This window comes from Massilia sp. WG5, assembly GCF_001412595.2.
Lineage (GTDB): Bacteria > Pseudomonadota > Gammaproteobacteria > Burkholderiales > Burkholderiaceae_D > Telluria.
On the sequence record NZ_CP012640.2, the window covers coordinates 5,811,882 to 5,868,457 of the forward strand.

The following is a 56,576-nucleotide window of genomic DNA, read 5'->3' on the forward strand; positions in this document are numbered from 1 at the left end:
GGCGCCTTCTGAGCGCACCCGACAAGAGCGGAGCTCTCCTCAGGTGCTTATTGGCAGGAAGATCTTCTGCAGCAGGCCCAGGAGCTGGGCGCGCTCCGCCTCGCTCAGCATCGCCGTCGCATCGTGTTCCAGTTCGCTCGCGGTCTTCTCGGCCCGGGCGCATAGCCGGGTCCCGGCCGTCGTGAGCGCCACGGCCTGCGAGCGCTTGTCCAGCGGATTGCGCTGGCGGACCACCAGTCCGCGCTCTTCCAGCCGGTCGAGCAGGGGCGCCAGGTTGGGCGGCGAGATGCCGAGCGCCTGCGCCAGGCGTTTCTGGGCGATGTTCGGATTGGCGTGCAGGAGGCTCAGCACGGAAAAGTCCACCGTGCGCAGCTCGTACTGCGCCATGCGCTGCGCGAACAGCGGCATGATGGCGAGATAGGCCCGCTTGCAGTTGTAGCCGATCAGCGACAGGAGCAGCTCCTGCTGCAGCGGCTGCTCGGCTGCTTCCTGTACGGCGGCGGCGAACGCGGCCTGTTTTCTTGTCGTGGTCATGGCCTTCCGATCGAATCGTGGTTGCAGGCAGCGCAGCGCTTGCCGAATCCGGCATATCGTTATAAATTATAACCATTATTCATAATATCGGCATCTCCGCGCAGGCCGTCCGCCGCGCGGGAGCAAGGAGACAGATCATGCAGCAACAGGCGCCCGCAACTGGCCGCGCCGTGGACGGCGCCAACGCCGTCGACGTCCAGGACTTCCTCAACCAGCACCGTTTGTCCCCCTTCCAGTGGGGCATCTTCGCGATCTGCTTCCTGATCGTGCTGCTGGACGGTTTCGATACCGCCGCGATCGGCTTCATCGCGCCTTCGCTGCTCAAGGAATGGGGGCTGAGCAAGGCGGCGCTGGCCCCGCTGCTCAGCGCGGCGCTGTTCGGGCTGGCCGCCGGCGGCCTGGTCGCCGGCCCCTGCGCCGACCGCTTCGGCCGCCGGAAAGTGCTGGTGACGGCGGTGGCGCTGTTCGGCGCGGCCTGCACCTGGTCGGCGTTCGCGGCCGACCTGACCCAGCTCACCATCCTGCGCTTCGTGACCGGCCTGGGCCTGGGCGCCGCGATGCCGAACGCCGTCACCCTGATGAGCGAATACTGCCCGGACCAGCGCCGCGCCACGCTCACCAACGCGATGTTCTGCGGCTTTCCGCTGGGCGCCGCCCTGGGCGGTTTCCTAGCCGCGTGGATGATCCCGCACTGGGGCTGGCGCAGCGTGCTGCTGCTGGGCGGCGCGACGCCCGTGCTGCTGGCGCTGCTGATGCTGGCCTGGCTGCCGGAGTCGGTGCGCTACATGGTCGCCAACAAGCTGCCGGCCGCGCGCATCCGCGCCGCGCTCGGGCGCATCTCGGCCACGGCCGCGCAGGCGCCGGCGTTCTGCATGCGCGAAAAAGCCGGCGCCGTCCCCGTGCAGAGCACCGGCCTGCGGGTGATCCTGTCGCGCCGCTTCGTGGTCGGCACCGTGATGATCTGGCTGGCCTACTTCATGGGCCTCGTGATCTTCTACTCGCTCATCAACTGGATGCCGATCCTGTTCAAGGAAGCCGGGCTCGATGCTCGCACCGCCACGCTGGCGGCCTCGCTGTTCCCGCTCGGCGGCGTCGGCGCGGTCTTCCTGGGCTGGCTGATGGACCGCTTCAGTCCGAACCGCGTGATCGCGCTGTGCTTCAGCCTGAGCGCGGTCAGCATCTATGCGATCGGCCTGTCGGCCGGCAGCGTGGGCCTGCTGATGTCGGTGGTGTTCCTCGCCGGCACCCTGATGAACACCGCGCAGTCCTCGCTGCCGGCGCTGGCGGCCTCGTTCTACCCGACCCAGGGCAGGGCGACCGGCGTCGCCTGGATGATGGGCGTGGGCCGCTTCGGCGGCGTGGCCGGTTCCTTCCTGGTGGCCGAACTGTCGCGCCGCCAGGTCGGCTTCGAGGGCATCTTCGCGACGATCGCGGTGGCGGGCGTCCTGGCCACGCTGGCGCTGCTGGTCAAGCACTGGGGCGAGCTGGATGCGCCGGAAGGCGGAGCCGCCGCGGACCGCGCCACGGCCGGCGCCGCGCATTGAGCGGCATGGGCCGGGGCCGGGCCGCGAGCATCTTCCTGGGCGCCAGCCTGGTGCTGATCGCCTTCAACCTGCGCCCGCTGTTTTCCAGCGCCTCGGTCCTGCTGCCGGAACTGAAAAGCGAATTCCAGCTCTCGTCCGTGGGCGCGGGCGTGCTGACCACGCTTCCGGTCGTGTGCCTCGGGCTGTTCTCGCCGCTGGCGCCGCGGCTGGCGCGGCGCTTCGGCGCCGAAAAGACCATGCTGGGCGTGCTCCTGCTGCTGGCCGCCGGCATCGCGCTGCGCGGACTGGCGCTGCTTCCCGCCCTGTTCCTGGGCACCGCTCTGGCCGGCGCCAGCATCGCCGTCGGCAACGTGCTGCTGCCTGGCCTCGTGAAGCGCGATTTTCCGCGCCGGAGCGCGCTGATGACGGGGCTGTACACCATGGCGCTGTGCGGCGGGGCCGCCGGCGCCGCCGGCCTGACGCTGCCCATCGAACGCCTGCTGGGCGGTTCGATCCACGGCGCGCTGGCCGCCTGGGCGCTGCCGGCGGCGGCCGTGGCCCTGGTCTGGCTGCCGCAACTCGGCCACGCGGCGCAGCGCCCGAGCGGCAGCGGCGCCCATGTCAAGGCATTGTGGCGCGACCGGCTCGCCTGGAACGTCACGCTGTTCATGGGCTTCCAGTCCGCGCTGGCCTACAGCGTCTTCGGCTGGCTGGTCCCGATCCTGCGCGAGCGCGGCCTCGACCCGGTCCTGGCCGGCAGCGTGGTCTCGATGTCGGTGATGGTCCAGGCCATGTCCTGCCTGGCGGTGCCGCACATCGCCGTGCGCGGCAGGGACCAGCGCCTCATCAACCTGGCCCTGTGCGTGATCGCGGTGGTCGCGCTGATCGGCCTGCTGTTCGCGCCGCTGTCCATGGTCTGGCTGTGGGCGGCGCTGCAGGGCGTCGGCCAGGGCGGGCTGATCGCGGCGGCCATGACCGTCATCGTGCTGCGCTCGGGCGACCCCCAGGTGGCCGCGCAGTTGTCCAGCATGGCGCAGTGCGTCGGCTATCTGCTGGCCGCAAGCGGGCCGCTGGTGGTGGGGCTGATCCGCGGGCAGACCGGCGGTTTCGGCTGGTGCGCCCTGCTGTTCGCCGTGCTCGGCGCGCTCGCCGGCTTCAACGGCTGGCGCGCCGGACGGGCGGTGCAGGTGGGCGCCGCCACGCAGCACTGAGCCGCGCCGTGCCTCGAGCGCTTAACAAAACCTTCAGGGCGAGGCGCTGCAACGCAGCCATGACGGTTTTGTTAGGGGCTCAAAGCGGCAGCGCGGTCTCGTACTTTACCTCCCGCAGCGCCACGCTGGTATTCACCTGCGAGACCCCGTTCAGCTTCACCAGCACGTTGTGCAGGAAGTCGTGATAGGCATCCATGTCCGCCACCACGACCTTGACGAGGTAGTCGGAGGTGCCGGTGGTCTCGTAGCATTCGACGACTTCCGGCCGGATCCGCATCGCCTGCTCGAACTGTTCGACCACCCCTTCGGCATGCCGCAGCAGCGACACGTGCAGCAGGCAGACCACGGACAAGCCCAGCTTGCGGCGGTCGAGCAGGGCGGTGTAGCGCAGGATGACGCCCTTGTCTTCCAGCTCCTTCTGGCGCCGCCAGCAGGGGCTGGCCGACATGCCGATCTTTTCGGCCAGCTCGTTCGACGAAATCCTGCCGTCCTTCTGCAGTTCGGCAAGGATTTTCATGGATGCGGCGTCAATCGAATGGTTTTTCATCTTTCAGGGGAAAAGTAGACAAGTTCTTTCGATTCTAGCGCGGGGAATTGCAAAGATAGAAAAAATCTTTCGCAGCGCGCGGCCTATCCTGTCTCATCATTTACACACGATAAAAAATGAACGACATGACGCTCCCCGCGCCGGTCGGGCTGGCAGACCCCGACTACGCACTCGACGACAACCTGACCCGTCCCCGGGGCCGGGTCTTCCTGACCGGCACCCAGGCGCTGGTCCGCCTGCTGTGCATGCAGAAGCAGCTCGACGAAGCGAACGGCCTGCAGACCGCCGGCTTCGTCAGCGGCTACCGCGGTTCGCCGCTCGGCGCGGTGGACCAGGAGCTGTGGCGCGCCAAGGCGCTGCTGCAGGAACGCCAGATCGAATTCCTCCCGGCGATCAACGAGGAGCTGGGCGCGACGGCCGTCATGGGCTCGCAGCAGGTCGAGGCCAATCCGACCCGCAAGGTGGCCGGCGTGTTCGCGATGTGGTACGGCAAAGGGCCGGGCGTCGACCGCGCCGGCGACGCCCTCAAGCACGGCCACGTGTACGGGTCCTCGCCGCACGGCGGCGTGCTGGCCATCCTCGGCGACGACCACGGCTGCGTGTCCTCGTCGATGCCGCACCAGAGCGAGCAGGCGCTGATCGCCTGGGGCATGCCGGTGCTGAACCCGTCGAACATCCAGGAATACCTCGAATTCGGCCTGTACGGCTGGGCCCTGTCGCGCTTCACGGGCGCCTGGTGCGGCTTCAAGGCGATCTCGGAAACGGTGGAAGGCGGGGCGGTGGTCGAGCTGCCGCCGATGCCGGCGTTCGTGGAGCCCACCGACTACACGCCGCCGCCGGATGGCCTGCACAACCGCTGGCCGGACCTGCCCGGCCTGGCGCTGGAGCAGCGCGTGGCCGCCAAGCTGGCCGCGGTGCAGGCCTTCGCGCGCGCGAACCCGATCGACCGCCTGGTCGTGCCGGCCCCCGGCGCCCGCATCGGCATCATCGGCGCCGGCAAGGCTTACCTCGACCTGGTCGAAGCGCTGGAGCGCATGGAGCTGCCGCTCGAGCGGCTGGCCGAACTCGGCGTGCGCCTGTACAAGCCGGGCCTGACCTATCCGCTGGAAGCGACCCGCCTGGCGAGCTTCGCCGAGGGCCTGGACGAGATCCTGGTGGTCGAAGAAAAAGGCCCGGTGATCGAGCAGCAGGTAAAGAACCTGTTCTATAACCTGGCGCCGGCGCAGCGGCCTGGCGTGATCGGCAAGACCGACCGCGAGGGGGCGCCGCTGCTGTCAAGCCTGGGCGAGCTGCGTCCTTCGCGCATCGCACCGGTCCTGGCTCGCTGGCTGACCGAGTGCCTGGGAAGCCGCTTCCCGGCGCTGGACCTGCACCGTTTCCTCCCCGCTTTCTGCGCCGCCGAACTGCCCCCGGACGGCGCGGACGGCGCCAGGCGCACGCCGTACTTCTGCTCCGGCTGCCCGCACAACACCTCGACCCGCGTTCCCGAGGGCAGCCGCGCGCTGGCCGGCATCGGCTGCCACTTCATGGCGACCTGGATGCAGCGCGACACCTATTACCTGTCGCAGATGGGCGGCGAGGGCGTGAGCTGGGCCGCCACCTCGCGCTTCGTCGGCGAGAAGCACATCTTCCAGAACCTCGGCGACGGCACCTTCTATCATTCGGGCTCGCTGGCGATCCGCCAGAGCGTCGCCGCCGGCGCCAACATCACCTACAAGATCCTGTACAACGACGCGGTGGCGATGACCGGCGGCCAGCCGGTGGACGGCACCCTGTCGGTGCCGCAGATCCTGCAGCAGGTGACCAGCGAAGGCGTGAAGAAGGCGGTCGTGGTCACCGACTACCCGGACAACTACGCGGGCGTGACGCTGCCGGAAGGCGTGACCGTGCATCACCGCAGCGAGCTCGATGTGATCCAGCGCCGGCTGCGCGAGATCCCGGGCGTGACGGTGCTGGTCTACGACCAGACCTGCGCCGCCGAAAAGCGCCGCCGCAGGAAGAAGAAGGCCTTTCCGGATCCGGCCCGGCGCATGGTGATCAACCCGGCCGTCTGCGAAGGCTGCGGCGATTGCAGCGTGCAGTCGAACTGCCTGTCGATCCTGCCGCTGGAGACCGAGCTGGGCCGCAAGCGCCAGATCGAGCAGTCGTCCTGCAACAAGGACTACTCCTGCGTCGAGGGCTTCTGCCCGAGCTTCGTGTCGGTCCTGGGCGGCACCCTGCGCAAGCCGGCCGGCCAGAAGCTGTCGCTGGCCGACCTCGAACGCGCGCTCGAAGCCTTTCCGCTGCCGACCGCGCCGGCGCTGGCGACACCGTTCGAGATCCTGGTGGCCGGCGTCGGCGGCACCGGCGTGGTCACGGTGGGCGCCCTGATCACGATGGCGGCGCACCTGGAAGGCAAGGGCGCGTCGACGCTCGACTTCATGGGCTTCGCGCAGAAGGGCGGGGCGGTGCTGTCGCACGTGCGGGTGGCGTCCTCGCCCGCACGCCTGCACCAGGTCCGCATCGACCTGCGCCAGGCCGACGCGGTGTTCGCCTGCGACCTGGTGGTGGCGGCCATGCCGGACGGCCTGGCCGTCATCGAGCACGGGCATACCAGGATCGTCGCCAACGAACACGAGATCCCGACCGCCGACTTCACCCGCGACCGCGACGCCCGGGTCGACCGCGAAGGCCTGCTCGCCAGGCTGGGCGCCGCCGCGGGAAGCGAGAACCTGCTGCGCCTGAATGCCCAGGACACCGCCTCGCGCGTGCTCGGCGACCCGGTTGGCAGCAATGTCCTGCTGATGGGCTATGCCTGGCAACAGGGACTGGTGCCGGTCGGCCTGGCGGCCTTGATGCGGGCGATCGAACTGAATGGCGTGGCGGTCGACATGAACAAGCGTGCCTTCACGCTGGGCCGCCTGCTGGCCGCGGACCCTACTGCGCTCGAACGCATGGCGCAGCCGGCGCAGGTGATCCAGTTCGCCACGCCGAAGTCGCTGGAAGAGCTGGTCGCCTTCCGCGTCGACTGGCTGACCCGCTACCAGGATGCCGCCTATGCGCAGCGGTACGCGCAAGCGGTGGCCGCGGTCGAACGGCGCGAACGCGAACTCGAAGGCGAGGGCTCGCGCCGCCAGGTGAGCAAGGCGGTGGCCCGCAACCTGTTCAAGGTGATGGCCTACAAGGATGAATACGAAGTGGCGCGCCTGCATGCCGACCCGGCCTTCCGCGCCCGGATCGCGTCCCAGTTCGACGGCGACTACAAGCTGGGCTTCCACCTGGCGCCGCCGCTGCTGGCCCGCAAGAAGCCGGGTTCCGAGGTGCCGGCCAAGCTGGCGCTGGGCGGCTGGATGATGCCGGTGTTCGGCGTCCTGGCCCGCTTCAAGGGCCTGCGCGGCACGCCCCTGGATCCCTTCGGGCACACGCGCGAACGCAAGGGCGAGCGCGCGCTGCGCGACCGCTACCTGGCCTTCGTCCATGAGCTCGCCGCCGGCCTGCGCGCCGACAACAAGGACGCGGCGCTCAGGCTGGCGGCCCTGCCGGACCAGGTGCGCGGCTATGGCCACATCAAGCAGGCGGCCATGGACAGGCTGGAGGCGCAGTGGCCGGCGCTGCTCGCGCAATACCGCGGCGAGCAGGTGCTGGAGCTGAAACGCCGGGCCTGAGATCAGAACACGTGCATCATGCCCGCCGCCATGCCGTTCTGGCGGGTCTGGTTCAGCTTGCTGGTACCGCCGCTCGCATAGCCGCCGTCCAGGTGTGCGCGGTCGAGCTCCGCGTACAGCGTGGTGCGCTTCGACAGCAGGTAGGTCACGCCCGCCATGTAGAGCGTCTTGCGGGCGTCGCCGACCGCCGCGGCCGCACTGGCCTTGAAGTTGTAGGCGGTGTTGCGGTACACGGCCGCGGTCAGGTCGAAGCGCTCGGTGATCTGGTGGCTGGCGCCGATCCAGTCCCAGGCCGAGGTGGCGGGGCGCGCCGTGCTTTCCTGCTCCTGCCTGACGTGGCCGGCCGACACCGTGGTCGCGCCGAAGTCGTAGGCCGCGCCGAAGGCGTAGTGCTTGTAGTCGCGGTAGTTCGGCGCGGCGGTGGTGCCGACGTTCTGCTTGGCGATCGAGTAGCTGGCGCCGAGCTTCAGGCCGTGCGCCGCGTAGTTCATGCCGACTGCCTTGGTGGTGCCGAAGTCGCTGTCGCCGGCCACTTCGCCCAGCGCGTACTCGGCGCGCGCTGTCCAGTCGCCGAACTTGCCGGTGTACTGGACGTCGTTGTCCTTGCGGGTGCCGTTGGTCGAGGACAGCGCGTAGGTGATGCTCGGATAACGGTACTTGAACGGGTCGAAGGCCAGGATGGTGCGGTAGGCCAGCGTATAGTTGCGGCCGACGTCGAGCGCGCCCCAGTCGCCGGACATGCCGACGTGGGCCTCGCGCTGGAAGATCACGTTGTTCGTGTTGTTCAGGGCGCCGGTGCCGGAATTGAATCCCAGCTCCAGCACGAAGTTGACCTTGTTGTGGCCGCCGATGTTTTCGCTGCCGCGGAAGCCCAGGCGGTTCGAGCGGAAGGTGCCGTTCGAGCTCATGGTCGTGTCGCTGTTGCCTTCCGGGTCGACGTTGGTTTCGTGGCGCAGGCCGCCGTCGATCGAGCCGTAGATGGTAACCGCCGAGGACTGGGCATGGGCGTGCAGGGACAGGGCGGCCAGGGCGGCCGCCATCAGGGTGGTCTTCATTGATGTCTCCGGGTTGTCGTTATGTTTTAGGTGCGTTTACTTTGCCGGTGCGGCGTCGGGCGCGCGCGGCGCGACGCGCGTGAACAGCGGCTTGGGCTGGAAGGACGCGTCGTAATGGCAGCCGCCGCCGAAGCGTGCTTCTTCCGTCGCGCAGGCCTTGGCGACGTCGCTGACCGCAGGCTTGCTGCCGGTGTCGATCCAGGCCATCAGGCTGTCGAACAGGGCGGCGTACTCGGCGTCGGCCAGCTTGCTGTGCTCATGCTCGGTGGTGAAGGTCTGCTGCAGCTTGTCCTGGCGGCCGGCGGCGGCGACCTTGCCGCGGTATTCGGCCTCGTACTCGATCAGCGCGGTCGGGTCGTCGATCGCGTGCATGGTCAGCACCGGGATCTCGATCTTGCCGCTCAGGTTCGAATCCTCCGCCAGGCGCGCGACCGCGGCCGGGTCGGCGTCGAAGCGCTGCACGCCGCGGTTCAGGGCCGCGTCGTCGCTCGAGCCGCGGTAGACCACGTGGCGGTTGTCGAAGGGATTGCCGCCGACGCGCTGGACCAGGTCGCGGAAGGTGAAGGTGGCCCAGTTCATGTGCGATTGCAGGGTGCGTTCGGGCACCGGGATCACGCCCAGGATGTTGGCCAGGCGCTGCTGCTGTTCGGGGCTGCGCTGCGCTGCCGGATGCTTCAGGCCCGTGCATTCGTCGACGCGCGCCGCCAGGTCCTTGGTGCTCATGGTGGAGTCGGCCGGCAGTCCCATCCACAGCGGATACTGCGGCTCGTCCGGGCGCGGGTGGTTCTTGCAGTAGTACTGGTAGACGGCGCGCAGGTCGGCGCGGTGCAGGTAGTTCAGGGTGCCGCCGGCCAGCATGCCATTGGTGAGCACGGCGCCATCGTAGTTGCGCTTGCCGTCCGGCGCGCGCTGGTACAGCTCGATGGCCTTGGCGGCGACGTTGCCGCCCCAGGACTGGCCGTGCATGATCGTGCGCGCCGGCTGGCCGAAGCGCTGGATGAACAGCTTGCGCAGATTCTCGGTGTCCTCGGCCGCCATCAGCACGCCGTAGCCGGGGCGGCGGTAGCTCGATCCGGCCCAGGCGAAGCCCTGTTTCACCGTGACGGCGAAGCGCTCCAGGTCTTCGACATTGTTGTCGTTGGTCGCATGCGACATGCGCGGGCCGCCGTGGGCGTGCACGACCAGGGTCTTGTTCCAGTGGTTCGGGATCGCGATCCAGTAGTTGGCGCCGTTGGCGTCGGCGCCCCGGTAGCAGCGCGCCACCTCGTCGAGGCCGGCGGGGCAGGCAGCCAGGGTTTGCGCGCCGGCGGGCAGCGTCGCGGAAAAACCGGCAAGGGCGAGCGCCATGGCGGTGGCGCGGTAGGGAAGGGACATGCTCGTCTCCGATCTTGTTGTAGGTAATCTGCGACAGATGCTACCCCCGGCTTTCTTCAATGTAAAATATCTCGAAAAGCAATATTCAAGACTTAAAACATATCGAGACCGCATGGAGCTGAGACACCTGCGTTATTTCGTGGTGGTGGCCGAGGAAGGCCATTTCACCCGCGCCGCCGAACGCCTGGGCATGCAGCAGCCGCCCCTGAGCCAGCAGATCCGCGCCCTGGAGCAGGAGCTCGGCTTCGAACTGTTCCGCCGCCATCCGAAGGGCGCCGCGCTCACCGCCGGCGGCGAAACCTTCCTGCAGGAGGCGCGCGCCATCCTCGAGAACGTGGACGCCGCCGTGGCGCGCGCCGCGCGCGCCAGCAGCGGCACGGTCGGCCGGCTGTCGGTCGGCTTCACCAGTTCGGCCGCCGCCCATCCCTTCATCCCGCAGGTCATGCGCGCCTATCGCGACGCCTGGCCCGAGGTCGTGCTCGAATTCCGCGAAGGGAATGCGGCCGAACTGACCGACGCCCTGGTGCAGGACAAGCTGGACGTCGCCTTCCTGCGCCGGCCCGTCAGCCGTCCCGACGGCCTGTCCTTCGAACGCCTGCTCGAGGAAGAACTGCTGCTGGTGCTGCCGGTCGGCCATCCGGCGCTGCCGCGCGAGCGCAGCCGGCGCCGTCCGGCGGTGCCGCTGGCGGCCCTGCGCGACGAACGCTTCATCCTGGTGCGGCGCAACGGCGCGCCCGGCATGTACGCCAACTTGGTCGAGGCTTGCGTGCAGGCCGGCTTCGTGCCGAACGTGGCGATCGAAGTCGAGCGCATGCTCACGAATATCAGCCTGGTGGCGGCCGGCGCCGGGGTCTCGGCGGTGCCGGCTTCGATGCAGGGCTTCCATGGCGAGAACGTGGTCTATTGCGCGATCCAGGATGCACCGCCGGCGCTGGCCGCGCCTTTGACGCTGGCCTGGCGCGACGACAGCCAGCGGCCCACCCTGCGCCATTTCATCGAACTGGCGCGCAAGGCGCCGGCGTAAGGGCCAGGCGTGCGTCGGTTCTGCCGCTCTCCCTTCCTGCCGCTGGCGCTGCCGGTCCTTGCCGGGCTGGCGCTGGGGTGGTTCGCGCCGCTGCTCGCGGTACAGATGAAGCCCCTCGGCGAAGCCTTCATCCACCTGCTCGGCTGGCTCACTTACCCGCTGGTGTTCTGCATGCTGGCGGCCAGCGCCGCGGCGCTCGGGCGCGACCGCGAACTGGGGCGCATCGGCGTCCACGCCCTGCTGTACTTCGCGGCCATGTCCCTGCTGTCGATGCTGGCGGGACTGGCCGCGGGCTGGGTCTTCGAACCGGGCATCGGCGCATCGTTCGGCGCAGACGCAGGCGCGGGCCCGCCGCTGCCGCCGCCACACGGGATGCTGGACTGGGTGGATCCGCTGCCGCCGCTGCGCGCGAATAACCTGTTCCTGCTGGCCGCGGCGCTGCCGGTCGGGCTGCTGTTCGGGCGCCTTCGCAACCCGGGCGCCCTGGTCCTGCTCGATCGCTGCCGCGCGGGGCTGTTCGCCGCGGTCAAGCTGGTGCTGCGGCTGGCGCCCCTGGCCGCCTTCGCCGCGATGGCGTACACGGTCGGGCGCCACGGCCTGGTGTCGCTGTGGCCGCTGCTGAAGTTCATCGCCGCGGTCAACCTGGCGAGCCTGCTGTTCGTCGCGCTGGTGCTGGGCGGCGCAGCGCGCCTGGCCGGACTGCCGCTGCTGCGCTTCCTGGCCTATGTGCGGGCCGAACTCTACCTGGTCTTCTTCACGAGTTCCTCGCTGGCGGGCCTCGCGCCGCTCAGCGAAAAGCTGGAGCGCCTCGGCTGCCCGCGCGCGGTCACCGGCATGGTGCTGCCGTTCTCGTATTCGCTGAACCTGGCCGGCACCTACCTGTACATCGCGCTGGCGCTGGTGTTCCTGGCCCAGGCCGCGCAGGTGCAGCTGGGCTGGCGCGAGCTGGCCGTCATGCTCGGCGTGGCCCTGGTCAGCAGCAAGGGTGCGGTCGGGGTGGCCGGGTCCGGCATCGCCACCCTGGCGGCGACGGTGGCGCTGCTGCACGTGGCGCCGCCGGAGATGGTGGCGATCCTGTTCGCGGTCGACCGGACCATGAAATGCCGATTGCTGACCAATGTGATCGGCCATGGCGTGGCCTGCGTGGCGGTGGCGGCGTGGGAGGGGAGCCTGGACCGTGCGGCGCTCGCGAACAGCGTGTACAGTGAAGGCCCCATCCTGAGCGCAAAAGGAAGACCATGATCGACCACATCGACCACATCGTGCTGACCACCGCCGACGAGGCGGCCTGCATCGCTTTCTATGTCGACCTGCTCGGGATGAAGCTGGAAATCTTCGGCGCCAACCGCAAGGCCTTCGTGTTCGGCAGCCAGAAGATCAACCTGCATGTGAAGGGCCGGGAATTCGAGCCGAAGGCCCACCTGCCGGTGCCCGGTTCCCTCGACCTGTGCTTCATCGCCAGCATCCCGCTGCCACAGGTGATCGCGCGGCTGCGGGAAAAGGGCGTCGCCATCGTCGAGGGGCCGGTGCGCCGCACGGGCGCGCGCGGGCCGATCGAATCGGTGTACCTGCGGGATCCCGACCTGAACCTGGTCGAGATCTCGGCCTACCTCGCGCCGGCCTGATTCAGCCGCCTTCGCTCCCTTCGCTCCCTTCGCCACCCCTTGCCCCGGCCAGCAGCTCGATCGGCAAGGGAAACACGATCGTCGAGGACTTGTCGCCGGCGATCGTGCTCAGGGTCTGCATGTAGCGCAGCTGCATCGCGCCCTTCTGCCGGGACAGCACGGCGGCGGCCTGCTGCAGCTTTTCCGAGGCCTGCAGCTCGCCCTCGGCGTGGATCACCTTTGCCCGCCGTTCGCGCTCGGCCTCGGCCTGGCGGGCGATGGCGCGCACCATCGACTCGTCGAGGTCGATGTGCTTGATCTCGACGTTCGACACCTTGATGCCCCAGGCGTCGGTCTGGGCGTCCAGCACCTGCTGGATGTCCAGGTTCAGGCGCTCGCGCTCGGCCAGCATCTCGTCGAGCTCGTGCTTGCCCAGCACCGAACGCAGGGTGGTCTGGGCCAGCTGGCTGGTCGCTTCCATGAAGTTCGCCACCTGGATGATGGCCTTTTCCGGATCGACCACGCGGAAGTAGATCACCGCGTTCATCTTCACCGAGACGTTGTCGCGCGAAATCACGTCCTGGGTCGGCACGTCGAGCACGACGGTGCGCAGGTCGACGCGCACCATCTGCTGGAACAGGGGAATCAGGATGATCAGGCCGGGGCCCTTCACGCCCCAGAAGCGCCCGAGCTGGAACACGACCCCGCGCTCGTACTCGCGCAGCACCCGGATCGCCGAGGCCAGCAGCGGGAACAGCAGGATGACGAGTGCGGCGAAGCCGATGCCGACGTTGAACATGAGCGTCTCCCTATGACGTATCGACCGGAACGACCTCCAGGGTCAAGCCCTTGCGCGCCACGACCCTGACCGTTTGCGCGCGGCTCAGGGGCAGGGCGCAGGCGGCCTGCCACAGCTCGCCCTCGATGCGGATCCAGGCATCAAAGCCGCCGTCCGGCGCGACCGTCTCGACGCGGGCGGTGGCGCCGATCAGCGTGGCGTCGCCGCTGGCCAGCGGTCGCCGGCGGCTGGACAGGGCGAGGCGGGCGGTGCCGGCCAGCAGCAGGGCGCTGGCCAGGCCGAGCGCGCCGATCAGTCCCACCGGGATGCCGAAACCGGGCACCTCGGTATCGACCAGCATCAGCGCGCCCGCGACGAAGGCGACCACGCCGCCGAAGCCGACCACGCCGAAGCTGGGCAGGAAGGCCTCGGCCACCATCAGCATCAGGCCCAGCAGCACCAGCGCCAGGCCCGCATAATTCACCGGCAGCAGTTGCAGGGCGTAGAGCGCGAGCAGCAGGCAGATCGCCCCGACCACGCCGGGCGCCACGAAGCCCGGGTTCATGAATTCGAAGACCAGGCCGTAGATCCCGATGGTCATCATCAGCAGGGCGACGCTGGGATGGGTGATGGTCTCCAGCAGCCGGGTGCGCCAGCCGGGCGCGAATTCGACCGGCAGCACCCCTTTCGTCTCGAGGCGCCTGGCCTGGCCGAGGACGGTCAGCGTCCGGCCGTCGAGCTGGGCCAGCAGGGCCGGCACGTCCGGCGCGACGAGCTCGATGACCTTCTGCGTCAGGGCTTCCTCGGCAGTCAGGCTGACCGCTTCGCGCACCGCGCGCTCGGCCCAGGCGGCATTGCGTCCGCGCATCTGCGCCAGGCCGCGCAGGTAAGCCGCGGCGTCGTTGACCTGCTTGTGCGCGAGGGTGGACTCATCGTCCGGCTTCTTCTTCGGGTCGGACTGCGCGGGCGGCGCCTGCCCGATGCCGATCGCGACCGGCGTGGCGGCGCCGAGGTTGGTGCCGGGCGCCATCGCCGCGATGTGGCTTGCGTACAGGATGTAGGTGCCGGCGCTGGCGGCGCGGGCGCCGCTGGGCGCGACATAGGCCACCACCGGCACCGGCGAGCTCAGGATCGCCTTGATGATTTCGCGCATCGCGGTGTCGAGGCCGCCCGGCGTGTCCATTTTCAGGATCACCAGCTGGTGCTCGAGCCTGGCGGAGCGGGCGAGGCCGTGCACGACGTAGTCGGCATTCGCCGGCCCGATCACGCCGTCGATGGTCAGGAGGCCGACGGCTGCGGCGCCGTGGGCGGCAGGCCGCAACACCAGGGCCAGCAGGCATAATGCCGCGCAGGCCAGGATATGCATTCGCCGAACCATGGTTCTGTCTCCAACGAGACCTCAGCAGCCGACCGAAGGATTGCTGCTTGCCCGGCTTATCTTACCGCTGTCCGGCACCCTTGTCGATCCGGAAGGTATGCACCAGCCGCGCGAGCGCCGCCGCCTGGTCCTGCAGCGAAGCGGCCGCGGCGGCCGCCTGCTCGACCAGGGCGGCGTTCTGCTGGGTGACCCCGTCCATCTGGCCGATGGCCGCGTTCACCTGCTCGATCCCCTGGGTCTGCTCGGCGCTGGCGGCGGCGATTTCCGACATGATCTCGGTGACGCGCGCGATGCCCTGCACGATGTCCTGCATGGTCGCGCCGGCCTCGTCGACCAGGTGGCCGCCGGCGTCGACCTGCGCCACCGAGTCGGCGATGAGGGCGCGGATTTCCTTCGCGGCGCCGGCCGAGCGCTGGGCCAGGCTGCGCACTTCGGCGGCGACGACGGCGAAGCCGCGGCCCTGCTCGCCCGCGCGCGCGGCCTCGACGGCGGCGTTCAGGGCAAGGATATTGGTCTGGAATGCAATGCCGTCGATGACGCCGATGATCTCGCCGATCTGGCGCGACGACGCATTGATCGAGGCCATCGTCGAGACCACGCGCGCCACGACGGCGCCGCCGCGCGTGGCGATCTCGGAGGCCGACAGCGCCAGCGTATTGGCCTGGTGCGCGCTGTCGGCATTCTGGCGTACGGTGCTGGTCAATTCTTCCATCGACGAGGCGGTCTCCTCCAGGGAGCCTGCCTGCTGCTCGGTTCGGGCCGAGAGGTCGAGGTTGCCGAAGGCGATCTGCTGCGAAGCGCTGACGATGGCCTCGGCGCCGGTCCGGACTTCGCTCACGGTGCGCAGCAGACTGGCGTTCATGGTCTTCAATGCCGCGAGCAGCTCGCCGACTTCGTCGCGCGAGCGCACCTCGAAGTCGGCGGTCAGGTCGCCCGAGGCCACCTGCCGCGCCACCCGGACGGCGCCGGCCAGCGGGCGCGTGATGCCGCGCGCAAGGACGATGCCGAAGGCGCCGCCGCAGAGCATGGCGAGGAGGCCGATGGCGATCAGGACGCGGCGGGCATCGTCGTGCAGGGCGTCGATCCGCGCGCTCGCCGCATCGAAGAGTTCTTCCTGGTGCGCGCTCACGGCCTCCACCGCGCCCACGTAGTTATTCATGGCCGGAACGAGGGTGGCGGCGACCCAGGTCTTGAGCCCGGCGTCATCCGCCCCGTGTGCGGCCTTGCGCTTGAACGCTTCGTCGCGGATCGTGGTGTATTCCTTGCGCCGCTCGGCAACCTGGGCGAGCAGTTGCTTGCCTTTCTCGCTCCCGACCAGCGATTCCAGCTTCTTCTGCAGCGCCGACAGGCCGGCGCTGACCGTCTTCATCTCGCTGTCATAGCGCCGCTCGTCCTCCGGGTCGGCGCTCTTTATCCTTGCCAGGGTGCGTACGCCATTCGAGGCGATCCCCGCCAGCCAGTCCTTGGCGAGCCGTGCCTTGAGACTGGTGACCGCCATCGTGGCCTTGCCTTCGGCGATACGATCGAGTTGCCAGAGGGTGCTGCCCAGCATCACGGCCATCAGGATGAGAAGCGTGGCGAAGGTGATGCCAAGGCGGGTGCCGATGCGGAATTTGTCGAGGACCATGTTCTAGCGCAGTGTCAAGTTTTCACGAGGGTTGGGCGATTCTTGCTGATCTCCTCTAATGTAATTTCCAATTCGCAATCTATGCGAGGAAGATTTCCTTAAGCTGTAAATATACGAACAAGTTGGTGCATAAATACAACGATCACATCTGCCTGAACAGGTGCGCGAACAGCGGGCTCACCTTCAGCCGGTCCGTGCGCCCGCGCAGCGCCAGGCTCAGCTTGCCCATCTCGTCGCGGCTGGCGCTGGCCACGTACTTCATGTTGACGATGCTGCTGCGGCTGACCTGGCAGAACCGGGCCGGGTCGAGCTGCGCCATCAATTCCTTGAGCGGCAGGCGGATCAGGGCGTCGCCCTCGAGCGTGGCGACGTTGACGTACTTGTCCAGCGCCTGGAAATACACCACCTCCTGCACCGGGATCATGCGCACCATATTGCCGACCGCGGCGCGGATCGTGCTCAGGCGCTCCGGCGCCGAAGCCTGCGGCAGCAGGGCGCGCATCTGCTCGACCAGGCGGGCGATGCCGCCATCCTCGTCGCCGGCCTGGACGCGCGTTTGCAGGCGTGCGCGCAGGCGCTCGACGGTGCGGCGCAGGCGCTCGTCGCTGACCGGTTTCAGCACGTAGTCGGCGGCGGCCTGCTCGAAGGCCTTCAGCGCGTAGTCGTCGTAGGCGGTGACGAACACGACCTCGGGGAAGGGCTGCGCGCCATCCCAGCGCTCGGCCAGTTCCTCGGCCGCTTCCAGGCCGGTCTGGCCGGGCATCTTGATGTCGAGGAAGAGGACATCGGGACGCAGCGCCAGCGCCTGCTCGACCGCCGCCAGGCCGTTCGGCGCGGTGCCGACCACCTCCAGCCCCGGCCACAGGCGTTGCAGCGATGCGGCGAGGACGGCGGCGAGGATCGGTTCGTCTTCGGCGATCAGGGCGCGGATGGGTTGGTGTGCGTTCATTGGAACTCCAGGGGAAGGACGAGACGGGCGAGCGCGCCATGCGGCGCGGCCGCGGATAATTCCAGGCTGGCGCGGGCGCCGTACAGCACCTGCAGGCGCTCGCGGGTGGTGGCCAGACCGACGCCGCCGCCCTGGCGGGTGGGCGCGCCGTCCAGTCCCAGGCCGGTATCCTGCACCGTGATCTCCAGCAGCTCGCCGTGGCGGGCCGCAACGATCGTCACCGTGCCGCCCTCGACCTTCGGTTCGAGGCCGTGCACGATCGCATTCTCGACGATGGGCTGCAGCAGCATGGTCGGCAGGCGCGCCGCGCCCAGCCCGTCCGGCAGGCTGCAGCGGTAGGCCAGGCGCGCGCCCATCCGCACCGACATCAGTCCGAGGTAGGCGTCCAGCGCGGAAAATTCCTGCGCCAGCGTGGTGGTTTCCATGCGCGACACGCTCAGGGTGGCGCGCAGATACTGGATCAGCTGGTCGAGCATCCTGCCGGCGCGCTCCGGGTCGATCGCGATCAGGCCCTGCAGGTTGGCCAGGGTGTTGAACAGCATGTGCGGCTCGATCTGGGCCTGCAGCAGGCGCAGCTGGGCCTGCAGGGCCTGGCGCTCGACGGTCTCGGCGCGCGCCCGCGCTTCGCTGCGTTCGATCTTGATGCGCTCGACCCGCTCGCGGCTCACGATCAGCAGCGAGAACGCGCCGATGCACAGCATCGAGAACAGGATCATGCTCAGCTGCCGCTGCGAGGGGTACTCGGCCAGGCTGGGCCGGTGTTCGCCGAGCAGCAGGCTGCCCATCGCGATGCCGCAGTAGTGGGCCACCGGCGCCGTCGCCACGACCAGGGCGATCAGCGCCGGCAACATATGGCGTTGCCGCCGGGGATCGTCCCAGAACACCAGGCGGGCGCCGTCGACGATCACGATCGCCACCAGGCCGATGCAGAGCGAGAACACGATCTGGCTCGCCAGGATCTGCGGCTTGCCTTCGACCAGCGTGATCAGGACCCCGGCCAGGGCGCTGTAGACCGCGGCCAGGCGCATGTCCCGCAGGAGGCGGCGCAGCTTTTCCGGCACGGTGGCGCGGACGGGAAGGGAATCGCTCAGGGTGGACATGCTTTGCCTTTCTGCCAACAATGCGGATATTGTGCCGAGCCGGGGCTGCGGGGGCAAGATGGAATGCGACGAAGCCGCGACGGGATGGCGCGAAACGGGGTTCCAGCGGAGCGAAGCCATGCGCCCGCATGCCCGATAATGCGCTGAACTCATCACGCAGGAGCGCAAGGCATGGAATTCCAGTTCTTCGGCACCTCATCCGGCACCCCGAGCAAGACCCGCAACGTGACGGCTTTGGCGCTGCGCACGCCCTGGTCGCTGCACGAGCTGCGCGCCATCTTCATCACCCACATGCACGGCGACCACTGCTACGGCCTGCCCGGGCTGCTGGCCAGCGCCGGCATGCTGAACCGGACCGCGCCGCTGACCCTGGTCGGCCCGGCGCCGCTGAAGCCCTTCCTGGAGGGCGTGATGGCGACCACCGAGCTGGGGCTGCCGTTCCCGATCGACTTCGTCGACGTGGAGCGGCTCGGGGAGCTCGAGGTGCTGGACGATGTGCTGCCCGACCTGCGGGTGGTCGCGACGGCGCTGTCGCACCGCATGCCCTCCTGGGCCTACAGCTTCACGGAGCGCGAGGTCGAGCGCCGCCTGGATACGGCCAAGCTGGAGGCGGGCGGGGTCGCGCGCGGCGTCGCCTGGGGCGAGCTGCAGCAGGGAAGGACCGTCACGCTGGACGACGGCCGGGTGCTGGCGCCGCGCGACTGGCTGCTGCCGGGCCGCAAGCCGCTCAAAGTGATCGTCGGCGGCGACAACGACCGGCCCGAGCTGCTGATCGGCGAAGCGCGCGATGCCGAGGTGCTGGTCCACGAAGCGACCTACACGGAAGCGGTCCTGAAGAAGGTCGGACCCGGCCCCCGGCACAGTTCCGCGCGGATGACGGCGCTGGCGGCGACGCAGGCCGGGGTGCCGAACCTGGTGCTGACGCATTTCAGTCCGCGCTACCAGGACGGCAATAAGGGACCGCAAACGATGGCGGACATCGAGGACGAGGCGCGGGAAGCGTACGCGGGGCAGCTCTTCCTGGCTCGCGATTTCGACCGTTACCAGCTGGACCGGCAGGGGCGGCTCAGTCTATGTACTTGAGTCCGGCCCTGGCCAGCGGCTCGCGCATCGCATACATGTCCAGCCCCAGTACGCCCGAGGCCAGCTTCGCGCGCTTTTCGCCTTCCATGTCCTCGCGCTTCTGCGCGGCGTCCGCAATGCGGGCAGCATCCCCGGCCGGCACCGCCACCACGCCGTCGTCATCGGCGATGATCGCGTCGCCCGGGTTGACGTAGGCGCCGGCGCAGATCACCGGGATGTTGACCGAGCCGAGGGTCGCCTTGATCGTGCCCTTGGCGCTGATCGCCTTGCTCCAGACCGGGAAGCCCATCTCCTTCAGCACGCGCACGTCGCGCACGCCGGCGTCGATGACCAGGGCACTGGCGCCGCGCGCCATGAAGCTGGTCGCCAGCAGGTCGCCGAAGAAGCCGTCGGTGCACTCAGCGCTCAGCGCCGCGACGACGACGTCGCCCGGCTGGATCTGCTCGGCCGCCACATGCAGCATCCAGTTGTCGCCCGGGTGCAGCAGCACCGTGACGGCGGTGCCGCCGACCTGCGCGCCGCCGTAGATCGGGCGCATGTAAGGCTTCATCAGGCCGACCCGGCCCATCGCCTCGTGCACGGTGGCGCTGCCAAGAGACGCCAGGCGTTCCACGGCGCCGCGCTCGGCGCGCTCGATGTTGCGCTTGACGATGCCGAGCTGGTTCATCAGGGGCGTGCTCATCTCACAGTCCTTTTTTCTTGAGTGCGGCGTCCAGTCGCGGGTACACGTGGCGTGCGTTGCCTTCGAAGATACGGAAGCGGTCTTCATCCGACAGGGCTGCAGCCTGGACATAGCGCCTGGTGTCGTCGTAGTAGTGCCCGGTTACCGGATCGATGCCGCGCACGGCGCCGATCATCTCGGAGGCGAACAGCACGTTCTTTACCGGAATCACCTTCGTCAGTAGGTCGATGCCCGGCTGGTGGTAGACGCAGGTGTCGAAGAAGATGTTGTTCAGCAGGTGGTCCTGTAACAGCGGCTTCTTCATTTCCTGGGCCAGGCCGCGGAAACGGCCCCAGTGGTAGGGCACCGCGCCGCCGCCATGCGGGATCAGGAACTTCAGGGTCGGGAAGTCCTTGAACAGATCGCTGGTCAGGCACTGCATGAAGGCGGTGGTGTCCGCGTTCAGGTAATGGGCGCCGGTGGTATGGAAGCATGGGTTGCAGCTGGTCGAGACATGGATCATCGCCGGGATGTCGTATTCCACCATCTTTTCGTAGATCGGGTACCAGTGGCGATCCGACAGCGGCGGCGAGGTCCAGTGTCCGCCGGACGGGTCCGGGTTCAGGTTGATGCCGACCATGCCGTATTCCCTGACGCAGCGCTCCAGCTCCGGAATGCAGGTCCTGGGGTCGACGCCGGGCGATTGCGGCAGCATGGCTGCGCCGACGAAGTTGTCAGGGAACAGCCGCGACACCCGGTAGCACAGCTCGTTGCAGATCGCGGCCCAGGTGGCGCTGGTCTCGAAGTCACCGATGTGGTGGGCCATGAAGCTGGCGCGCGGCGAGAAGATCGTCAGGTCCGAGCCGCGTTCCTTCATCAGGCGCAGCTGGTTCGCTTCGATCGACTCACGCAGCTCGTCGTCGCTGATGCGCAGCTCCGATACATGCGGCCCCAGCGACGGCGTGTTCAGATTGGCGACCTGCGCGTTACGCCAGTCTTCCAGCGCTTTCGGTGCGGTCGTGTAGTGGCCGTGGCAGTCGATGATCAGGGGTTCTCTCATCATTCTTCTCCTCTCCAGATGTCTTCGGATATGAATACTTCGCCGCGCATGATCGGGCGCGCGGTGCGCAGCAGCGCGGCGCGCACGACCTTCCGCGGGTCGGTCGCGTCGAGTCCCAGCTCGACGCTGAATTCGCCGGTCGGATGTTCGACCGAGACGGTTTTGTTCAAGCCTGCCGGTACGGCGGCGATGCCTTGCGTGACCGAGCCCTCCAGCACGCAGGCGGTGGCGACGGTGACCGCGGCCAGCACGCCGATCGCTTCGTGGCAGACGTGCGGGATGAAGCAGCGGGTGGCGATGCTGCCTTCCTCGCGCGGCGTCGCGACCAGGCAGATCTTCGGATAGCTCTTGGCCCCGACGTCGCCCAGGCCCATCAAGGGGCCGGCCGTCAGGCGCAAAGCTTCCAGCTTCGCTTTCAGGGCGTCGTTGGCGTTCAGTCCGGCCACGCTCTCATAGCCGCTGACGCCCATGTCCGCGGCGCGCACCAGCACCATCGGCATGCCGTTGTCGATCAGCGTCGCCTCGATTGCGAAGGGCGCGACGCCTTCTCCCGACACGTCGACGCGATCCAGAACCCGGCCGCTCGGCAGCAGGGACGGGCAGACCGAGCCGGCCGTGTCCAGGAAATCGATGCTGATCGGCGCCGCGGTGCCGGGCACACCGTCGATGCGGGCTTCGCCCTTGTACTGGAGGCGGCCATTCGGCGTCTGCACCGTGACCTGGCACTGCATGCCGGTGTTCAGGGTCAGCACGCGCGCCGTGGTGCTGCCGTGCGCAACCGGCAGCAGGCCGCGCTCCAGCGCGAAGGGCAGCACGGCCGCCAGCATATTGCCGCAGTTGGGTGTCGTGTCGACGCTGTCCTTGTCCGGCTGCAGCTGGGCGAACAGGAAGTCGAGGTCGACGCCGGGCGTGGTGCTGGGGCGGACGATGCCGACCTTGCTGGTGAGCGGATGCGCGCCGCCGAGGCCGTCGATCTGGCGCTTGTCGGGCGAGCCCATGGCGGCCAGCAGCACGCGGTCGCGCAGGGCCGGATCGGACGGCAGCTCGGATTCGAGGAAAAAGGGACCGCGCGAGGTGCCGCCGCGCATCAGCATGCAGGGCACCGGGGTCAGGTCGGAATTGCGTTGGTCGTTCATGGTTTTCACCCGATGGGTGGACAGGCGGCGGATGGGCACAGTATCCTCGGCGGCGCCGGCGGCTTGGTTGCGTTATGGGTGCTGGTTTGTTCTAATCTGCTTATCGCTTTGCCCGGAGCCGCCTCATGAACCTCGTCAGCCTGCGCCACCTTCACGCCTTCAGCGCCGTCGCCGCCGCGGGAGGGATCCGCCGTTCTTCGGAAAGCCTGTACCGGGCCTCGTCGGCGGTCGCGCGTTCGGTGGCCGCGCTGGAGCAGGCGCTGGAAGTCCAGCTGTTCGAGCGCAAGGGCAGGGGCATGCTGCTGACGGCGGCTGGCGAACTGGTGCGGCTGCGCGCCGACCGCATCGAGACGGAACTGCGCGAAGTGCGCGACGACGCCCTGCGCCTGCGCGCCAAGGTCGGCGGCATCGAAGCGCTGCTGAACGAACGGCGCCTGCAGGCGGCCGCGCTGCTGGCCGAAATGCACTACATGCCGGGCGTGGCGCAGGCGATCGGCACGTCGCAGTCGGCGGTCAGCCAGGCCATCGCCCGCCTGGAAGGCATGCTCGGCATGCCGCTGTTCCTGCGCACCGCGCACGGCATGCTGCCGACCGAGGCCGGCCGGCGCTGGGTCGAAAGCTTCGAGCGGGTACTCGCCGAACTGCGCCACATTCCGGAAGACATCGCCGCGCTGGCCGGCGTGGTCCAGGGCGTGGTGACGATCGGCGCGCTGCCGCTGGCGCGCTCGCAACTGCTGCCGGCGGCCATCGCGGCGGTGCTGCTGCAGCATCCGCGCCTGCAGGTCCGCTCGCTCGAAAGTCCTTATGATGAACTCAGCGCCGGGGTCCTGTCCGGACGCATCGACTTCATCATCGGCGCGCTGCGCGCCAGCGCCGGCGACGCCTTCGTGTCGACCGCGCTGTTCCAGGACAAGGCGGTGCTGGTCGCGCGCACCGGCCACCCGCTGGCGGCGAAGAAACGCCTGACGCTGCGGGACCTGGCCGGCTACCCATGGGTGCTGGGTCGCGCCGGCACCCCGCTGCGCGAATCGATCGAAGGCTTCTTCCGCGGCCAGGGCGTGGAACCGCCGGTACCGGCCGTCGAGACCGGCGACCTGGCCCTGCTGCGCGGCCTGCTGCTGGAAAGCGACATGCTGACGGTGCTGTCGGCGCGCCAGCTGCACCATGAAGTACGCACCGCCCAGCTGGTGGTGCTGCCGCTCGAGATGCCGGGACTCGAACGGCGCATCGGCGTCACCACCCGCCGCGGCGCCCACCTGTCGCCGGGTGCGCGCGCGCTGCTGAGCGAAATCGAGCGCGCCGGCGAGACCTGGCTTTGAACCTCGCTTCCTGAGCCTGCGATAAGCAGATTGCAACGCTGTGCCAGCCGAAAGCAATACATGGTCTCCGGTCAAAACGTACACTGAATAGCAAGTGGGGAGCCAAAGTTCGGCCCCATCGGGCGCGCAGCCGCAGCACGAACAAGACGGCAGCGCCATACCATTACTTGTGTATTCGACCTGGAGACATAATGAATACAGTACAGACGCTCGATGTGCGCCAGCACATCAACGGCCGCAAGATGTCGGGTTACCAGTGGCTCTTGCTCTTCCTCTGCTTCCTCATCGTGACCACCGACGGCATGGACGTCGCCATCATGGGCTTCCTGGCGCCCTCGATCACGAAAGAGTGGGGCATCTCGAAAGCCGCCTTCGGCGCGGTGATGAGCGCTGCGCCGATCGGCCTGGCCATCGGCGCGCTCCTGATCGGCCCCCTGTCGGACCGCTACGGCCGCAAGCGCCTGCTGATGGTGGCGGTGGCCTGGTTCGGTACCTGCAGCGTGCTGTGTTCGCAGGCCGGCGACGTCTACCAGCTTTCGATCCTGCGCTTCCTGACCGGCCTCGGCCTGGGCGCGGCGATGCCGAACACCACGACCCTGCTGTCGGAATACGTGCCGGAAAACTCGCGCGGCAGGCTCATCACCATCATGTTCACCGGCTTCAACCTGGGTTCGGCCCTGGTCGGCTTCGGCGCGGCCCTGATCCTGGGTGACTACGGCTGGCGCATGGTGCTGGTCGCCGGCGGCGTCATTCCCCTCATCTGCATTCCGCTCTACCTGTTCCTGATTCCGGAATCGGTGCGCTTCATGGTCGTCAATAAGTACCCCGCCGAACGCATCGCCGCGACCTTGCGCCGCGTGGTCGGCGGCGCGGGCTTCTCCGGTGCGACCACCTTCACCATCAGCGAGCAGAAGGTCGACAGCAAGGCGAAGGCCAAGACCCTGTTGAACGCCGGCTTCCGCGGCATCACGGTGTCGCTGTGGGTCACCTATTTCATGGGCCTGATGGTGATCTACCTGCTGTCCGGCTGGCTGCCGACCCTGATCAAGGATGCCGGCCTGCCGATCGAACGCGCCGCCAACATCACCGCCATGTTCCAGCTCGGCGGGACCGTGGGCGCCCTGTTCGTCGGCTACCTGATGGACAAGTGGACGCCGAACAAGGTGATCGCCTCCAGCTACGTCGCCGGCGCCTGCTGCATCCTGCTGCTGGCCTCAGGCAGCGTGCAGTCCGCGCTGTTCTCGGTCTACGTCCTGCTGGCCGGCTTCTGCATGAGCGGCGCCCAGACCGGTTTGAATGCCTTCGCCCCGTCCTGCTATCCGACTGCGGTGCGTGCCACCGGCGTCAGCTGGATGCAGGGTATCGGCCGCTTCGGCAGCATCTTCGGCTCCTTCGCCGGCGGCGTGCTGCTGAGTCTCGGCTGGGGTTTCAGCGCGGTGATCGCGATCCTCGCCATCCCCGCCACCCTCGCCGCGCTGTCGATCGTCTTCACGCGCTTCGCCGCGCGGGCAACCGTCGTAGCATAAGCAGCGGCACCGTATTTTCTTAGGAATCGCATCATGGCCAACATCATCGGCGCAATCGCCTCGTCCCACACCCCGACCATCGGCTTCGCCCTGGACGCCAACAAGCAGCACGACGCCGTCTGGGCGCCGATCTTCAAGGCCTACGAGCCGGTACGGCAATGGCTGATGGATAAAAAGCCGGACGTCCTGCTGGTGATCTACAACGACCACGTGACGTCCTTCTTCTTCGACCACTACTCGGCCTTTGCCCTCGGCATCGGCAAGGAGTGGCAGGTCGCCGACGAGGGCGGCGGGGCGCGCGACCTCCCGCCCGTGGCGGGCCATGCCGGCCTGGCGCGCCATATCGGCCAGTCCCTGGTGGCGGACGAATTCGACATGTCCTTCTTCCAGAACAAGGCGCTGGACCATGGCTGCTTCTCGCCGCTGTCGATCATGTGGCCGCACACGATGGACGCTCGACCCGAAGGCCAGTGGCCCGGCGCCATCGTGCCGCTGCAGTGCGGCGTGCTGCAGTTCCCGGTGCCGTCCGCACGGCGCTGCTTCAAGCTGGGCCAGGCCCTGCGCCGCGCCATCGAAAGCTATCCGGAAGACCTGGACGTCGCCATCGTCGCCACCGGCGGCCTGTCGCACCAGGTGCACGGCGAGCGCTGCGGCTTCAACAACACCGGATGGGACCAGACCTTCCTCGATTTGTTCGAGAAGGATCCGGAGGTGCTGCTGAACATGACCCAGGCCGATTTCGCCCGCCTGGGCGGCTGGGAGAGCGCGGAAGTCGTGATGTGGATGGTGATGCGCGGCGCCATGCCGGCCAGGCTGAACTGCCTGCACCGCGAATATTACCTGCCGTCGATGACGGGCATCGCGGTCGCGCTGTACGAGAGCGCCGTCGCGGCCGATCCGGCCCTGAATGCACGCGTCAACGAGCTGCATCGCGAGCACATGGCGCACCAGACCAGGGGCGTCGAGGAACTGGAAGGCACCTATCCCTTCACCCTCGAGCGCAGCGTGGAGCACTACCGCATCAACAGCTACCTGCACCAGCTGATCCGGCCCGACTTCCGGGAACGCTTCCTGCGCGATCCTGAAGCCAGCTTCGAGGAAGCAGGCCTGACCCAGGCGGAGCGCGACATGATCGTACGGCGCGACTGGCGGGCCATGATCCGCTACGGCGTGATCTTCTTCCTGCTGGAGAAGCTCGGCGCCGTGGTCGGCGTCTCCAACCTGCACATCTATGCCGCCATGCGCGGCCAGTCGCTGGAAGACTTCCAGAAGACCCGCAACACGAAGGCCCTGTACTCGGTGGCCGGCAAGGGCGCCGCCGGCACGGCCGAGTGGAACCGCGACGGCGCGCCGCCGGCCGCGGAACCCGCGCGCTAAGCGTCACCCCATACCGCTCTCCGCCCGCGCGGGGAGCCCGATCCTCACGCCCTGCCAGCCTCGCGCGCCGCCTGCGCCGCGCGCCGGGTGCGTGCGCGCGTCGCCAAAAGCATCACCAACAACAAACCGATCCTGGAGGAGCACCATGAAAAAAATCATCGCCACCACCATCGCCGCCTGCGCCACTTTGGGACTGCACGGCGCCGCACACGCCCAGAGCACCGTGCAGGTCTACGGCCTGCTGGACGCGGCCGTGGACTACAACACCAACGTCGACACGACTGGCCGCAGCCGCGTGTGGATGCCCAGCCTGGGCGGCGGCATGTTCCCGTCGCGCCTCGGCTTCAGGGGTGTCGAAGACCTGGGCAACGGGCTGAAGGCGATCTTCACGCTGGAGGGCGGTGTCTACCTCGACACCGGCGCCAGCGGCCAGGGCAACCGCCTGTTCGGGCGCCAGGCCTGGGTCGGGCTGGCCGGCAACTGGGGCCAGCTGACCCTGGGCCGCAACTACAATATGCTGTACAACTCGATGGCGGAAGTCGAGATCATCGGCCCGACCCAGTACGGCCTCGGCTCGATCGAACCGGCGATCCCGAACGGCCGCACCGACAACTCGGTCGCCTACAAGGGCAGCTTCGGGCCCGTCACCGCGGGCGCCAGCTACAGCTTCGGCCGCGACACCTCGAACGCCGGCGGGCCGGGCGGCACCAACTGTCCGGGAGAGAATGGCCTGGATGCCCAGGCCTGCCGCGAATGGTCGCTCATGCTGCGCTACGACACCCCGAACTGGGGCCTGACCAGCGCCTATGACCGCAAGAACGGCGGCGCCGGCGCGGCATCCGGCCTGACCCGCAGCGATTTGAGTGACAGTCGCCTGCACGTGGCCGGCTATACCAGATTCGGCGCCTGGCGCCTGGCCGTCGGCGGCCTGGTGCGCAACAACGAGGGCGCGCCGGCGGTCCCGCGCAGCAATCTGTACTACGTCGACGGCGCCTACAGGCTGAACGGCGCCGTCACCGTCGACGGCCTGGCGACGCGCCTGGACTACCACGACAGCATCAACGACACCAAGCTGTATATGCTGCGCGTGATCTACGACTTCTCGAAGCGCACCTCGACCTATGCGGCCATCGGCCATGTCGCCAACAAGGGCACGGCGGCGGTGGCGCTGAGCGCCGGCGGCAGCGTGGGGGCCGGGATGGCGCAGAATGGCGTCATTACCGGGATCAAGCATTCGTTCTGAGGCGGCCGGCAGCCCTGCCGTTCCTGGGTCACCCCAGATCCTCGTGGTGATCGGCCACCCCCCGTTTCCAATAGCTTGATACCCGCATGTGCTGCTTCGGCAGCCCCTTGTCGACCAGCACCTGGCGCACCCGCGCCATCAATGCCGCCTCGCCGCCGCCCCAGGCGAAGCCGGTGGCGGCGGCCGGCAGCGCCAGCCCGTCCAGCGCCGCCAGCAAGGCCTCGGCCGACGCGGCCCAGTGCACGTCCACCTGCGCCCGGCCGGCGAAGTCGCGCCGGTCGGCCTCGTCCGACAGCACGAATACGAAGGCCCGGCTGCCCTCCGGCAGCTCTTCCAGGCGGCGCGAGATCGCGGGCAGGGCGGTGGCGTCGCCGACCAGCAGATGCCAGCCCAGTTCCAGCGGCACGATCATCGAACCGCGCGGGCCGCCGACCAGCAGGCGGTCGCCGGGCTTCACGTGGCGCGCCCAGTCCGAAGCCGCGCCCTCGCCGTGCAGCGCGAACTCGATGCACAGCTCGCGCGCTTCCCGGCTGAAGCGGCGTGGGGTATAGTCGCGCCGAACCTGTTCACCGCCGGCGCCGTCGAACATGAGCTTCACATGGTCGTCGAAGCCCAGCGAGCTGAAGTCGGCCAGCGCCTCGCCGGTGAGGGTAATGGCGACGAAGCCCGGCGTCAGCCTGTCGATGCCGGCCACGACGAGTTCGCGCAGCTTCAGTTCGTGGCGCACGCGCTTGACCAGCGGCGCCGCCTCGGGGATGTGAACATCGGTCATCGTCACTCCGAAATTAGTTGATAATGTCATCCATTATGCAGAAATTAGTTGATCAAGTCAACCAAGATGGGAGTCGTCCGGTCGACGACGTCCTCGAGACCATGCACGCGATCATGCATCTCTACCGCTCGGCCCAGCAGCGCAGCCTGCGCGACGGCCCCAACGACCTGGCCCACATGGAGGTCAAGGCGCTGGGATTCTTCGCCCGCCATCCGGGCGCCACGCAGAGCGAGCTGGTGGCGCATTCCGGCCGCGACAAGGCCCAGGTGGCGCGCCAGATCCGCGCCCTGCGCGAGCGCGGCCTGCTGGACGTCCAGGCGGACGAGCTCGACCGCCGCAGCTCGCGCCTGAGCCTGTCGAGCGAGGGCAGGGCGGTGCATGCGGCACTGCACCGAAACGACGGCCGCCTGAAGGAGGCGGCCCTGGACGGCTTCACGGAGGAGGAAAAGGGCGCGCTGCTGGACTTGCTGGGCCGGGTGCGCGCCAACCTGCAAGCCATGCCGGATTAAGCGTCAGAAACCGAGCCTGCCCTGCGCCTCGTCCTGCTGCTGGGCATCGGAAGGGTAGGTGATGCGCACGCCGTCGACCTGCGCGAACGCGGTCAGCTTGTGCGGCCGCGGCGCCTGCGGCCCGATGATTTCCTCGACCGGGATGCCGCGCACCAGCAGTGCATCGGCCACCAGCGAGCGGTGGCAGCGCCAGGGGACGGCCTCGGCGCACATCAGGGCGCAGCGCGTGCTGTCCGCCAGCGCAACCACCGTGTCGACGTTCTGCGCGAACGCCTCCGTTTGCATGTAGTCGGCGTAGCCGCGGAACGAGGTATTGCGCCAGCCGCCGTTCGGCGAGTCCGGGCGTGGACGCCGCAAGCCGCCCAGGCCGGCCAGGTAGCGGTAGCCGATGCCGGCTTCCTGCAAGGAGCGCGGCAGCTGGTCCTGGCCGAACTGCGGGTTGTGGCGCGACTTCGGCACCGTGCGGATGTCGAGCACGCAGGCAATATTGTTCTGCTTCAGCAGGGCGATGAATTCCTCGATCGAGCGGTTCGAATGGCCGATGGTGGAGACGGTTTCCATGCCCCGATTCTTGCACAGGCGCCTGCCCGGCGGCGTCCGGCTGCTTAGGAGCCCTCTAAGGCGCATTCCTACAAGCGCACCGTAGACGCCGCCGCTCCTGGGAGGCGCCGGCCTCGCCGCACTACAATGGTGCAAACTCTATCTGTCACGTGCAAACGGAACGATGCAGCCATGGATGCGATCGAAGCCAGTAACTTTGTCGAGCCGAAAATCAACGAGCAACTGCGGCCGGATACCGTGCTGTGGCGCTACCTGGACGCGGCCAAGCTCTTCGATTTCTTCGAGAACTCGACCATGTTCTTCTGCCGCGCCGACCGCTTCAGCGACAAGTTCGAGGGAGCGTTCACGCCCTCGCTGCGGCAACAGATCAGCGACGCCTATGCCAGGGGCGAGATCGACTACACCTACGAACAGTTCAAGCGCCGCATGCGCGAGTCGGTCTTCATCAATTGCTGGCACCGCAGCCAGGACGACAGCGCCGCCATGTGGGCGCTGTACGGCAAGTCGGAATGCGCGGTGGCCCTGACCACCACCGTCGGCCAGCTGGCCGAGACCCTGCGCGGCCTGGAAAAGGAACACGACATCTCGATCGAGCGGGTCGAGTACGTCAAGCACTGGAGCGACCCCAAGCTGGACGTCTCGCCGGACTATGCGCGCATCTTTGCCTACAAGACCAAGGCCTACGAATACGAGAAGGAAGTGCGGGTCATCATCGACCGTACCGGCCACGAGCCGACGCCGAAATCGCCCATGCCGGCATCGTGGTGCGGATCGATGCCACCCGCTTGCTGCGCAGCATCGTGATCGCGCCGGACGCGCCGCCCTGGTTCGAAAAGCTGGTGCGGCAGTCGGCGCTGCGCTACGGCATCAAGGCGCCGGTGCGGCGCTCGAAGCTGGCGACCGATCCGATCTGACACGCGGCGGTCCCTACGAAGACAGCAGCGCAATCGCTTGCGCAAGACCGGCGCCATGGCGGCTATACTGCACACAAGCCCATTCCGGACAGAATTCATGTACGCAGCAGTCGACCTCGGATCCAACAGCTTCCGCCTCCACATCGGCGAACCCATCGCCGGCCAGATGCACATCGTCCGTACCGCGCGCGATCCGATCCGGCTCGCGGCCGGGCTGGGGCCGGACGGCGCGCTCACGGTCGAGGCGATGGAGACGGCGGTGCGCAGCCTGCGCGACTTCAGCGCGATCCTGCGCCAGTACCGCCTGGACGCGGTGCGGGTGGTCGCCACCAACACCATGCGGGTGGCCACCAATGCCGAGGCCCTGTTGCCGCGCCTGGAGGCGGCGGTCGGCTATCCGATCGAGGTCATCTCCGGCGAGGAAGAGGGGCGCCTGATCTACATGGGCGTGTCCGCCGCCCTTGCGAAGCCGGGCGAGCAGCGCCTGGTGATCGACGTCGGCGGCGGCTCGACCGAGGTGATCGCCGGCCGCGGCGACGAGATCCAGCTGGTCGACTCCTTCAGCACCGGCACCCATCCGCAAAGCGCCGTCTACTTCCCCGGCGGGGTCATCGGCGCCGCCGCCTTCGATGCCGCCGTCAACGCCGCCCGTGCGCGCTTCGAGGATGCCGCCGACCAGTACCGCGCGCACGGCTGGCAGGCCGTGTACGGCTCGTCGGGCACGATCCGCGCGATCCACGAAGTCATCTCGCGCAACCGGCTCGGCGACGGCGCCATGTCCTTCGACAGCCTGCTGGCGCTGCGCGACAAGCTGGTCGCGGCCGGCCACGCCGACGCCTTCGACCTGCCGGGCATCAAGCGCGAGCGCGTGATCGTGATGGCGGGCGGGCTCAGCGTGCTGATCGGCGCGATGCAGGAATTCGGGGTGCGCGCGATGACCGCGATTAACGCCGGCCTGCGCCTCGGGGTGCTGTCCGACTTCGAACTGCGCGCGCACCGCAGCGACCGCCGCGACAGCGCGGTCCAGGATTGCATGCGCCGCTTCGGGGTGGACCAGGAGCGCGCCCGGCGCACGGCGTCGATCGCACGCCAGCTGTTCAACCGGCTCGGGGCCGGCGACGACAGCCTGTGCCGCTACCTGCTGTGGAGCTGCATGCTGCACGAGGTCGGCCAGGCGGTCTCGCACACCGGCGCGCACAAGCACGCCGCCTACATCGTCGAGCACGCCGACCTGCCGGGCTTCACCAACCGCGAGCAGCGCCTGATGAGCAGCATCGTGCTGGCCCAGAAGGGGAACCTGCGCAAGGTGAGGGAAGCGCTGGGCGCGCCCGACCAGGCGCGCGCGATCCTGGCGATGCGCCTGGCCGCCGTGTTCATGCACGCGCGCGTGGACGGCGACGTCGACGCGCTGCGCCTGCGCATGAAGAACCGCATCGAGATCGACACCCCGCGCGGCTGGCTCGGGCAGCATCCGACGGTGGCGGCGTGGTTCGAGAAGGAGGCCGTGGCCTGGGGCGAGGTCGGGATCGGCTTCCAGCTTGGCCAGGTTTAAGAAGAAGACTGCCGGCGCTGACGATCGGGCGCCGCCGAGTGCACTGCAGGCGGGGCGAAGCCGGGCGCCGCCGGCGGCACGAGAGCGCCGGCGCGGGCGCGCGCGATCGCCAGGGCAAGGCCGAGCCCGAGCCCGAGCAGGACGTGCGGAGGCAGCCTGTTCATCGGACACCGCCTTTGCGCGCCAGGCGCTGCATGCAGATTGCTCTCATCACTCCCATATCCCCAAGAAAGTTAATGGCCCTTATGCCAATCGGCTTATTGTCTTTGGGGAGACGTCGCAGTGGTTTGAAGCGCTTCCCGCTGCGACCGGCGCACGTTTGAGACAACGCAAGCATCCCGGAAAGTCTGCTTCCTTCGTGCAATTCAAATGCGTTTGAGCAAGGCGAGTGCCGGGCTCGAGGTTTCCACAAAATTGCAACTAACCGACAGTGGGCGGCCTGCCGGCGGCAGGGGCCGTGCCGGCCCGAAGCCGCCGGCAGGCCGCAGCCGGCGCCCGGGTTCAGCGCAACTTGCCGACGATATCCGGACCGACCGCCAGGCGCACGAAGGGCGCCGGATCCTCCTCGCCCTTGTGCGCGATCCAGAACACGCTGGCCTTGCGGATCTTCCAGTCCTGCACCTGGCCGCTGAAGATGAGCGAGGCGACCTGGCCCAGCAGCGGGTTGTGGCCGACGACGACCACCGGCAGGCGCGCGTTCGGCCAGCCGGCGGCCTCGAGGATGGCTTGCGGGCTCGAGTCCGTGTTCAGGGCCTCGACCGTCTGGAACTTGCGCCCCAGGCCCTCGGCGGTCTGCACGCAGCGGGTGGCGGGGCTGGACAGGATGCGGCAGTTGGCCGGCAGCTGGCGGTCGAGCCAGGCGCCGACGCGCGAGGCATGGCGCGATCCCTTGGGGGTCAGCACGCGCAGCTGGTCGGCCAGCGCGTCCGGTTTGTGTGGCTCAGCCTCGGCGTGGCGCCACAGGATCAGTTCCATGTTCGTTTTCCTTGTTGTTGGCGTCGGCCGCCAGGCCCAGCGTCGCCATCAGGGTCTGCTGGGCGCTGTAGGGCGGCTGGCTGCCACGCGGCTTGCGGCGCCGGTAGTGGCCGTCGCTGCCCAGTTCCCAGGCGTCGACGTTGTCCTTCAGGTAGACCTGCAGGCCTTCGCGGATCACCCGTTTCTTCAGTGCCGGCGAATGGATCGGGAAGGCGATCTCGACGCGGCGGAACAGGTTGCGGTTCATCCAGTCGGCGCTGCTGAGGTAGACGTCGTGCTTCAGCTTGTTGCGGAAGTAGAAGATGCGGCTGTGCTCGAGGAAGCGGCCGACGATCGAGCGTACCCGGATGTTCGCGGACAGTCCCGGCACGCCGGGCCGCAGCGAGCAGGCGCCGCGCACGATCAGGTCGATGCGCACGCCGTCGTTCGAGGCGTCGTACAGGGCGCGGATCACCGATTCGTCGGTCAGCGAATTCATCTTGGCGATGATGCGCGCCGGCTTGCCGTCGCGCGCGATCGCCGCTTCCTGGCGGATCGCCTTCACCACTTCCTTCTGCAGCGAGAACGGCGCCAGCCAGATACTGTTGAGCTGGGTCGGGCGCGTCATGCTGGTGAGGTGGATGAAGACTTCGTTGACGTCGGCCGTGATCTCCTCGTTCGAGGTCAGCAGGCCGAAGTCGGTGTAATGCTTGGCGGTGGTGGTGTTGTAGTTGCCGGTGCCGAGGTGGGCGTAGCGGCGCAGGCCCTGCGACTCGCGGCGCAGCACCAGGGCCAGCTTGGCATGGGTCTTCAGGCCGACCACGCCGTACACCACCTGGGCGCCGGCTTCCTCCAGGCGCTCGGCCCAGTTGATGTTGGCTTCCTCGTCGAAGCGCGCCATCAGCTCGACGATCACGGTGACTTCCTTGCCGCTCAGGGAGGCTTCGATCAGCGCGTCCATCAGCTCGGAATCCGAGCCGGCGCGGTAGATGGTCTGCTTGATCGCGACCACGTTCGGATCGGCGGCGGCGCAACGGATGAAGTCGATGACCGGCTCGAAGGACTGGAAGGGATGGTGCAGCAGCACATCCTGGCGGTCGAGCACGGCAAAGATATCGTGGTAGTTCACCAGCTTGGCCGGGAAGCCCGGCACGAAAGGCGTGAATTTCAGGTCGGGCCGCGCATTGCTGTTGACGATCTCCAGCAGGCGGCCCATGTTGACGGGGCCGTCGACACTGAACAGCCGCGAGCGGTCGATCGAGAACTGGTCGAGCAGGAAGTCGGACAGGTGGCGCGGGCAGCCGCGGCCCACCTCCAGGCGCACCGCGAAGCCGTAGTTGCGGCTGTGGAGTTCGCTCTGCAGGGCCTGGCGCAGGTTCTTGACTTCTTCCTCGTCGACCCACAGGTCGCTGTTGCGGGTTACGCGGAACTGCGAGTAGGACACCACTTCGCGCCCGGTGAACAGGTCGGACATATGGGCCTGGATCACCGACGACAGCAGGCAGAAGGAGGCGCCCGGCTTGTCCGACAGTTCGTCCGGCAGGCGGATCACGCGCGGCAGCACGCGCGGCGCCTTCATGACCGCGATCCCGGTGCCGCGTCCGAAGGCGTCCTTGCCGGCCAGTTCGATGATGAAGTTCAGGCTCTTGTTGATCACCCGCGGGAAGGGGTGGGCCGGGTCCAGGCCGACCGGCGTCAGCAGGGGCCGCACTTCCTTGTCGAAGTATTGCTTGACCCAGGCCTTCTGCGCCGCGTTGCGGTCGGAGCGGCGCAGCAGGTGGATGCCGTTGTCGGACAGGCGCGGCAGGATCTCGTCGTTCAGCAGGGCGTACTGGCGCGCGATGATCTGGCGGCATTCCTCGCTGGTGCCTTCCAGGTTGACGCTGGGGAGGTCGTCGATGCCGCCGATGCTGCCGGTGCCGGCCTGGTGGTGGTGCTGGGCCAGCAGGCTGGCGACCCGCACTTCGAAGAATTCGTCGAGGTTGCTGCTGACGATGCACAGGAAGCGCAGGCGCTCCAGCAGCGGCAAGGACGGATCCTCGGCCTGGGCCAGCACACGCCGGTTAAATTCCAGCAGCGATATTTCCCGGTTCAAGAACTGCGCCGGGCTGTCGACGTTCAGCGCGGACAGCGCCTCGTCCGGTTTCAACTTCATGTCCATTGGGCTCGGATATTTCACTCTTGGCAACGGAGTGTAGAGCCCGATTATGACAGCCCTGTGACAGCAGCGGCGCGCGATGTTGTCAATCCGGCAGCGGCCGCTCCACCGGCCAGCGCATTGGATCAGATGCGCGCCAGCATGCGCGCGACAGGCGGCGCCGCGCGCAGGCGTTCGCGCCACCACTTCAGCGCCGCGCCTTCCTCGCCGGTGCGCCAGGCCATGAAGACGGTCTCGTCGGGCCGGGGTTCCTCGACCTCCTTGACCACCAGGCGCCCGGCCTCGATGGCGGGACGGGCCCAGGCCTCGGGCAGGAAGCCGAAGCCGAGGCCGGCCAGCTGGAAATCGTACTTGGTCTGCATGTCGGGGACGGTGAGGGTGTCCTGCCCGAACAGCAGGCCCACGGTGCGCGCCTGCAGCAGGCGCACCGAATCGGCCACCGACACCGCACGGTGCGCGCTGAGTTCGGCCTTGCCCAGGCGGTGCCGCACCGCCGCCAGCGGGTGCGTGGGCGCCACCGCGAACACGAAGGACAGCTTGCCGATCGGTTCCGCGGTATAGCCGCCGCCGGACGGGCCTTCGCCGGCGGCGCCGGCCAGGAAGTCGACGCGGCGGTCGAGCAGGCTCTCCCAGGTGCCGGACAGGGCTTCCTTCACGATCCGCAGGCGGGTCTGGTCCGCCACCTCGTAGAAGGCGGCGATGTCGTCGCGCAGGCCCAGCGGCGAGAGCGCCGAGTCGATCCCGATCGTGAATTCGGTCTCCCAGCCGGAAGCGACGCGGCGCACCCGGCTTTCGAGGTCGCCGGCCGCCTTCAGCAGGTAGCGGCCTTCCTTCAGCAGTTCTTCGCCGGCCGCGGTGAGCACCACCCGCGGGCCGAAGCGTTCGAACAGCTGCACGCCGAGGTCTTCCTCGAGCTTCGATACGGTATAGGAGATCGTCGAAGGCACCCGGAACAGCTCCTTGGCGGCGGCGGAAAAGCTGCCGCGGCGGGCGATGGTGTCGACGGTGAGGAGGGCGTCCAGGCTGATTCTTAACATATAAGTATTCTACAATAGGACCATGCTGACACCCGTCGCCCCCAATCTCTGGCATATGGAACGCGGCTTCAAGGCCGCCGGCCTGCCGGTCACGTCCCGCATGACGGTCGTCCGTTTCGACGACGGCCGCCTGTGGCTGCATTCGCCGGTGCGCTTCGACGACGCCGTGGCGGACCAGTTGCGCAGCCTCGGCACGGTGGCCTGGATCGTCGCCCCGAACCGCGCGCATCACCTGTTCGCCCGGCATGCCCGGCGCATGTTCCCGGACGCCGCGCTGGTCGGCGCGCCCGGCCTGGCGGCCAAGCGTCCGGACCTGGCCGGCCTGATGGAACTGGGCGACGTCGTACCGCGGGAATGGCAGCACGAGCTCGGCCAGGTCTGGATCCGCGGCATGCCCTTCGTGAACGAGGTCGTGTGGTTTCATAAAGCGTCGGCGACGCTGATCATGACCGACGTGCTGCAGTGCTGGGGCGGCGAACTCGATTGGCGAACCGCCCTGTATGCGCGCCTGACCGGCGTGCGCGGGCGCCTCGACCTGCCGCGCACGGTGCGCCTCGTGACGCGCGACCGCGTGCTGGCGGCAGGCAGCGCGCGCATGATCCTGCAATGGCCGTTCACGCGGGTGATCACGGCGCACAACAGCATCGTCGAGCGGGATGCGCACGCGCTGGTCGAGCGTGCGTTCGCCCACCTCGGGGCTTAGAGCACCTAAGGTTCGGTGGATGTCGGCCCGCCGCTTGATGCGTTCGACAACCCAACGCCAACGGTCGAGCCGTTCGCGTGACGCAAGGCTGCAGCGTGCTATCGTCTGCAAACATGGTCGCTATCCTAGCGCTCGGGTTGCGGCCGCGTACGTCCGCTATCGACGCATTTTGTAAGGATACGGATGGGTACTTGCTTCCTTTTTTCCCGCGGACGAGGTGTTTGCCGGTATCGCCAAGGCGCGCTTACGCATGGGATGCAGAGGTCAAAATTGCACTGCTGGCAGGCCTGATCGGCTGGGCCACGGTGGGGTACCTGTTTAAACTCCGAGGTCCTCGAGGCGGCATGTCAAAGCTGTCGAACGGGAAAAGGAGGACATTTGCGTCTTCGAGCTTGGCCGGGACGATGAAATAGGGCCCCTTGGCCGCGCGTTTCGCTGTCGGGCGATGAATTCGTCATCATTCTCAGCAGTGTCGATTCCGTTCAACCCATTCGACGTAGTTTTGGCTTAGTCCTGCGCAAGGCCAGTTTTTTGACTGGCCTTGTATCTCCGAACAATCTCAACGGAAAACTAGCGACGCAACCTTTTGGATAGGGGGGCCGCCGACCGACGGTGTTACAACCAACCGAATTGTGTCAGATACACCAGCCGCCCCACCCGGCACTGACAGACTAATTGTCTGTTCAGAACCGGCGCTCGGATAGGTTAGTACGTCGGTGTAGCCGTCAGAGCCCAGCACCGAAATGCGTGATGACGAGCCCGCTGGCAGGCATTGAACTTTAGAGCTGGCGATGTAAGCCTGCGCCGCGACTGGCGAAGGAGGTGTAATGACAAGCTCCCCTACAACAACATGAAAGTCATCGATCGAAAGTTTAATCGTTGTCACGTTAGGGGGAATTTTCTGGGTCGGTCCGGTAATAGGCGAAGGAAGTGCATCGATATAAGGAGTCGCTTCGCCCGTAAAATTTTCCGGGATTTTATCTATATAGGAGTCTTGAAGTTGATCAATTGTGTCACTCACTGGATCAGGAACACCTTTAACAGCTCCCCCTTGAGTATCAGGGCCAAAAAATGCTTTGAATTCGCAGTAGGCGATGGCGGCAGAAACAGAGGCTTCGCATGCTGCCAGGACTGCTACACCTGCTGGGGTGCCGGCAAATAGAGTTGAGGCAGCAACCGCAGCGGCAACACCAGTGCAAATGCGTGACCCTGCTGTGAAAAGAAGTATGGGATCCTGAGCGCAAATCTCATTGACCAAAATCCTCGCATTGCGTAGAGCGTCGGTAAGGGCCGCAATATTAACCGGAACCTCACGTGCTGCATTAGGTATATATGCGCGATAGATTCCTGGCGACACGGGAAGCGCCCTATATGAGCCGGAAAAGGATCCGCCGCGAAGTCCAACAAAGACATTGCCAGAAGCAGGGCCAAATTTCCCGCATTGAGATGTCTGGATATCGACAGGAAACTGGTTGTCGTGGCTAACGGTCGCCGTACTGGCCGTTGCGACAGCAGCAGTAGTAGGCGCGGGCGATAACGAGAATGGCTGAGCCATTGGTATTGCTGGGGCAGCCGTTCCTGAGCTCGACCTTTGCCGAGTTAGAGCGATTGGTTTTTTTTTCACCGTATTGGACACATTGATCACATTAAGTGCTGAAGCAGTTTTCGCAGGTGCAGTGACTTTTGTCTTGAGCGTATTACCCGTTGATGGATCGGTAAGCGACACCAGAAGGCCGCCATCGCCCGTTAATTCGAATGAGCCACGTATCCCGTTTGGCGCTATTGTATCGCGTCGAGTTGGACTTGTAATATATAGAGTGGTATCCCCTGACGATGTATGGTGAATGACGGTATCAAGCGAAACCAGTACACCGTTCTGGTCCCTGTCACCACCGTACTGTACCGATTCACCGGTAGCTTTTGTAACGATCAAACCGATGTGTTCGCCAGCTTCTTTTACGACTTGGACTTTTGCTTCGCTCTGTAATTGATCAAATTTAATGTCCCAAATCAGGGCGGACGGATTGAAGGGCGCCGATCGATCCTGACGTAATGTCAGGGTTTGGACGGATTTAGCGTTTCCGCCGGCTGGGATGGCTCCCAAACTCACCTCCCCGGAAATTATCGATGTCCCTGGCCCAGCGCTCTTCAATCTTGCAATAACATTGGAGTGCGTTATCTTATCGTTATTTGTAACAACAATTCGAAATGTATAATCGAAGACGGTCCGGGCCACACGGACTTCGGTTACTTTTTCTAGTGCGGAAACAGTCAGTTCGGGATTCGCATTAGTCGTGACAGTGGCAAGCAGCCTGGGACTCGTTGCCGAAGTTGATTTCTCATCATTACTGTTGCACGCCACGAGAAGAGCTGCTGGAGTAAGTATCAATACACTAAAAAGTATAGAGTATAAAATTTCATACCAATGTTTAAGTTTAATCGTCATGACAGCCCCTCTTGGCAAGACAAGTTGGTCACACTTCTTCACAGCTTCTTAAGGATCTGAAATATTGCATCTGGCTGGGTTCAAGATGTTCGTACGATCGAACCAATCAATTGCTTTTGTCACCTTCTTGCAAGTGTCTTTAATCCAGAAAACGTAATGGCAATGATGCTAAAGGGTAGGTCAAGGTGAGCTAGCCAATAAAACCTCTTGTGAATTGGAAGCCGTACGTTAAAGCTCCATTAAGTATCAAGTGAACGCAACCGATGCATTCTGAGTCAAATGTATAAAGTTGGTCAGCAGAAAATAGAAGAAGTAATCGGCAGCGCATTTATGCTAGTCGTGTGAAACACAGATGTCAAAAAACGAATAACATTATGGCGTATTTACAACATGTTTCAGGCTAACGATAACATGTGGATCATGGAAATACTTTCTATTTCATGAGATTGCATATTTAACCAAAATAAATAAATATTCTGGGCATGCTTTTGTTGTTTCGTAAATTCTTTCCGTTATTAAAAACGGTTTGTTTACGAGAAAGTCTATGCATGCAATGGGTTGATATATTGCTACGGTTTTTCGATGAGCTGGCCCGCCGTAACAGAATTTACTGAGTAGCAGACTTTAAACAGCGGAAGCGAAATAACGTGGGTGTCGGGTCGTTGTATTGTTAGCCGGGCGGTTTCAAAGACAGACGCCGAGATAACAATTCGAGCTTATGAATGTTGACTCTCGAGATAGTAAAGCAACTTATTGTTGGCCTGGCTAATACAGGGTTCGGTCGAGCCTAACGGGTTAGGTCGAGCGGAAAATGACCTGAAAGTATGCAATGTAAGCCGGTCGATGAGGATTCGTAAAACGCTCCAAGTGTGCAGTTGCTCGCTGACATAGGAGGGGCAACTGACTAAACGAAACCTAGTGTTTTCATGCAGTATGCATGACAAAAAATCTTCCAAGTGATTGTTTCATCAAGAACATTTAAGTCCCTGGCAGGCTTTATGGAAAAACCCATTTTATCTAGAGGATTTTTAGTCAAGAGCAGGCATGGAAGCGTTTGGGTGGTTCATTCGGTTGAATTATCGAAAGCGGTTCAGGAACGTTTCTTTTTCAAATCTAAACCGAATGAACCGCAATGGCATTGGGGCAACCGTCAACGCAAATCTACTTAAACCAAAATAGTATAAGTAAGCTTGCTGATGGCGATTTCGGGGTGGTGTTATGCCCTTTTCGGAAGCGTTTTGAGCTTAGTGCGACTGCGACGTGTCAGGCACGAAATCCCCGCTGCACCTAACGTGAACAGAGCGAGCGTCCCTGGCTCAGGTATATCGTTAGGAGATGACGCCGAGGTAAAGCCGGAGCTGATAGTTTCAAACGTTGTGCTGTCAATGATGTCGAAACGCTGTGATCCCGGGGTGCCGGTGCCAGTGTACAGGTAAGACACCGAAAATCCTCCTTGCGGACTAGTGAATACAATTCCTCCAGTCAGTGCTAGTACGTCAAGAAAGCCATCAGAAGGCAGTGCTGTGTCCGGCTGAACCAAAAGCGAGTCGAATCCTGCAGGCGACGAACTTAGGACCAGGTTTGCATATGAGTTGTAATCAAAGTAGATTGTGAATTCGCTAATTGGCAACTCATCGGGCGATGGTGTCACCGTATAGGTGGTTGTATAGTTGTTTCCTGTAGTAAGCTGGGTCTTGTATGTAATCACTGTTGCATAGCTTGGTAGTGTTACAAGGGCAATTAATGCAATTGTCAAATATTTCTTAAACATCACAGTTCTCCTTTTGTCGGGGCAAGAACGCCATACGCAAAAGCCATGCCATACTCAAAATATGCTAGTAACTAATTGTATATAAAGAGTAAATTTGTGATGAGAAACCTTACATTATGTTTGATGTAAAGAATGTCGACATGAACGCGACAATATTGAATGAAATAAATATAGGATTTTTTCAGCAATACGTGAAAGAATCGAGCGATTCGGTAACTTATGGCATGTAGAGTTACATCTCGTCAATCGATGTTATTTTGCGCTCAAACGCATTGTGCCCTTTCTCGTTGTGCGATAACTGCAAACGGTTCGAGCACAGGTAGATAGCTCAGCTTTGCAGCTATTGACGCGATTAAGGCACAAGCAGCGTTCGCACCTGTTACGTCTGCCAAGACGTCGTTGGATACAGAGCGCGCGTCCTCAACAGCTTCGTAACTTTTCATAATCTCAGCTTTTGCACCTATGTCTGCTCTTGGCCCGATAGCAGACGGTGGCAGTGTCTCGGCGTACCTGGCTGTGCTTCCAGGTCAACTGCAGGATGTTGTCAGCTGCTCTCAAGTCCTGTCGTCCAGCGCCGCGAACACCTCCACCGCCCAGTCGACGAAGACCCGTACCTTGGCGTTCAGGTGCCGGCTCGACGGATACATCGCATACAGCGGATGGCGCGGCTGGGCCCAGTCTTCCAGCACGCGTACCAGCTCGCCGCGCGCCAGGTGGCCCTGCACCGCAAAGCAGAAGGTCTGGCCGATGCCCAGTCCCGCCGCCAGTCCCGTGATGTGGGCCGTGCTCTCGTTGACGGCGGCCGCCACCGGCGCCTCGATCGCGATCGTCTCTTCTCCCTGGCGGAAGCGCAGCGGCACCGGCTGGCCGGTGCGGGTCAAGAAATAGCTGAACAGGCGATGCCCGGTCTCCAGCTCGCGCGGGTGGGTGGGTGTCCCGGACGCCTCCAGGTAGGCCGGCGCGGCGCAGGTCACGAAATCCATCTCGCACAGCTTGCGCGCGACCAGCGAGGTGTCGTCGAGGGCGCCGCCGCGGATCACGCAGTCGATGCCTTCGCCGACCAGGTCGGCCGGCAGGTCGCTCACGCCCAGGCGCAGCTCGATGTCCGGGTAGCGGCGCTGGAAGTCGGGGAGGGCAGGCAGCAGCACCAGGTTGGCCAGCGAGGAGCCGATGTCGACGCGCAGCCGGCCGCCCGGCCGCGCCCGCGATCCGCGCGCCTCGGCATCCATCGCTTCGAGGTCGGCGATCAGGCGCAGGGCGCGCTCGTGGTACTGCGCGCCTTCCGGCGTCACCGTGATGCGGCGCGTGGTCCGTTGCAGCAGCTTGACGTCCAGGTAGGTTTCCAGGTCCTGGATCAGCTTGCTGGCGGTGGAGCGCGGCAGGCCGAGCTGGTCGGCGGCCTTGCCGAAGGTGCCGGCGTCGGCGATGCGTACGAAGGTGCGGAGGGCAAGCAGGTGGTCCATGCGCCGATTGTACATCTGGGTGGATAGTGAATCCATATCTTTCGGATTTACGCATGGTTGTGTTCAATCTAGACTGGTCTCCATCGACTCGCCGATCAACCACCGAAGGAGAACACCGTGAACAAACTCGACAACAAAATCGCCCTCGTCACCGGCGGCACCAGCGGCATCGGCCTGGCCACCGCCAAGCTGTTCGCGCAAGAGGGCGCCCGCGTCTTCGTCACCGGCCGCCGCCAGGCCGAGCTCGATGCCGCGGTCGAGGCCATCGGCCCGAACGCCACCGGCATCCGCGCCGATTCGGCCAGCAGGGAAGACCTGCAGCGCCTGGTGGACACCATCCGCGACCAGGCCGGTCGCATCGACGTGCTGTACGCGAACGCCGGCGGCGGTTCGATGGCGCCGCTGGGCGGCATCACCGAGGAACACTTCGACGACGCCTTCGACCGCAACGTGAAAGGCCTGCTGTTCACCGTGCAGACCGCGCTGCCGCTGTTATCCAACGGCGCCTCGGTGGTGCTGACCGGTTCGACCGTCGGCATCCAGGGCACGCCGGCCTTCAGCGTCTACAGCGCCAGCAAGGCCGCGGTGCGCAACCTGGCGCGCAGCTGGATCCTGGACGTGAAGGGGCGCGGCATCCGCATCAACGTCGTCAGCCCGGGGCCGATCCGCACCCCCGGCCTGGTCGAGCTGGCCGGCGACGACCCGGCCGCCCAGCAAGGCCTGCTCGATGCGCTGGCCTCGCAGGTGCCGCTGGGCCGCGTCGGCGAGCCGGAGGAAATCGCGAAAGCCGTGCTGTTCCTGGCTTCCAGCGATGCCAGCTTCGTCAACGGCGCCGAACTGTTCGTCGACGGCGGCATGGCCCAGGTGTAAGAGCTCGTTCTTGGCTGTGCATCGGATGGGAAGCACGGTATCCTTGCTGGAATTTCATCCACAAGGAATCGCATGCTCCCGTCCGTCCGGTCCCTGCGCGCAGCCAGCCTGGCTGCCGCGATCCTCGCCGCCAGCCTCCCCGCCACCCTGGTCCATGCCGCGCCCGCATCCGCATCCGCATCCGCGGGCGAGCAGGCGCTCGAGCGCAAGGTCGACAGGATCGCCGCCAGGTTCTACGACGCCCGCGCGCGCTTCGATCCGATGCTGTACGCGACCGCCAACGGCGACAGCCGCTACGACGACCAGCTCGGCATGGCGATCGACCCGAAGGTCCGCAAGCGCTACCTGGCAGAGAACCATGGATTCCTGAAGCAGCTGCAGGCGATCGATCGCACCCGCCTGGCGGACAAGGCCCGGCTGAACTACGACATCCTGGCCGCCGAGATCGGCGCCCAGCTCGATCTCGAGCGCTTCCCGGAACACCTGCTGCCGCTGAATCACTTCGACAATATGCCGAGCAACCTGGCCAACTACGCCGGCGGCACCGGCTCGCAGCCGCTCGGGACGCCGGCCCAGTACCGCGCCTACCTGCGCCGCCTGCAGCAGCTGCCGGCCTGGATCGACCAGGCCATCGTCGACATGAAGGAGGGCATCCGGACCGGCGTGGTGCAGCCGAAGGCGATCACGGCCAGGATGCTGCCGCAGTTCCGCCAGCTGCGCAGCAGCGACCCGCAGGCCAGCGTGTTCTACTCGCCGGCCACGCGCATGCCGGCCGGTTTTTCCGACCAGGACAAGCGCACGCTGAGCGCCGGCTACCGGCAGGCCGCGGTGAAGATCGGCCAGGCCCTCGACCGCCTGTGCGCCTTCCTCGAGAAGGACTACATGGCGGCCGGGCGCACCAGCGCCGGCTATGGCGCGCTGCCGGACGGCGCGGCCTGGTACCAGGCCCGCATCAAGAACAACACCAACCTCGACCTGCCGCCGGGCCAGATCCACGAACTGGGGCTGAAGGAAGTCGCGCGCATCCAGGGCGAGATGGCAAAGCTGGCGCCCCGGCTCGGCTATGAAGGCCCGCTGAAGGACTTCCCGCAATGGGTGGCCGCGCAGCCGAAATTCAAGCCCTTCACCAGCGAGCAGCAGGTGCTGGAGCGCTACCGCCAGATCTACGCGCAGGTGGACAGCAAGCTGCCGCAGTACTTCACCCTGCTGCCGAAGGCGAAACTCGACATCCAGCTGGAGCCCGAGCTGACCCGCGCCACCGCCTCCGACCACTACACGCCGGTGGCTGCCGACGGCTCGCATCCGGGCGTGTTCTGGGCCGTGGTCAACGATCCGAAGGAGTACGACACGGTCGGCATGGCGACGCTGCTGCTGCACGAAGGCGTGCCGGGCCACCACCTGCACGCGGCCCTGCTGAAGGAACTGCCGCTGCCGGACTTCCGCAAGTTCTTCACCGAGCACCCGAGCGCCGCCGCCTATACCGAAGGCTGGGCGCTGTACTGCGAGACCCTCGGCCGCGAATTCGGCTTCTACGACGATCCGGCCTACTACTACGGCCACCTGAACGACGAACTGCTGCGCGCCGTGCGCCTGGTGGTCGACACCGGCATGCACGCGCAGGGCTGGTCGCGCGAGAAGGCGGTCGCCTACGCGATGGAGAACCTCGGCTACAGCGAGGACCGCGCCGCCAACCAGATCGAACGCTATATGGTGTGGCCGGGCCAGGCCCTGGCCTACAAGATCGGCGCGCTGAAGATCCTGGAGCTGCGCGAGCGCGCGCGCCAGGCGCTGGGGCCGAAGTTCAGCTACGCGAAGTTCCACGAGGTGGTGCTGGGCGACGGTACGCTGCCGCTGCCCATCCTCGAGGCGCAGGTGAACCGCTGGATCGCGAGCGCGAAGTAGGTTTTCAGGGCTGCCGCCGCGCGAGTTCCTGCTCCAGCGCGTCGAGGAAGACCTTGACCCGGGTCGGCACGTAGCGCCGGGTCGGCATCACCGCCCAGACCGACAGGTCTTCCATCGCGGCGTCTTCCAGCGGGACGCCGACCAGTTCGCCGTCGCTGAGCTGCTGGTGCACGTCCCAGTAGGTCAGCAGCGCCAGGCCCAGCCCCTGCAGGGCGGCGGTGCGGGCGGCGTCGACGTTGCTGGTCGTGACGCGCGCATTCACCCGCTTGCGCTGCAGTTCGCCGTTCGCGACGACGGGCCAGCGCGGCACCGCGTGCAGGACGATGCACTGGTGCCGGTCCAGGTCGGCCAGTCGGGCCGGCACGCCGTGGCGCTGCAGGTAGCGCGGCGAGGCGCAGATGACGCGCGGGTTGCCGACGATGCGCCTGGCCACGAGTTCGGAATCTTCCAGGGTCGCCACGCGCAGCGCCAGGTCCAGGCCCTGGCCGACGATGTCGACGACGCGGTCGGACAGGTCGAGGTCGATGCGCAGCTCGGGATGCCGGTCCAGCAGCCCCGCCAGCATGGGCAGGACGATGGTCTGGCCGAACACGCTCGGGGCCGTCAGCCTGAGCACGCCCGAGGCAGTCGCCGAGCTCGGGCTCAGGGCGCTGCGGGCGCTGTCTTCGGCTTCCGAGATCGTGTTCGCATAGGGCAGGAAGGCCTCGCCCTCGGCGGTCAGCGAGATCGAGCGGGTGGTCCGGTGCAGCAGCCGGACGCCGAGCTCGTCTTCGAGCACGGCCAGGCGGCGCGAGACCTGCATGGTGCCGATGTCGAGTTGCCGGCCTGCAGCAGAGAGGCTGCCGGCACTCACGACGGCGAGGAAAATCCTGATATCCGATACTTGCATCTTAACCCTTTTCGATAAGGCGTCTTCACCTGTCCCGGTCTTTCACGAGCCCGCTCCCGCCCCTATCATGGGTTTGTAGTGCTGCAGCCGCAGCACGCCTTCTACGAAAGCGAGCAGGACATGACTGATCATCCGACCCAGATTCTATCGAAACACGTTATGAAAGGTGTGAGCTTCCGGAACCGGCTGGCGGTAGCGCCGATGACCAGGGTGACGGCGACCGCCACCGGTGTCCCGACCGCGGCGATGCGCGACTACTACGCCAGGTTCGCCAGGGGCGGTTTCGGCCTGGTGATCACCGAAGGCCTGTACCCCGATAAAGCCTTCTCGCAGGGCTACCGGAACCAGCCCGGCATCGCCGACGAGGAGCAGGCCCTTGCCTGGAAAGACATCACGCGCGAGGTCCAGCAGCACGGCGCGCTGATGTTCGCGCAACTGATGCACGCGGGGGCCCTCAGCCAGGGCAATCCCTACCGCGGCCACACCATCGGCCCCTCGGCGGTGCAGCCTGCCGGCGAACAGATGGGTTTCTACCATGGCGCAGGACGCTACCCCGTGCCGGCCGAGATCACCGAACAGGAAATCACCGGCGTCATCGAGGGCTTCGTCCAGTCCGCGATCCGCGCCGTGCGTGCTTCCGGCTTCGACGGCATCGAGATCCATGGCGCGAACGGCTACCTGCTGGACCAGTTCCTGACCGCGCACACCAACCTGCGCACCGACCGCTGGGGCGGCGGCGTCGAGGGCCGGGTGCGCCTGCTGGAAGAGATCCTGAAAGCGGTCAAGACCGCGGTCGGCGACGAAGTCCCGGTCGGCATCCGCATCTCGCAGGGCAAGGTCAACGACTTCACGGCCAAATGGCCGGGCCGCGAGGGCGATGCGGAGGTGATCTTCGGCACCCTGGCCCGCGCCGGCGCCGATTTCATCCACGTGACCGAATACGAGGCCTGGCAGTCCGCCTTCGAAGGCGGCAGCGACAGCCTGCTCGCGCTGGCGCGCCGCTACGCGCCCGGCGTGACGATCATCGCCAACGGCTCCCTGGACAGCATTGAGCGCGCGGAACAGGCGCTGGCGCTGGGCGCGGACATCGTGGCGCTGGGCCGGGGCGCGCTGGCGAATCCGGACATGCCGCGAATCTTCGAGAAACGGCATGCGCCGCGCAGCTTCGACGGCGCCATCCTGGGCCCGATCGCCGACATCAAGGATTCCGAACTGGCCTTCGACGCCGGCGCCCGGTGATATCGGCCTCCTGAGCGGCCCCCTGCCGGCCCATGCGGGGATCGTCGAAAAAATCGATGATAGGCGGGAAAATAACTCGTTTTTCTTTGCCCGGCAGGGTGTTCATAATGCATTCCATCGACAACCCACATCGAAGGAAAACACCATGAACACCAGCAAACTCTACCCCCTCGGCCGCGCGCTCGCCGGTTCCCTGTTCGTCGTCTCGGGCATCAACAAAATTTTCGGCTTTGCCTACGTGGCCGGCTGGATGGCGAGCCTGGGCCTGCCGCTGGCGAGCCTGCTGCTGGCGGCCGCGATCGCGCTCGAGATCGGCGGCGGGCTGGCGCTGGCGACCGGCTTCCAGGCGCGCTGGGCCAGCCTCGGACTGGCGCTGTTCCTGATACCGGTCACGCTGATCTTCCACGCCTTCTGGAGTGCCGGCGCGGCCGAATTCCAGAACCAGTTCAACCACTTTTTCAAGAACGTGGCTATCCTTGGCGCGATGCTGGCGATCTTCGATATCGAGCGCCAGCGCGCTTCGGCCCGCGCCGACGCCGGTCTCGTCCTGCGCACCCGAACCGCCTGATAAATCCGGCGCATCACGTACAATCGTTCGAGTAAAAAGAAGGGGACCATCATGGAAGTGACGACGCACCGCGGCCAGGGGCCGCTGCAGCAGGTGATCGAGATCGGGCCACACCGGCTCCTGACCGACGTGGCGCCCGAGTTCGGCGGCGAGGGCAGCGGCCCGGAACCGCACGACCTGCTGGCGGCGGCGCTGGCGGCCTGCACCACGCTGACGGTCAACCTGTACGCCAGGCGCAAGGGCTACGCGCTGGACGAAGTGCAGGTGAGCATCCGCCACGGCCAGGAAGGCGCGGCCTATGCCCTGCACCGTACGATCCGCTACGTCGGCGGCTTGAACGAGGAAGAAAAGCAGCGCCTGACGGATATCGCCAACAAGTGCCCGGTCCACAAGACCCTGTCCGGGCAGATCCAGATCACCACGGAGGCCAGCTAAATGGAACATCACGACAAGCACGATGAACTGAGCATGCTCGACACCATCATCGTGCCGCGCACCCACGACCTGGGCGGCGGCTTCGAGGTGCGGCGCGCGCTGCCGCACGTCGAGCGCCGCATGGTCGGCCCCTTCGTCTTCCTCGACCAGATGGGTCCGCACGTGTTCAATGCCGGCACCGGCATCGACGTCCGCCCGCACCCGCACATCGGCCTGTCGACCGTGACTTACCTGCTGGAAGGCGAGATCTCGCACCGCGACAGTCTCGGCACGGTGCAGGACATCCGTCCCGGCGCGGTGAACTGGATGACGGCCGGGAAGGGCATCGTCCACTCCGAACGCACCGGCCCGCAGGTGCGCGCCGAGGGCTCGACGCTGCACGGCCTGCAGTGCTGGGTGGCGCTGCCGAAGGACAAGGAAGAGAAGGACCCGAGCTTCTCGCACATCGCCGCGGGCGAGCTGCCCATTATCGACGGCGACGGCGCCAGCGCCCGCATCATCGCCGGCGAGTACTTCGGCAAGCGCGCCCCGGTGCCGGTCGAATCGCCGCTGTTCTACGTCGACCTGGCCCTGCAGCCGGGCGCGCGCGTCAAGCTGCCGGCCGAGTACCCCGAGCAGGCGATCTATGTGGTGGAAGGCACGCTGGACCTCGGCCGCGACGGCAGCTTCGGTCCCGGCCAGCTGCTGGTGCTGAAGCCCGGCGCGGCCGTGACGCTGGCGGCCGCGAACGGCCGGGGCGCGCGCGTGATGCTGCTGGGCGGCGAGCCGATGGATGGCCCGCGCTACCTGACCTGGAACTTCGTCTCCAGCTCGGCCGACCGGATCGAACAGGCCAAGGAAGACTGGCGCGCGATGCGCTTCCCGCAGGTGCCGGGCGAGACCGAATTCATTCCCTTGCCCGACACCCTCGGTCGCCCAGTCCGTTATCCTTGAACGCTCTGCGCCGCCGCGGGCGCGCCGCCGCCCGCGTGCTCGCGCAGGTAGGCGGCGCAGGCATCCGCATCGAGCGGTTTGCTGTAATAAAAGCCCTGGATCTGGTCGCAGCCGGCCGCGCGCAGGCCGTCGAGCTGTTCCTGCAGCTCGACGCCCTCGGCGATCACCTCCAGGCGCAGGCTGTGCGCCAGGGCGATGATCGCCTTCACCATCGACATCGAATCCTCGCTCTGGTGCATGTCCTGCACGAAGGAGCGGTCGATCTTGAGCTTGTCGACCGGTAGCTCCTTCAGGTAGCTGAGGCTGGAATAGCCGGTGCCGAAGTCGTCGATGCTGAGCGTGACGCCGAGCTCGCGCAGGCGCCCCATCAGGCCGGCGCTGCGTTCGGGGCACTGGACCGACGTGCTTTCGGTGAGTTCGAGCTCCAGGTCGCCGGGTTGCAGCGCGGCGTCGCGCACCACGGTGCCGACGCAGCCGACGATGTCGGTGCGGTGGAACTGGCGCGCCGACAGGTTGACCGCCACCGGCACGGTCGGCACGCCGGCTGCGCGCCAGGCGCGGCACTGGTCGACGGCGCTCTTCAGCACCCATTCGCCGATCTCGACGATCAGTCCGGCCTCTTCGGCCACCGGGATGAATTCGACCGGCGAGATCAGGCCGTGCTTCGGATGGCGCCAGCGCAGCAGCACCTCCAGCCCCGCCACCGATTCGTCCTTCAGCGCGATCTTCGGCTGGTACATCAGGAACAGCTCCTTGTGGTCGAGGGCGGCGCGCAGCTGGCTCTCGAGCGCCAGCTTGCGGTTGAAGGCCCGCTTCAGCTCCTCGGAGAAGTGCTGGATCTGGCCGCCGCCCAGCAGCTTGGCGCGGCGCGTGGCCAGGGTCGCATTGTTCAGCAGGACGTCGGCGCTGTCGCCGTCCTGCGGGAAGATCGCATAGCCGATGCTGCAGGTGAGCGGGATCGCGCCGCCGCCCGGGGCCTTGAATTCGCGGTGCACCGCCTGGGTCAGCTGGCGCAGGCGGTCGCGCGCCACGCTGTCGTCGCCCAGGCCGGGCAGCACCACCACGAATTCGTCGTTGCCGACCCGCGCCAGCAGGTCGCCCGGGCGCAGCAGGGCCTGCAGGCTCCAGGTGATCGAGACCAGGGCCTGGTCGCCGGCGTGGTGGCCGAGCGCTTCGTTCAGGCGCTTGAACTTGTCGAGGTTGATCGCCGCCACCAGGGTCTGCGTGCCCTGCGTGCGCCATACGTCCAATCCCTCGCCGATGGTGCGCGCCAGCGCCTGGCGGTTCGACAGCCCGGTCAGCTGGTCGTGGTTGAGCAGGAATTCGACCTGGCCGGCCGCGGCGCTGAGCTCCGGATTGGCGGTATCGAGCAGCACGTGCTGGCGCAGGGCCTGGACCGCGCCGGCCAGCTGGCGATGATAGATCAGCTGCTCCACCATCCGGGCCAGGTCGCGCAGGATATCCAGCTCGTCCTTGCTCAGCTCGCGCGGTCTGGTGTCGAGTACGCACAGGGTACCGAGCGGCATCCGGTCGACCGAGTACAGCGGCACGCCGGCGTAGAAGCGCACGTGGGCCTCGCCCTTCACCATCGGGTTGTCGCGGAAGCGCGGGTCGAGGGTGGCGTCGCCGACCACCAGCGGTTCGTGGTCGAGGATGGCGTGGCCGCAGAAGGAGACGTCGCGCGCCGTCTGGCTGCCTTCGAAGCCGCAGCGCGACTTGAACCACTGGACGTCCTTGTCGACCAGCGACACCAGCGCGGTGGGCGCCTTCAGCAGGCGCGCGGCCATCCGGGTGATGCGGTCGAAGGCTTCCTCGGGGGCGCTGCCGAGCAGGCGGGTGGCGTGCAGGGCGGTCAGGCGGCGTGCTTCGTCGACGGGAATGTCTGGAATCTGCATTGGTCCTCTCGTGGTCTGACTGGTCCGCGAGACTGCATTCTGCCATGGCGCACCGAACTGGAGCACGCGGCTGCGCGCCGCAGGAAATGCGCAGGAAATGGCTGTATCGTGCGCCCCGGCTTGCGTTACCATGCGTTAGGGTGCCCGGCGCGGAGGGCGGAGGCGGAGGAAGAGAACATGAAAGCGATCGTAACCGGACACACGAAAGGCCTGGGCGCGGCACTGGCGCGCAACCTGCTGGCGCGCGGCGTGCCGGTGCTGGGCCTGGCCCGCACCCGCTCCGACGAACTGGCGCAGACCTGGCCCGAGCTGTTCGAGGAGGTCGAGCTGGACCTGGCCGACGGCCAGGCGCTGATCGACTGGCTCGACGGCAGGGGGCTGGCGAATTACCTGGACGGCACCGGCGCTGTCCTGCTGCTCAACAATGCGGGCATGGTGAGCCCCGTCGGTCCGCTCGAAGAGCAGGACCCGCGCGCGGTGCTGCGCGCCGTGACCCTGAACGTGGCCGCGCCGATGGCGCTGGCGGCGGCCGTGGTGCGCGCCAGCGACGGCGGCCAGAAGCGCATCATGCACATCTCCAGCGGGGCCGGGCGCCATGCCTATCCGGGCTGGAGCGTCTACTGCGCCACCAAGGCGGCGCTCGACCAGCATGCGCGCGCGGTGGTGCTGGACGGCGGCCAGGACGTGCAGATCTGCAGCCTGGCCCCGGGCGTGATCGACACCGGCATGCAGACCGAGATCCGGGCCACGTCCGAGGAAAGCTTCCCGATGCGGCGGCGCTTCGTCGAACTGAAGGAAACCGGCAGCCTGCTCGACCCCGACGAATGCGCCGAGCAGCTGATCGACTACCTGCTCGGCAAATCCTTCGGCGACGAGGTCGTGGCCGACCTGCGCACGCTCGGAGCTTAAGGAGCCGGAGCCGGCGGAATCTGCAAGCCGCGGGCGACGGCCGGGCGCTGCAGGAAGGCCTGCAGTGCGCGCCCCACGTTCTTGAACTCGTCGAAGCCCACCATCTCGCCCGCGCCATAGAAGCCGACCAGGCCGTTCACCCATGGGAAGATGGCGATGTCGGCGATCGTGAATTCCTCGCCCACGATCCAGTCGCGGCCCTCGAGCTGCTTGTCCAGGACCGCCAGCAGGCGCTTCGATTCGGCGACGTAGCGGTCGCGCGGGCGCTTGTCCTCATAGTCCTTGCCGGCGAACTTGTGGAAGAAGCCGACTTGGCCGAACATCGGACCGATGCCGCCGACCTGGAAGAACAGCCACTGGAGGGCCTGGTAGCGGAGCACGGGGTCGGCGGGCAGCAGCTTGCCGGTCTTCTCGGCCAGGTAGAGCAGGATCGCGCCCGACTCCCACAGCGGCAGCGGTTGGCCGCCGGGACCGTCCGGGTCGAGGATGGCCGGGATCTTGTTGTTCGGGTTCAGCGACAGGAATGCGGGCGAGAGCTGGTCGTTCCTGTCGAAGGCGACCCGGTGCACTTCGTAGGGCAGGCCGATTTCTTCGAGCATGATCGCGGCCTTCACGCCGTTCGGCGTCGGCAGCGAATACAGCTGCAGGCGCTCCGGGTGCCGGGCGGGCCACTTGCGGGTCACCAGGAAACTGCTTAGGTCGGTCATCCTTGTCTCCTTCGGGGTGCTTGGTTGGTATTGATTGTACTCAAGATAGATCCGCGGCGCGGGTGGGACTATTCTTGAATGGATGAACTCCTGCGCTACTACGAGGAAGAGCTGGGCCTGTTCGGCCAGTTCGCGCGCGAATTTCGCGCCCGTTACCCGAAGCCGGCCAGCGAGCTGCACCTGGCGGGCGAAACCTACGAAGATCCGGGCGTGGCGCGCCTGATCCAGTCGGTGGCCCTGATGAGCGCCCGCATCCGCAAGCGCCTCGACGACGATTATCCGAAATTCACCGAATCCCTGCTGGAGAGCCTCTATCCGCATTATCTGCGGCCGATGCCCTCGCATACCATCGTCCAGGTGGGCGGCCGCGGCGATGCCGAACTGCCCGACGCGCCGCTGCTGCTGCCACGCGGGACCATGCTGCGCACCAGCGCCCGGCACGACAGCGTGTGCCTGTTCCGCACCGTCTACGATGTGCTGCTGGCGCCGCTGCGGGTGGCGCAGCTCGGCTTCGCGCCGCTGGCGAAGGCGCCGCGTTCGCTGCGGCTGCCGCGCGGCGCCGCCAGCAGCATCGGCATCGCGATCGACACGCCCGGCCCGCGTCCGCTGGCCGAGATCCTGCCGGCGCGCCTGCGCCTGTTCGTCGACGGCGAAGCCTCGACCCGCGCCGCCCTGATCGACGCGCTGTTCCTGCGCGGCGCCTGCGCCTGCGTGCAGGCGGCCGGCGAAGCGGCCTGGCTGCCGCTGCCGGCGGTGCCGCTGGCGCCGGCCGGGCTCACGGAGGAGGACGCGATGATTCCGTTTCCGGCGCGCTCGCATCCGGCGCTGCGCCTGCTGAGCGAATATTTCTGCTATCCCGAGAAGTTCCATTTCATCGACCTCGACACCACCGCGCTGCGCGCCCTGCTGCCGCCGCGCTGCACCGGCTTCACCCTGCACGTGGTGCTGAACGGCGTGCCGGCCGACTCCGACGCGGCGCGCCTGCTGGCCGGCATCGGCCCCGGCAACCTGCTGCCGGCCTGCACGCCGGTGATCAACCTGTTTCCGAAGGCCGGCGCGCCGCTGCAGCTGTCCTACACCAGCGCCGACTATCCGCTGCTGGCCGACGGCTCCCATGCGGCGGACTACGAGATCCACAGCGTCGATGCGGTGCGCCTGGTGCGCGAAGGCGCGGGCCCGGCCAGCGTGACCCGCTTCGCGCCGCTGTACGCTGCCGGCGCCGGCGCCGGCGCCGAGGCCAGGGATGGCGACGGCGGCGCCCATTACTGGATCACCCGGCGCGACCATGCGGTGGCCGCGGTCAGTCCGGGCCACGAGATGCGCATCGCGCTGATCGACGCCGACTTCCGCACCGTGAGCGCCGGCGCCCCGGGGGGGCGGACCACCTTGTCGACCATGCTGACTTGCACCAACCGCGACCTGCCGGCCCAGCTGCGCTACGGCGATCCGCAGGGCGACCTGCGCAGCGACGAGCTGGCGGCGGTGGCGCCGATCCGCATGCTGCGCAAACCCAGCCCGACCTACCGGTTCGGCACCGCCAAGGGTGCGCACTGGCGCCTGATTTCGCACCTGTCGCTGAACCACGCCAGCCTGACCATGGCCGGGCTGGACGAGTTCCGCAAGATGCTGTCCCTGTACGACCTGCCGCGTTCGCCGGCCGCGCAGCGCCAGATCGCCGGCATCCACGGCCTCGAGCACGGCGCGGTGCGGGCCTGGGTGCGCACCGCGCCGGTGTCGACCCTGATGCCGGGGGTCGGGATCCGCCTGACCGTCGACGAAGAAGCCTTTGCCGGCAGCAGCCTGTTCGTGTTCGCCCAGGTGCTCGACCATTATTTCGCCCTCAACGGGCAGCTCAACTGCTTCACCCGGCTGCAGGTCGTGTCGCGCCAGACCGGCCAGGAAATCCTTGCATGCGCACCCCGTCACAGCAGCCAGCCGCTGGGCTGATCACGCGCCTGCTGGCCGAGCCGCAGCGCTTCGAGTTCTTCCAGGCGGTGCGGCTGCTGGTGCTGTGGCTGGGCGAGCACGGGGTGCCGCCGCGCCGCGCGCTGGAGCGCCACCTGCGTTTCCGGAACAGCCTGGCGCTCGGCTTCCCGGCAGGGCAGGTCGAGGCCATCGTGCCGCAGCGCCTGGAGGACGAGCCGCCGCAGTTCTTCCTGACCCCGACCTTCATGGGCCTGCTGGGCGCGCACGGGGCGCTGCCGGGCCACTTCACCGAGCGCATCGCGGCCTGGGAAGCGGGCCAGCCGGACGCCGAACTGGCGGGCGCGCCGCGCGCCTTCCTCGACATGTTCACCACCCGCATGCTGGCGCTGTTCTACGGCGCCTGGCGCAAGTACCGGGTCGAGCATGCCGTGGCCGGCGCCGACGGCGGCGATGGCTTCCTGCCGCTGCTGCTGGCGCTGGGCGGCTTCGCGCCGGGCGAACACCACGAAACGGTGGATGAGGCCACGCTGGCGCGCTATGCCGGCGTGCTGCGCCGGCGGCCGGCCTCCGGCGTCGTGCTGGCGCGGGTGCTGTCGCATCATTTCGGGGTGCCGGTGGCGCTGCAGGAAGGGATCGGCTACTGGGATGCGCTGGCGCCGGACGAGCAGAGCGTGCTGGGTGGACTGCCGGGCGGGCAGGGCGCGGTGCTCGGCCAGGTAGCCGTGCTGGGCGCGCGCTGCTGGCGCCCGGACCTGCGCGTGCGCGTGCGCATCGGCCCGCTGCGCCGCGCCCGCTTCGAGTCCTTCCTGCCGCGGGCGGCCGGGGCGCGCGCGCTGCGCACCCTGCTCGGCCTGTTCGCCGCGCCGACCCTCAGCTACGAGGTGGTGCTGGTGCTGGCGCGCAGCGAACTGCGTCCCGTGCGCCTGGCCGGCGGTCCGCAGCGCCTGGGCCGCGACAGTTTCCTGATCACCGCGGAAGCGAGCGCCGACCGCGCCGACATGGTCTACGATATGCGACCCATGCCGCCGCTGGCGGCCAGCCCCGCAGCCTTCCCGCCGGACGGTTTCCTGCACGATTTCGCGGACGGCGCTTGACCTTCCCATCGTGGGAAGGATTATCCTGTCATCATGCTGACAGGAGAAATCATGGATTCCACGACCGAGTTGGCGCCCGCCGAGCTGCAGCTGGCGGTGCGCGGCATGACCTGCGCGTCCTGCGTGGCGCGCGTCGAAAAGGCTTTGAAGAAGGTGCCGGGCGTCCGCGAGGCCAGCGTCAACCTGGCCACGGAGCAGGCGACCGTGCATGGCGACCGGCTGGACCCGCAGGCGATCGTCGCCGCGGTCGCGCAGGCCGGCTACGAAGCCGAGCCGGTGCGGCGCGGCCAGCCGCGCGCGGAAGCACCCCCGTCCGCCTTGCCCGCCTGGTGGCCGGTGGCCGCCGCCGCCATCCTCAGCCTGCCCTTGATCCTGCCGATGATCTTCCACGGCTGGATGCTGCCGGGCTGGCTGCAGCTGCTGCTGGCGACCCCGGTCCAGTTCTGGCTCGGCGCGCGCTTCTACCGCGCCGGCTGGAAGGCGCTGCGGGCCGGCGCCGGGAACATGGACCTGCTGGTGGCGATCGGCACCTCGGCGGCGTATGCCTTGTCGGTCTATGAGCTGGTCGCCGACCCGGCCGGCCGCGGCATGCCGCAGCTGTATTTCGAATCGTCCG

Annotated in this window: 50 protein-coding genes (2 of these 50 cut by a window edge); 27 read left to right on the top strand and 23 right to left on the bottom strand. The window is 66.8% G+C overall.

Annotated elements, in window-relative coordinates; genetic code table 11:
* Positions 1–12, top strand: the 3' portion of a protein-coding gene (locus AM586_RS25980) for a 4-hydroxybenzoate 3-monooxygenase (protein WP_047822495.1). It extends 1,167 nt beyond the left edge of the window; 12 of the gene's 1,179 nt are visible here — the last part of the coding sequence; its start codon lies beyond the left edge, outside the window; the stop codon is at positions 10–12.
* Between the two features lie 27 nt (positions 13–39).
* On the opposite strand, the gene AM586_RS25985 is transcribed toward AM586_RS25980, so the two are convergent.
* The gene (locus AM586_RS25985) at positions 40–534 is read right to left on the bottom strand and encodes a MarR family winged helix-turn-helix transcriptional regulator (RefSeq protein WP_047822496.1); all 495 of its coding nucleotides are present in this window, start codon (positions 532–534) and stop codon (positions 40–42) included.
* 170 nt (positions 535–704) lie between these two features.
* Between AM586_RS25985 and AM586_RS25990 the strand changes: the two genes are divergently transcribed.
* On the top strand, positions 705–2,078 hold the full coding sequence (locus tag AM586_RS25990) for an MFS transporter (protein WP_197416379.1): 1,374 nt from the start codon (positions 705–707) through the stop codon (positions 2,076–2,078).
* Between the two features lie 5 nt (positions 2,079–2,083).
* Positions 2,084–3,268, top strand: coding sequence for an MFS transporter (locus AM586_RS25995; RefSeq protein WP_047822500.1), 1,185 nt, complete (start codon positions 2,084–2,086; stop codon positions 3,266–3,268).
* Between the two features lie 79 nt (positions 3,269–3,347).
* Here AM586_RS25995 and AM586_RS26000 read toward each other — a convergent pair whose 3' ends face one another.
* Positions 3,348–3,815 carry an Lrp/AsnC family transcriptional regulator gene (locus AM586_RS26000; RefSeq protein WP_047822502.1) on the bottom strand — a complete coding sequence of 156 codons (468 nt, stop codon included), beginning with the start codon at positions 3,813–3,815 and terminating at the stop codon, positions 3,348–3,350.
* 116 nt (positions 3,816–3,931) lie between these two features.
* On the opposite strand from AM586_RS26000, the gene AM586_RS26005 reads away from it, so the two are divergent.
* Positions 3,932–7,459 carry an indolepyruvate ferredoxin oxidoreductase family protein gene (locus AM586_RS26005; RefSeq protein ID WP_052233308.1) on the top strand — a complete coding sequence of 1,176 codons (3,528 nt, stop codon included), beginning with the start codon at positions 3,932–3,934 and terminating at the stop codon, positions 7,457–7,459.
* A 2-nt stretch (positions 7,460–7,461) separates the two neighbouring features.
* Here AM586_RS26005 and AM586_RS26010 read toward each other — a convergent pair whose 3' ends face one another.
* Positions 7,462–8,514 (bottom strand): porin, encoded by a 1,053-nt coding sequence (locus tag AM586_RS26010; RefSeq protein ID WP_047822506.1) that lies wholly within the window; start codon positions 8,512–8,514, stop codon positions 7,462–7,464.
* Positions 8,515–8,550: 36 nt separating this feature from the next.
* Positions 8,551–9,888: a hypothetical protein gene (locus AM586_RS26015; protein ID WP_052233309.1), complete on the bottom strand. Its 1,338-nt coding sequence runs from the start codon at positions 9,886–9,888 to the stop codon at positions 8,551–8,553.
* 112 nt (positions 9,889–10,000) lie between these two features.
* On the opposite strand from AM586_RS26015, the gene AM586_RS26020 reads away from it, so the two are divergent.
* The 3 genes from AM586_RS26020 to AM586_RS26030 are packed head-to-tail and all read left to right on the top strand — an operon-like array spanning position 10,001 to position 12,537.
* Complete coding sequence (locus tag AM586_RS26020) at positions 10,001–10,912, top strand: LysR family transcriptional regulator (RefSeq protein WP_047822508.1); 912 nt, start codon at positions 10,001–10,003, stop codon at positions 10,910–10,912.
* Between the two features lie 9 nt (positions 10,913–10,921).
* Entirely contained in the window at positions 10,922–12,154 is a 1,233-nt protein-coding gene (locus tag AM586_RS26025) for a cation:dicarboxylate symporter family transporter (protein ID WP_047822510.1), read from the top strand.
* Positions 12,151–12,537 carry a VOC family protein gene (locus AM586_RS26030; protein WP_047822512.1) on the top strand — a complete coding sequence of 129 codons (387 nt, stop codon included), beginning with the start codon at positions 12,151–12,153 and terminating at the stop codon, positions 12,535–12,537. The genes AM586_RS26025 and AM586_RS26030 overlap by 4 nt, the downstream gene beginning before the upstream one ends.
* Before the next feature lies 1 nt (position 12,538).
* Here the strand turns inward: AM586_RS26030 and AM586_RS26035 are convergent, their stop codons facing one another.
* The 5 genes from AM586_RS26035 to AM586_RS26055 all read right to left on the bottom strand — a co-directional run bounded on the left by AM586_RS26035 (position 12,539) and on the right by AM586_RS26055 (position 18,348).
* Positions 12,539–13,315 (bottom strand): slipin family protein, encoded by a 777-nt coding sequence (locus tag AM586_RS26035; protein ID WP_047822515.1) that lies wholly within the window; start codon positions 13,313–13,315, stop codon positions 12,539–12,541.
* A gap of 10 nt (positions 13,316–13,325) precedes the next feature.
* A complete protein-coding gene (locus AM586_RS26040; protein ID WP_047822517.1) occupies positions 13,326–14,672 on the bottom strand; it encodes a nodulation protein NfeD in 1,347 nt (448 codons plus the stop codon).
* A 61-nt stretch (positions 14,673–14,733) separates the two neighbouring features.
* Complete coding sequence (locus AM586_RS26045) at positions 14,734–16,299, bottom strand: methyl-accepting chemotaxis protein (protein WP_047822519.1); 1,566 nt, start codon at positions 16,297–16,299, stop codon at positions 14,734–14,736.
* 142 nt (positions 16,300–16,441) lie between these two features.
* Positions 16,442–17,248 (bottom strand): LytTR family DNA-binding domain-containing protein, encoded by an 807-nt coding sequence (locus tag AM586_RS26050; protein ID WP_047822522.1) that lies wholly within the window; start codon positions 17,246–17,248, stop codon positions 16,442–16,444.
* On the bottom strand, positions 17,245–18,348 hold the full coding sequence (locus AM586_RS26055; protein WP_047822524.1) for a sensor histidine kinase: 1,104 nt from the start codon (positions 18,346–18,348) through the stop codon (positions 17,245–17,247). The genes AM586_RS26050 and AM586_RS26055 overlap by 4 nt, the downstream gene beginning before the upstream one ends.
* A 171-nt stretch (positions 18,349–18,519) precedes the next feature.
* Between AM586_RS26055 and AM586_RS26060 the strand changes: the two genes are divergently transcribed.
* Positions 18,520–19,431 carry a ribonuclease Z gene (locus tag AM586_RS26060; RefSeq protein ID WP_047822525.1) on the top strand — a complete coding sequence of 304 codons (912 nt, stop codon included), beginning with the start codon at positions 18,520–18,522 and terminating at the stop codon, positions 19,429–19,431.
* On the opposite strand, the gene ligK is transcribed toward AM586_RS26060, so the two are convergent.
* The 3 genes from ligK to AM586_RS26075 are packed head-to-tail and all read right to left on the bottom strand — an operon-like array spanning position 19,415 to position 22,288.
* Positions 19,415–20,098 carry a 4-carboxy-4-hydroxy-2-oxoadipate aldolase/oxaloacetate decarboxylase gene (gene ligK / locus AM586_RS26065; protein ID WP_047822694.1) on the bottom strand — a complete coding sequence of 228 codons (684 nt, stop codon included), beginning with the start codon at positions 20,096–20,098 and terminating at the stop codon, positions 19,415–19,417. The genes AM586_RS26060 and ligK overlap by 17 nt on opposite strands.
* 16 nt (positions 20,099–20,114) lie before the next feature.
* Entirely contained in the window at positions 20,115–21,140 is a 1,026-nt protein-coding gene (locus tag AM586_RS26070) for an amidohydrolase family protein (RefSeq protein WP_047822696.1), read from the bottom strand.
* An 11-nt stretch (positions 21,141–21,151) separates the two neighbouring features.
* Positions 21,152–22,288 (bottom strand): 4-oxalomesaconate tautomerase, encoded by a 1,137-nt coding sequence (locus tag AM586_RS26075; protein ID WP_047822527.1) that lies wholly within the window; start codon positions 22,286–22,288, stop codon positions 21,152–21,154.
* Positions 22,289–22,413: 125 nt separating this feature from the next.
* Here AM586_RS26075 and AM586_RS26080 point away from each other — a divergent pair, with 125 nt between their 5' ends.
* The 4 genes from AM586_RS26080 (at position 22,414) to AM586_RS26095 (ending at position 27,753) form a co-directional block, all read left to right on the top strand.
* Positions 22,414–23,607 (top strand): LysR family transcriptional regulator, encoded by a 1,194-nt coding sequence (locus AM586_RS26080; RefSeq protein ID WP_047822529.1) that lies wholly within the window; start codon positions 22,414–22,416, stop codon positions 23,605–23,607.
* A gap of 191 nt (positions 23,608–23,798) precedes the next feature.
* Positions 23,799–25,133, top strand: coding sequence for an aromatic acid/H+ symport family MFS transporter (locus AM586_RS26085; RefSeq protein ID WP_047822531.1), 1,335 nt, complete (start codon positions 23,799–23,801; stop codon positions 25,131–25,133).
* 33 nt (positions 25,134–25,166) lie between these two features.
* A complete protein-coding gene (locus AM586_RS26090) occupies positions 25,167–26,510 on the top strand; it encodes a gallate dioxygenase (RefSeq protein ID WP_047822533.1) in 1,344 nt (447 codons plus the stop codon).
* Between the two features lie 145 nt (positions 26,511–26,655).
* Positions 26,656–27,753 carry a porin gene (locus AM586_RS26095; protein WP_047822535.1) on the top strand — a complete coding sequence of 366 codons (1,098 nt, stop codon included), beginning with the start codon at positions 26,656–26,658 and terminating at the stop codon, positions 27,751–27,753.
* A 28-nt stretch (positions 27,754–27,781) separates the two neighbouring features.
* Here AM586_RS26095 and AM586_RS26100 read toward each other — a convergent pair whose 3' ends face one another.
* Entirely contained in the window at positions 27,782–28,525 is a 744-nt protein-coding gene (locus AM586_RS26100) for a siderophore-interacting protein (RefSeq protein ID WP_047822537.1), read from the bottom strand.
* 101 nt (positions 28,526–28,626) lie between these two features.
* Between AM586_RS26100 and AM586_RS26105 the strand changes: the two genes are divergently transcribed.
* Entirely contained in the window at positions 28,627–29,034 is a 408-nt protein-coding gene (locus AM586_RS26105) for a MarR family winged helix-turn-helix transcriptional regulator (RefSeq protein WP_229411048.1), read from the top strand.
* A 3-nt stretch (positions 29,035–29,037) separates the two neighbouring features.
* On the opposite strand, the gene AM586_RS26110 is transcribed toward AM586_RS26105, so the two are convergent.
* Positions 29,038–29,595, bottom strand: coding sequence for a DUF488 family protein (locus AM586_RS26110; RefSeq protein WP_047822540.1), 558 nt, complete (start codon positions 29,593–29,595; stop codon positions 29,038–29,040).
* 171 nt (positions 29,596–29,766) lie between these two features.
* Between AM586_RS26110 and AM586_RS26115 the strand changes: the two genes are divergently transcribed.
* The 3 genes from AM586_RS26115 (at position 29,767) to AM586_RS26120 (ending at position 32,061) form a co-directional block, all read left to right on the top strand.
* A complete protein-coding gene (locus AM586_RS26115) occupies positions 29,767–30,399 on the top strand; it encodes a hypothetical protein (protein WP_047822542.1) in 633 nt (210 codons plus the stop codon).
* On the top strand, positions 30,381–30,509 hold the full coding sequence (locus tag AM586_RS29115; RefSeq protein WP_257791529.1) for a hypothetical protein: 129 nt from the start codon (positions 30,381–30,383) through the stop codon (positions 30,507–30,509). Before AM586_RS26115 ends, AM586_RS29115 begins: the two co-directional genes overlap by 19 nt.
* 97 nt (positions 30,510–30,606) lie before the next feature.
* Complete coding sequence (locus AM586_RS26120) at positions 30,607–32,061, top strand: Ppx/GppA phosphatase family protein (RefSeq protein WP_047822544.1); 1,455 nt, start codon at positions 30,607–30,609, stop codon at positions 32,059–32,061.
* A 501-nt stretch (positions 32,062–32,562) separates the two neighbouring features.
* On the opposite strand, the gene AM586_RS26125 is transcribed toward AM586_RS26120, so the two are convergent.
* From AM586_RS26125 to AM586_RS26135, 3 genes are all read right to left on the bottom strand, one after another.
* On the bottom strand, positions 32,563–33,036 hold the full coding sequence (locus tag AM586_RS26125) for a histidine phosphatase family protein (protein WP_047822546.1): 474 nt from the start codon (positions 33,034–33,036) through the stop codon (positions 32,563–32,565).
* The gene (ppk1, locus tag AM586_RS26130; protein WP_047822548.1) at positions 33,002–35,176 is read right to left on the bottom strand and encodes a polyphosphate kinase 1; all 2,175 of its coding nucleotides are present in this window, start codon (positions 35,174–35,176) and stop codon (positions 33,002–33,004) included. The genes AM586_RS26125 and ppk1 overlap by 35 nt, the downstream gene beginning before the upstream one ends.
* 122 nt (positions 35,177–35,298) lie before the next feature.
* Positions 35,299–36,210, bottom strand: coding sequence for a LysR substrate-binding domain-containing protein (locus AM586_RS26135; protein ID WP_047822550.1), 912 nt, complete (start codon positions 36,208–36,210; stop codon positions 35,299–35,301).
* 22 nt (positions 36,211–36,232) lie between these two features.
* On the opposite strand from AM586_RS26135, the gene AM586_RS26140 reads away from it, so the two are divergent.
* The gene (locus AM586_RS26140; RefSeq protein ID WP_052233310.1) at positions 36,233–36,913 is read left to right on the top strand and encodes a DUF4336 domain-containing protein; all 681 of its coding nucleotides are present in this window, start codon (positions 36,233–36,235) and stop codon (positions 36,911–36,913) included.
* A 559-nt stretch (positions 36,914–37,472) separates the two neighbouring features.
* Here AM586_RS26140 and AM586_RS28465 read toward each other — a convergent pair.
* The 3 genes from AM586_RS28465 to AM586_RS26150 form a co-directional block, all read right to left on the bottom strand.
* Complete coding sequence (locus AM586_RS28465) at positions 37,473–39,359, bottom strand: hypothetical protein (protein ID WP_162600609.1); 1,887 nt, start codon at positions 39,357–39,359, stop codon at positions 37,473–37,475.
* 1,216 nt (positions 39,360–40,575) lie between these two features.
* Complete coding sequence (locus AM586_RS26145; protein WP_082439549.1) at positions 40,576–41,130, bottom strand: PEP-CTERM sorting domain-containing protein; 555 nt, start codon at positions 41,128–41,130, stop codon at positions 40,576–40,578.
* A gap of 554 nt (positions 41,131–41,684) precedes the next feature.
* Positions 41,685–42,593, bottom strand: a complete 909-nt coding sequence (locus AM586_RS26150) for a LysR family transcriptional regulator (RefSeq protein WP_047822556.1) — start codon at positions 42,591–42,593, stop codon at positions 41,685–41,687.
* A 117-nt stretch (positions 42,594–42,710) separates the two neighbouring features.
* Between AM586_RS26150 and AM586_RS26155 the strand changes: the two genes are divergently transcribed.
* The gene (locus tag AM586_RS26155) at positions 42,711–43,463 is read left to right on the top strand and encodes an SDR family oxidoreductase (protein ID WP_047822558.1); all 753 of its coding nucleotides are present in this window, start codon (positions 42,711–42,713) and stop codon (positions 43,461–43,463) included.
* A gap of 72 nt (positions 43,464–43,535) precedes the next feature.
* Positions 43,536–45,365, top strand: a complete 1,830-nt coding sequence (locus tag AM586_RS26160) for a DUF885 family protein (RefSeq protein ID WP_047822560.1) — start codon at positions 43,536–43,538, stop codon at positions 45,363–45,365.
* Positions 45,366–45,369: 4 nt separating this feature from the next.
* On the opposite strand, the gene AM586_RS26165 is transcribed toward AM586_RS26160, so the two are convergent.
* Positions 45,370–46,254 carry a LysR family transcriptional regulator gene (locus tag AM586_RS26165; protein ID WP_047822567.1) on the bottom strand — a complete coding sequence of 295 codons (885 nt, stop codon included), beginning with the start codon at positions 46,252–46,254 and terminating at the stop codon, positions 45,370–45,372.
* Positions 46,255–46,413: 159 nt separating this feature from the next.
* On the opposite strand from AM586_RS26165, the gene AM586_RS26170 reads away from it, so the two are divergent.
* From AM586_RS26170 to AM586_RS26185, 4 genes are all read left to right on the top strand, one after another.
* Positions 46,414–47,493 carry an NADH:flavin oxidoreductase gene (locus AM586_RS26170; RefSeq protein ID WP_229411049.1) on the top strand — a complete coding sequence of 360 codons (1,080 nt, stop codon included), beginning with the start codon at positions 46,414–46,416 and terminating at the stop codon, positions 47,491–47,493.
* Between the two features lie 145 nt (positions 47,494–47,638).
* Positions 47,639–48,061 carry a DoxX family protein gene (locus tag AM586_RS26175; RefSeq protein ID WP_047822569.1) on the top strand — a complete coding sequence of 141 codons (423 nt, stop codon included), beginning with the start codon at positions 47,639–47,641 and terminating at the stop codon, positions 48,059–48,061.
* Between the two features lie 51 nt (positions 48,062–48,112).
* A complete protein-coding gene (locus AM586_RS26180) occupies positions 48,113–48,496 on the top strand; it encodes an OsmC family protein (protein ID WP_047822571.1) in 384 nt (127 codons plus the stop codon).
* Positions 48,497–49,429: a pirin family protein gene (locus AM586_RS26185; protein ID WP_047822573.1), complete on the top strand. Its 933-nt coding sequence runs from the start codon at positions 48,497–48,499 to the stop codon at positions 49,427–49,429.
* Here the strand turns inward: AM586_RS26185 and AM586_RS26190 are convergent.
* Positions 49,420–51,324 carry a bifunctional diguanylate cyclase/phosphodiesterase gene (locus AM586_RS26190; protein ID WP_052233311.1) on the bottom strand — a complete coding sequence of 635 codons (1,905 nt, stop codon included), beginning with the start codon at positions 51,322–51,324 and terminating at the stop codon, positions 49,420–49,422. The two genes, AM586_RS26185 and AM586_RS26190, sit on opposite strands and share 10 nt — an antisense overlap.
* 177 nt (positions 51,325–51,501) lie before the next feature.
* Between AM586_RS26190 and AM586_RS26195 the strand changes: the two genes are divergently transcribed.
* A complete protein-coding gene (locus AM586_RS26195; protein WP_047822575.1) occupies positions 51,502–52,233 on the top strand; it encodes an SDR family oxidoreductase in 732 nt (243 codons plus the stop codon).
* Here AM586_RS26195 and AM586_RS26200 read toward each other — a convergent pair.
* Positions 52,230–52,940, bottom strand: coding sequence for a glutathione S-transferase N-terminal domain-containing protein (locus AM586_RS26200; protein ID WP_047822577.1), 711 nt, complete (start codon positions 52,938–52,940; stop codon positions 52,230–52,232). The genes AM586_RS26195 and AM586_RS26200 overlap by 4 nt on opposite strands.
* A gap of 78 nt (positions 52,941–53,018) precedes the next feature.
* On the opposite strand from AM586_RS26200, the gene tssF reads away from it, so the two are divergent.
* The 3 genes in view from tssF to AM586_RS26215 are tightly spaced (at most 51 nt apart) and all read left to right on the top strand, a layout consistent with a single transcriptional unit that may run on beyond the window.
* Entirely contained in the window at positions 53,019–54,887 is a 1,869-nt protein-coding gene (gene tssF / locus AM586_RS26205; RefSeq protein ID WP_047822586.1) for a type VI secretion system baseplate subunit TssF, read from the top strand.
* Positions 54,851–55,960, top strand: a complete 1,110-nt coding sequence (tssG, locus tag AM586_RS26210) for a type VI secretion system baseplate subunit TssG (RefSeq protein ID WP_052233312.1) — start codon at positions 54,851–54,853, stop codon at positions 55,958–55,960. Before tssF ends, tssG begins: the two co-directional genes overlap by 37 nt.
* Positions 55,961–56,011: 51 nt before the next feature.
* On the top strand, positions 56,012–56,576 hold the 5' end (the start) of the coding sequence (locus tag AM586_RS26215; RefSeq protein WP_047822588.1) for a heavy metal translocating P-type ATPase. It continues 1,856 nt past the right edge of the window; the window shows 565 of its 2,421 coding nt (coding positions 1–565); the start codon lies at positions 56,012–56,014; the stop codon falls past the right edge of the window.

Bases quoted from the DNA above. Each gene is read 5' to 3' on its own strand.
- AM586_RS26040 (WP_047822517.1), bottom strand. From the start codon at position 14,672: ATGGTTCGGCGAATGCATATCCTGGCCTGCGCGGCATTATGCCTGCTG.
- AM586_RS26140 (WP_052233310.1), top strand. From the start codon at position 36,233: ATGCTGACACCCGTCGCCCCCAATCTCTGGCATATGGAACGCGGCTTC.
- AM586_RS26200 (WP_047822577.1), bottom strand. From the start codon at position 52,940: ATGACCGACCTAAGCAGTTTCCTGGTGACCCGCAAGTGGCCCGCCCGG.
- AM586_RS26045 (WP_047822519.1), bottom strand. From the start codon at position 16,299: ATGGTCCTCGACAAATTCCGCATCGGCACCCGCCTTGGCATCACCTTC.
- AM586_RS26145 (WP_082439549.1), bottom strand. From the start codon at position 41,130: ATGTTTAAGAAATATTTGACAATTGCATTAATTGCCCTTGTAACACTA.
- AM586_RS26020 (WP_047822508.1), top strand. From the start codon at position 10,001: ATGGAGCTGAGACACCTGCGTTATTTCGTGGTGGTGGCCGAGGAAGGC.
- AM586_RS26075 (WP_047822527.1), bottom strand. From the start codon at position 22,288: ATGAACGACCAACGCAATTCCGACCTGACCCCGGTGCCCTGCATGCTG.
- AM586_RS26080 (WP_047822529.1), top strand. From the start codon at position 22,414: ATGAACCTCGTCAGCCTGCGCCACCTTCACGCCTTCAGCGCCGTCGCC.
- AM586_RS26190 (WP_052233311.1), bottom strand. From the start codon at position 51,324: ATGCAGATTCCAGACATTCCCGTCGACGAAGCACGCCGCCTGACCGCC.
- AM586_RS26095 (WP_047822535.1), top strand. From the start codon at position 26,656: ATGAAAAAAATCATCGCCACCACCATCGCCGCCTGCGCCACTTTGGGA.
- AM586_RS26100 (WP_047822537.1), bottom strand. From the start codon at position 28,525: ATGACCGATGTTCACATCCCCGAGGCGGCGCCGCTGGTCAAGCGCGTG.
- AM586_RS26055 (WP_047822524.1), bottom strand. From the start codon at position 18,348: ATGTCCACCCTGAGCGATTCCCTTCCCGTCCGCGCCACCGTGCCGGAA.
- AM586_RS26195 (WP_047822575.1), top strand. From the start codon at position 51,502: ATGAAAGCGATCGTAACCGGACACACGAAAGGCCTGGGCGCGGCACTG.
- ppk1 (WP_047822548.1), bottom strand. From the start codon at position 35,176: ATGGACATGAAGTTGAAACCGGACGAGGCGCTGTCCGCGCTGAACGTC.
- AM586_RS26135 (WP_047822550.1), bottom strand. From the start codon at position 36,210: ATGTTAAGAATCAGCCTGGACGCCCTCCTCACCGTCGACACCATCGCC.
- AM586_RS28465 (WP_162600609.1), bottom strand. From the start codon at position 39,359: ATGACGATTAAACTTAAACATTGGTATGAAATTTTATACTCTATACTT.
- AM586_RS26170 (WP_229411049.1), top strand. From the start codon at position 46,414: ATGAAAGGTGTGAGCTTCCGGAACCGGCTGGCGGTAGCGCCGATGACC.
- AM586_RS25995 (WP_047822500.1), top strand. From the start codon at position 2,084: ATGGGCCGGGGCCGGGCCGCGAGCATCTTCCTGGGCGCCAGCCTGGTG.
- AM586_RS26035 (WP_047822515.1), bottom strand. From the start codon at position 13,315: ATGTTCAACGTCGGCATCGGCTTCGCCGCACTCGTCATCCTGCTGTTC.
- AM586_RS26015 (WP_052233309.1), bottom strand. From the start codon at position 9,888: ATGTCCCTTCCCTACCGCGCCACCGCCATGGCGCTCGCCCTTGCCGGT.
- AM586_RS26105 (WP_229411048.1), top strand. From the start codon at position 28,627: ATGCACGCGATCATGCATCTCTACCGCTCGGCCCAGCAGCGCAGCCTG.
- AM586_RS26090 (WP_047822533.1), top strand. From the start codon at position 25,167: ATGGCCAACATCATCGGCGCAATCGCCTCGTCCCACACCCCGACCATC.
- AM586_RS26175 (WP_047822569.1), top strand. From the start codon at position 47,639: ATGAACACCAGCAAACTCTACCCCCTCGGCCGCGCGCTCGCCGGTTCC.
- AM586_RS26005 (WP_052233308.1), top strand. From the start codon at position 3,932: ATGAACGACATGACGCTCCCCGCGCCGGTCGGGCTGGCAGACCCCGAC.
- AM586_RS26085 (WP_047822531.1), top strand. From the start codon at position 23,799: ATGAATACAGTACAGACGCTCGATGTGCGCCAGCACATCAACGGCCGC.
- AM586_RS26165 (WP_047822567.1), bottom strand. From the start codon at position 46,254: ATGCAAGTATCGGATATCAGGATTTTCCTCGCCGTCGTGAGTGCCGGC.
- AM586_RS26160 (WP_047822560.1), top strand. From the start codon at position 43,536: ATGCTCCCGTCCGTCCGGTCCCTGCGCGCAGCCAGCCTGGCTGCCGCG.
- ligK (WP_047822694.1), bottom strand. From the start codon at position 20,098: ATGAACCAGCTCGGCATCGTCAAGCGCAACATCGAGCGCGCCGAGCGC.
- AM586_RS26185 (WP_047822573.1), top strand. From the start codon at position 48,497: ATGGAACATCACGACAAGCACGATGAACTGAGCATGCTCGACACCATC.
- AM586_RS26115 (WP_047822542.1), top strand. From the start codon at position 29,767: ATGGATGCGATCGAAGCCAGTAACTTTGTCGAGCCGAAAATCAACGAG.
- AM586_RS26030 (WP_047822512.1), top strand. From the start codon at position 12,151: ATGATCGACCACATCGACCACATCGTGCTGACCACCGCCGACGAGGCG.
- AM586_RS26000 (WP_047822502.1), bottom strand. From the start codon at position 3,815: ATGAAAAACCATTCGATTGACGCCGCATCCATGAAAATCCTTGCCGAA.
- AM586_RS26110 (WP_047822540.1), bottom strand. From the start codon at position 29,595: ATGGAAACCGTCTCCACCATCGGCCATTCGAACCGCTCGATCGAGGAA.
- tssG (WP_052233312.1), top strand. From the start codon at position 54,851: ATGCGCACCCCGTCACAGCAGCCAGCCGCTGGGCTGATCACGCGCCTG.
- AM586_RS25985 (WP_047822496.1), bottom strand. From the start codon at position 534: ATGACCACGACAAGAAAACAGGCCGCGTTCGCCGCCGCCGTACAGGAA.
- AM586_RS26180 (WP_047822571.1), top strand. From the start codon at position 48,113: ATGGAAGTGACGACGCACCGCGGCCAGGGGCCGCTGCAGCAGGTGATC.
- AM586_RS26050 (WP_047822522.1), bottom strand. From the start codon at position 17,248: ATGAACGCACACCAACCCATCCGCGCCCTGATCGCCGAAGACGAACCG.
- AM586_RS26060 (WP_047822525.1), top strand. From the start codon at position 18,520: ATGGAATTCCAGTTCTTCGGCACCTCATCCGGCACCCCGAGCAAGACC.
- AM586_RS26125 (WP_047822546.1), bottom strand. From the start codon at position 33,036: ATGGAACTGATCCTGTGGCGCCACGCCGAGGCTGAGCCACACAAACCG.
- tssF (WP_047822586.1), top strand. From the start codon at position 53,019: ATGGATGAACTCCTGCGCTACTACGAGGAAGAGCTGGGCCTGTTCGGC.
- AM586_RS26120 (WP_047822544.1), top strand. From the start codon at position 30,607: ATGTACGCAGCAGTCGACCTCGGATCCAACAGCTTCCGCCTCCACATC.
- AM586_RS26150 (WP_047822556.1), bottom strand. From the start codon at position 42,593: ATGGACCACCTGCTTGCCCTCCGCACCTTCGTACGCATCGCCGACGCC.
- AM586_RS26010 (WP_047822506.1), bottom strand. From the start codon at position 8,514: ATGAAGACCACCCTGATGGCGGCCGCCCTGGCCGCCCTGTCCCTGCAC.